This window comes from Lactococcus hircilactis (assembly GCF_009601015.1).
GTDB classification, from domain to species: domain Bacteria; phylum Bacillota; class Bacilli; order Lactobacillales; family Streptococcaceae; genus Lactococcus; species Lactococcus hircilactis.
The window spans coordinates 1-46,638 of sequence record NZ_WITJ01000014.1; the positions used below are offsets into that span (position 1 = coordinate 1).

Consider the following 46,638-nt stretch of genomic DNA (forward strand, 5'->3'; position numbering starts at 1 on the left):
TGGATAGCTCAGGCAACTCGACCGTGTTGACTGGTACAGATGGGTCTTACACCTTTAGTAACCTCCCAGAAGGGACCTATGTCGCTGAGTTTGAAGTGGCTGGCATGATTCAAAAGAAACAGTTTGTCATCACAAATCCAAATGTCGGCACCGCGCTTCCAATCAACTCGAAATCCGCACAAAACAGTCCGTATAATACAGCCACAAGCACTTATGGGACAGACTCAGATTTGGATACGCTCCAATCTCTGAGCGGATTATCAGATAGCACGCAGCTCAACTACCTCACAAACGATACTTATCACATGCAATACGCCAACCTTGATGTGGCGCAAGGAGAGATTTATCTTTTGAAGTTTAAGTTAGGCACGACAGCAGATACTAATAATGACGGAAGTCCAGATATAGATAGTAACTATCATCTGACCCAAGGAACTCCACTTCCGGGTGCTAGCTTTAACCTGCTTGATAGTAGTGGTGCTCTTGTCCAAAGCCTCACGACAGATGCTTATGGACAGATCCACTTTACCAATGTCGCACCAGGCAACTATAGCCTAGTTGAAACCAAGGCACCAGCTGGATATGAGCTTTTGAAAGCTCCGATCTCAGTGACGGTGGACATGAGTAAAAACAATGGCACGATGGTCGTCTATGCGGCAGATGCGCCGATGACGGTCTTACCATTTACAGGCGCAAATGGACCGATGGGAATTCTCTTAATCATCGCCTCAACCCTTCTTGTCGCAGCAATGGGACTCGTCATCTCTTATTATTATCGTCCAAAAAGACAAGGGTAAGTTAAAAAAGTTCTGTCAGCACTGACAGAACTTTTAGTTATCTTTTTAACGCCATGATTCGGGTAGGAGAAGTGCTTTTTAAAATATTCTTTAAAATAAAACTTGTAAATGAGTACAAGAGATGATATAGAAGTTATGGAGTAGATAGAAGTGAAAAATAAGGATGAAATGAGTGAATTTAAATTATTTTTTAGAATTATTTCAAATAGAAATAAACTCTTGCATATCTGTTGAGTTTAAGTTTAGCTTATGATATATTGTAATCAAATGATAAGTATTACTGAAAAGAACATTAAAAAAAGGAGTTGAAATAAATCAAATGAGATGAAGGAGAAGGCAATTGAAAAAATTAAAATTCATAGTGCTGAGTGGTTTTATCACGCTATTGTTCATCGCTGGGTCCAATTTTGTTCATGCGGATAGTGCGAATTTTACTGTTCATCCTAATATTGGTGAAAATCAGGTTGGTGAAAGTTTTGGATATTTTAATGTGTTATTAAAACCTAAACAATCACAGCTACTTACCTTTACACTCTACAACAATAAAACTGAACCCATCAAAGTATCAACGACTTTTGGGACAGCTTTTACAAGTCAGTCTGGAAATCCGGGATATACGCCTGATTTAGTCAAACCAGATCCTTCTTTAAAGATTAATCTCAAAGATTATGTCACGCTTCCTCGTGACGTGACAATTCCTGCCAAGTCAAGCGTGATTGTTTCTTCACGATTAACGATGCCAGATCAATTATTTAGCGGTGTGATTGCTGGGGGATTTAATTTTGAAGCGGTATCGAGTGCTTCAGATCACGCACAAAAAAATGGCGTATCCATCACGAATAAATATCGTTATGTTTATGGTTTAGTTGCTCAAAATTCACTGAATAAAGTTGATCCAGTACTCACTTTAGGTCATGTTGGTGCCAATCAGGTCAATCAAAGAAATGTCATCACGGCACATTTGACGAATACTGAAGCGGCATATTTGATGCAAATGAATACGGATGCTACAGTGACGAAATATGGGGATAAAAAACTGAATTATTCTTATCATAATGCCATGATGGAAATGGCTCCTCAATCAAGCTTTGATCTCGCCATTCCAGTGTCGATCCAAGGGGTACTTAATGGAAAAACATCTGAACCTCTTAAACCTGGAAAATATCATCTCAAAATGGTTGTTTTTGGGGGTAAGGATGACAAAGGAAATTATCAAACGTTGCTAAATGGAAAGGTCACGAACTATGATTATCAATGGACCTTTGAAAAGGACTTTAGAATTACAGGTGCGCTAGCAAGTACGCTCAATAAAAAAGACGCAACGGTTCAAAAGTTCACGATAGATTGGTTACTCCTCATTGGCTTTGCCATTATATTCATTCTGCTGTTTATCATTATCATTCTTCTTTTCAAACGTCGTAAAAATGAGGACGACACAGTAAAAAAAGAATAAAAAGGCAAATGATAAGTTAGGATTTAGGAACGTGTTGTTTCGTTTCTGTCTTACGATCACCTGTTGGTGGTAAGGCAGAAGCGGAACAATAGGTTTCTAGGAAAGGAGAAATTTGAGTGAAAAAGATCATTGTTGCTGTCTTACTCCTATTTTTTGTAGGACATCCGCCACGTGCTGATGCCCAAACTACGGATACGGTGACGAGTACAACAACGGTGACGTTTATCGCAAATCCTAACTTGCCTAAACCTCCCGCTCCAGGACTTTTGTCTGACAGTAATCCGGTAAAAGTCACCGATTCAAAAGGAATTCTCCCTCAAACTGGAGAAAATCAAGTCTCTTTTGTTCCTCTTGGATCATCTCTTATTCTTTTAGCAGTTTTGCTCTATTTCTATAAAGAAAAGGGCGTAACGCACACACTTTTACATCAAGAAAGGAAGAACACCTAATGAAAAAAGGTTTCACACTCTCTGCGGCAGCTTTGACTGCACTTACTGTTTTTGCTACTGCAAGCGCTGCTTTTGCTGATACTGGTGCTGTAACAACACCAGGTGAAACTTCAGCAACGACACAGTGGACATCAAATACTGGTGTAACATTTAATGGACCAGATGACACTACAACGCTTCCAGATGTGACAGTCCCTACTGTACCACCAACTACAATTACACCTCAATCAGGTGCTCTTGCAATTGATTATGCAACAGATTTTGATTTTGGTGTCAATCAAATTGATGGAAGCACAACCGACTTTAAAGCATTAACACAAGCAGATACTACAAAGTCGAATTCACAAGCGTCTCCATTGGTTGCTTTTCATGACTTGGACGGAACAAATACGAGCTTTACCATCTCTGCAACAGCTTCTGGACTTTCAGGATTGACTAGCTCAGTCATCACTCTTGGGGCAACAAGTTTTTCAAACATTAGTGGAAATGATGCTACAGATACGACAAGTCTTACAGATAGTGCCTCAAATCATGTCCTTTCAAACCAACCTCAAGTGCTTGTTACAAGTACAGGAGCAGTTTCTGGATATTATGCTGATCAGTTTGCAGATGCAACGTTATCAGTACCTGTCGCCAATCAAACGGCAGGAAATCACACAGGAACTATTACTTGGAATTTGACAGTCGCTCCTTAATAAACAGCAGAAACAATGAGTTAGGGGGTTCTTAAAAAGAATCTCCTAATTTTTTTAGAGAGGAAACAGCAATGGTGAAATTAAACAACTTACTTAAAAAGTCAACACATATCGGCGCAAGCGCCTTACTTTTAGTAAGTACTTTGTTGCCAACTCTTGGAATCGTTCCAATATCACAGGCACTTGCAGCGACAAACGCTCCAACAACAGGAGCGCAAACTCTACAACCAAGTACCTATGACACCTACGATACTGGAAATCATAGTTATAGTAATGGTGAATTTGATAATAATGCCAATTACGATACAGGATCAACAGACGGGCATACTGTCCCAGATGGAAATTGGTTTGACTTGGTAAAAAATACGGGAAACACTGTTGGTTATGCTGTCTTTAAAGGTTCTTTGGGGACATCCTATGCGGCGTCAAGTGCAGGATTCACGATTACAGCAAATCACAAAATCGAAGTAAATCTCCTCAATCTTATCACAAGTACTAACATATATGCTTCAGGAGATGCGTTAGGATTTATCTTAACGCCAGCTTCCACAGCGCAACTTGCAGCAAATGCGAGGAGTGCAACAGGTCCAAATCTTGGGATTTCAGGTCTGCCCAATAGCTACTTTTTAGGACGGGATTTGTATTCAAATTTGTTGGATAGTAATGGAAATTCACCTGGACCTGATGGAAGTAATTTATCCAATTTATGGACAGATGGTGCAGGAGATGTGATCGCAATTCGAAATACCTCGTCTGCTGGTGTTCTTACTCCTGTACAATATCCAAATCTTTCAACTAGCGAATCAGGTTATCAAAGTACGACAAACGGTTCTGCATTTTCTGAATGTAGTGCCAATACCTCTGGTTTAACATCGAGTTATACTCAGGAAAATATCAGTATCAAATGGGTGCCAGATGCAACAAACACCGCTACAACTGCTGGATTTAACTCAGGAACGCTGAGTTATACGATTACGACACCCGATACTGCTTTAATTGGAAATAATAGTACAACAATTACTTTAAGTACAAAAACAAGTCTTCCAGACTCCATGTCAGTTGGTTTTATTGGTGGTACGGGTGGACATTATGGAAACTTATCTGTCAGCCTAAATGGCGCAACAGGAAGCGCACCGCGAGGAACATCGAGCGTTCAGGTCAATTATATCAACTCCCTCACTCAGCAACCCATCGCTTTAATGCCCCAATCGACGATTAAAGCCAATGCTTTTGATGCAGTTGGTGTCCTTGCCCCAGGATCAACGCCAACAACCACGACAAATGGGATTAATAAAACCTATAATTTTGTAGCACCAGCAGCACCTGCAGGATATTCAGGAACGACGTCAAACACTGTCACTGTACAAAATTTTTCATCAGGCACTACAAATCCAAACGTCATCAATGTCCAATACACACCAAATACAGAACATGGACAAGTAAGTTATTACTATACACCAGGAACACCTGGCACAGCGGCTCAATCCGATGGTTACGGTCACACCTTTGCCACGCCGTCAACAAACGTGACAGCATCAGGATATACTCCGGGGAAGGCAGACACCTTACCAATGAGCCAAAGTTTGTCTGGCGGGACAGATACACCCATTTCGTTTAGTTCACAGACAATCCCAGCTGGTTACCACATTGACCATATCATCGGTCCAGATAACCAGAGTTACGCGAGCTTTTCAGCCGCACTTGCTGCCAATCCAAACTATACGCCTGATACAAGCAATGGTGGCACAAATCTAATGGCAAATAGTTTTGTAGCGGTTCTCGCACCAGATAGCCACTCGGCAACGTATCGTTACACATACGCTTCAAATACTCCGGGAACAAATGGCAATGCTGGAAATACAGCACCTAGCCTTCCTGATGGTTCGACTTTAGATCAAGCAGGAGTAACGGGGACCACAAATACGGATCCAACATCAGCAATGTCTGCACTTCCTGCGGGCTATGCGATTACAAGTATCATTGACCCATCAACCGCAAGCAACTCAACTGGAAGTATCACCAGTATTTTAGGAAATTTTCCTTATATTTCAACAAATTATAATAATTTTACTGGAACTGGGGCGATGTTTACTGGTGTAGATAGTAGTTTTGAGTTTGTTGTGTCTGCTCAGGTGCAATCAGGGACTGTAAGTTATACTTATCTTGATGGGACGCCAGGATTTAATGGAACGGCTGGAACTGCAGCAAGTTTGCCGCGTTCCAGTGATTTATCTGGATTGACGAATGCTGTAGAAACACTTCCAAATCTTGAAATTCCATCAGGATATGCGGTAGATCATGTGGTCGCTCCAGATGGGAATACTTATGATTCGATTGCAGCAGCACAGACAAGTTCGATCACAAATGCGTATTTTAATGCAAATGATAATGACTGGACCATTGTTTTGAAAGCACTTGTCCAAAGTCCTCAGTTGATTACGAATTTTGAGGGAAGTGGAAATTTGCCTGATCAAATCACAATCCCTTTTCAGGATGCTTCTGCTCAAACATGGACAGCAGCGACTGGATCGGAGATTCCAGAGGCGATTATTACGGCGACGCAAAATGCGATGAATGCAGCTTTGGCGGGATATAATAACTGGTATGCGGCTTATTATACGGGACCAGACGGGAATACGCAGAGTAGTTCATTTTCGAGTGCAGTAGAGCAAGCAGGAGGTTATGTGCTTGGGATTGCAGGAGATACGTATGTTGAGGTGCTTAATTATGAAGGTACAATTTCATTTACTGCTCCAGCATTGATTGACTTTGGAACACATCTGATCAGTGGGGCAACTCAAAATTTGGCGGGGCAAATGAAAGCGAGTGATGGAAGTTCACAAGCTGTTGTGGTCACAGATGATCGAGCCGAGCCGAGTACAGGAGCGCTTTCTTGGACGCTTAGTGTTGAGCAGACAAAAGTTATTTCTAATGCGCTTGGAACGCTGACGTTCTTGGATCAAATGATGTGTTTTAATGGTTCACCATTGCTTTTAAATGTTCCTTTGGTGGTAGGAAGCGATGCGGCTTCTAGTACTGGAAAAATCACAAATGTGCTTGCGGCAAATAGCCAAGCGTTTACGCTTCAAGTGCCTGATGCGCTCCAAGTACCCGACGCGAATTATCAAGGGGAGGTCACATGGATTTTAACGACTGCTCCGTAAATGATTTTTATCGCGTGTATTGGCAAAATCGTGTGGGAAATTCTCACACGATTTTTTGATTAAAAAATGGAATTTTGAGGAGGATATCAAAATCTGAGCATCATTTCTGATCGTATTTAGTTTTGTGATGCGTTTTATCTGAATTTTTTATGATTCAGAGATTTTTTATTTTATCTCGTAGATGAGTGGAGGAGATTTTTCCGCGCGGAAAATAAAAGATTTCTAGCTCTGGGAATGCGTCTTTCAAAGCGTCAAATTTGCCGAGCCAGTTGTCGCCCATGACGAAAGTCGAGACGTTAAACGCTTTGATATACTTGGCTTTGTCCTCCCAGCTTGCCTCGGGGACGACTTTATCCACGCAGCGCAGTGCCTCTAGTATCAGCTTGCGCTCAGCATAAGGTTGCAGCGCTTCTTTGTGTTTTTTGGCGTTAAAATCGTCGGTCGAGCACATGACAATCAGGCGGTCGCCAAGGATTTTTGCGCGCTCTAGGAGCTGGATGTGACTGGCATGGAGGATGTCGAAAGTGCCTGCGGTGAGGATAGTTTTCATGGTAAGATCTCCTTGATGAGCGTGTTTGGCGTTTTTAGGTTGTCATTGCTCAAGAGCTCGGATGTGATTTTGTCAAAGTTGACAGGGCAGATGGGGCTGAGGATTTCGGCAGCGAGGGCGGATGTGGTATATGTGCGGCTTGTGAGACCAACGTCTGCCGCATCGAAATAAAAGCCGATTTTCTGTGCGTAATCCGCTTGGTCCTCGGTGAGGCAGATGATTTTTCTGTGCAGATGCGCAAAGTCAAACATGGCGGAGCTGTAATCGCTGATGAGAATGTCAGATAAAAGCATGAGCTCTTGAATGTCTGTGCTTTCGTTGAAAAAGCAATGGATGCGCGGGTCAAGTTTTGCATAGTATTTGCGGAGCGCGGTTTCTAGCGGATGGAGCTTGACGATGAGCGCGTAGTCATCGGGCAGAAGCGCCATGAGCGCTTTCAGGTCAAGCTGGGTAAGTGTGCGACGGTTGTCACGGCGCCAGGTCGGGCAAAAGAGGATGAATTTCGTCGCAGGATTGTAGGGGCGATTGAGCATTTTTTCGTAAATCCGCTTTCGCTCAGCATCGTCGTTTTTATGGGCGAGGAGGTAAGCGTTTCTGGGGGCGCCTGTTTCGAGGATTTTCAGGTGGGTGTTTTCGGACAGATGAAATGCGGAACGCAGGAGCTGTGTATTGTAGTGGCTACTCGTGATGAGACGGTCCCATTTTTTCATGCGAGGCGAAAAAGCGTGTGCTTCTTGCGTGCGCTGACGGGGATTTTCGAGGTCGTTGACCATTTTCTTTAGTGGAAAGCCATGCCAGGTCTGGACAATGGTTTGACCGTGGATTTTTTCGGCTTTGTCGAGCGTGTTGCCATTGACGATGATGGTTTTGCACTGATGAAAAACGTGCAGATAGCGCGTTGAGCCAATCCGGAGCGTTTCAAAGCCCGCATTCCAGATTTCGACATCGACGAGGGCGTTGACAGAGCTGACGAAAATCCGTGCGTTCGGGCGTGCCGCCTTGATTGCCAGTGCCAGATATTTCGGGTCGCCTGAAAAATTACTGCCGTGAAAACTCTCGATGAAGATCCAGTTGTCGTGAAGCTTGCCTTCGGGGACGACTTGCGTGAAGAAATCGGCGAGCTGGACGCCCAACTGACGGACGCGCGGCTTCACGATGACTTTGCCGACGAGTGGAAAACGGCGAAGCTGGGTGTAAATGTTGCGGAAGGTCAGAAAAACGTTGCTGGTCTCGCTGTTTGTCAGCGCTGACCGGAGTTGCTCACGTCTGACAGCGCTCAAACGATGCGTCAGCTGTCTGTCAAATTTGACAGGTGTCTGAATTTCGCGCGCTAAGCCCTGATAGAACTGGCCGACATTTTCTAGGAGCTTGTGGCGATTGCGCGCGGTCGCGGCAGGATGTGGCAGGGTTTTCGTTGCGCGTATCAAAATCTGCGCGTCCGCGGTCAACTTCCCACTCAGCCAGAAAAGATGGTCCATTTCGCCAAAGTTCTCCTTGATGACGCCGTCATCGCCTGCGGTTGTCACGACGAGCTGCCCTTTGGCGAGAGCTTCTGCGAGCGAATAGCCGAACGTCTCAAAGCGACTGGTCGAGAGGTAAATGCTGTGTGCGGGCGGATTTTCGGCATTGATGAACACGTGCTGCTCAAGTCCGTAATAGCGCACAAGCGTGTGGTAGAGCGTGTCTGCGGCACCAGAGCCTCTGATATAGAGCTTGAACTCCCGCTTTTCGATGTGGACGAGGTAATCCCAGAGCCTGAGCGCGTAGGAAATGTTTTTTTGCTGCTCATCAAAACGGACGGACATGGTGAAATTTTTTGTCAGCGCTGCTGGAATTTCTGTCAGCGCTGACAGGTGCTGGGTCGAGACGTGCAAATCAAAGACACGGTCAAAATGGAATTTCCTGATAAAATCCGCTTTGATTGTGGGCGTTGCGACACGCAAGCGGTCAAAATACGGGAAAAACGCAGCGCTATCCTCATCAACATTGGCAAGCCAGGTGTGAATCTCACCCAAAATAAACGCGTGCGGGTAAGTGCGGCGCAAGAGCTCCGCCAACGCAAACAAACTCTCGCGGCTGATGAGGAAAATGTCTCGGCAGCGTTCGTTACGCGAAGCCTCTATCAGCGCTGATAGGGGTTGAAAAGTCACCTCAGAAAGCGCTGGATTGTCCCGTTTGAGACTGCTGAGCTGTGTGCGGCTAAACGCGAGCTGATTGCTGTAAACGAGGGTAATGTCAGGCCTTGCGGATAATTCCGTCAGCAGATTGATGTTGGCGCGGCTCGTGCCGCCTAGGCCAAAAATATTGTAACCAATGAGATGAATGTGGGTCATAGGTAGTCCCCCATTCGCTCGCGCAGCCCGTAGTGGACGTGGGTCGCAAGCACAAGCAGCAAAAGCGTGACCAGCCAAAATGACAGGCCAGCGCTAGCTTTTTCCCAAAACCACGTCGTCCCAAACACGCAATCTCGAAAACCCGCGATGAGGTAATAGAAAGGATTGTAAAGCTGCAGCTGGCGCAGCCAAGCGGGGATGATGTGGAATTGGTCGAGTGAGAAAATCGCCCCCGAGCCGTACATGAGAAAGCGAAAGCCGTAGTTCAAAAAGAAGCGCATATCGGGGAAAACCACGAGAATGCTGGAGTTTATCAGGCTGACGGCCAGCGTAAAAAGGACGAGTGCGGGGAAATAATAGAAAAATTGCAGCAGATGAGCAGTCGGATTGTAAGCACTTGCGAGTGCCAGCCCAAGGCTAACGACGAGCGCGATGACAAGGTTTGTCAGAAAACCAATCAGCGCGGACAGCGGCAAAATTGACAAGGGAAATTTCATTTTTGAGACCATGTGAAATTGCTGACGAATGCTGAGCGCGCCCGTCACCATCGTGTTTTGCATGAAGCTATAGACACCAAGCCCGATGAACATCCAGGGCAGCGCCGGAAAATCTGGCACCACGCGCTTGAAGAGAAGACCGAAAATCACATAGTAAATCGCCAGCTGAAAAAGCGGGTCGAGCAGCTCCCAGAGTCTGCCCAACTTATGTTGGAAATTTGCAGATTTTGTGCGGTAAGTTGAAAGATTGAGGGCGATGCGGAAATACTTGAATTGGTCAAAGAAAAAGTGTGCAAGCGGAAAAATCCAACCTGACGGTGTCCCATGAAATTTTTGGAGCTGACGACGGATTTCACGGGTCATCAGGTCGTTGTCAGTACTGACAGAACGATTTTTAGTTAAGTTGATTTTTCTGTCAGCGCTGACAGAAATTTTTGATTCTTTGACAAAACTTTCATAGCGTTCACATACTTTATTTGCGGGTCCAAAGCTTTTTATTCTCCCCTCATCAAGCCAAATTACCTTATCGCACCACTTTTTGATCGTTGCCATTGAGTGACTGACGAGTACGATCGTTTTTCCAGTTACACGAAATTCTTGAATTTTACGGAGTGATTTTTCCATAAAACTAGCATCTCCCACAGATAAGGCTTCATCAATGATGAGAATATCAGGGGTTTGATGGACCATAATCGAAAAGCCAAGTCTTGCTTTCATCCCAGTGCTGTAGGTTTTGACAGGAGCATCAATAACGTCCAAGAGTTCCGAAAAATCAATGATTTCAGGCATTTTCTCTATAATTTCACGCCGCGTCATTCCAAGCATGAGTCCTTTGAGTTGAATATTCTCACGCCCCGTCAAATTTTGCTGAAGTCCTGCATTAATCGCAAGGATTGAAACGTCACCAGAAATTCGAAGTTTACCAGCAGAAGCAGTCAGTTGATCGGATAATATTTTCGTTAATGTTGATTTTCCAGCACCATTTTTCCCAATGATCCCTAAGCACTCTCCATCCGAAAGCATAAAAGAAATATCAGACAACGCAAAAAAGTCTTGCGCGTCCTGTCGTAGCGACAATTTACGTTTTCCCACTGAGAATTTTTTATAAAGGTGTTCTGCTTGAATTTTTAGCATCGCTAACTTTTTCCTTTCCAAATGATTTTTGTCGTTGAAAATGAAAGACTTCTCATTTTTATTGAATACTCTCTTTATTTTATCACATAATTTCAAGAAATAGTAATTTTTAATGTACGATTAACGACACATTTTTAGAATTTTTTCGCTGATTATTTCCTTTCTTTGCATCAGAATGTTTTTTTTAAGAAAAGGGACTTTAGATTTAGAAAAAAATATGATAAAATAGACCTGTAATTGAGAATAAAGACAAAAAGGATGATTATGGATTATAAAAAGTTATTTTTCAGATTAAATGAAAAACTAGCCCAAAATAATTTAACGCTTCATTTGTCCTGTGTTGGTGGCTTTGTGCTTGAATATTATGGACTGAAAGCCACAGATGATATTGATGCTTTTTATGATTCTTCAGATAAAATAGAAGAATTAATCAAAGAAGTCGGGATTGAATTTGGTGTGGGGACTGAAAAAGAAGTTTGGTTGAACCACGCGATTGGAAATATATTGTCATTAGGCGCGAGTCCTCAGCGCGAAACGATTTATCAAGCAAGTCATTTGACTGTCACAATCTCATCTTTAGAGGAGATTTTAGTCGATAAAATCGAAGCAGGACGAGCAAAGGATATTCCTGATATTGCAAAAATTATGAAATACATTGGAATGAAAACACCAGATTCGCTTTTAAAGCAAATGAAAGATTATGCGTCAGGTGAAACGAATCCTGCGATTATTCTTGAAGCATATAGTATGGCTTATGGAGAAGAAGCATTGAAAAATTATTTAAGAAAGAATCCAGAATTATTGAGGTTGTTGAGATGAGTTGGACAGATTATTTTATTCATGCAGCAAAGAAGTCACAATGGGATATTGAGTTGTGGATGCGATACCTCAACAAAGCGATTCAACGGGATCAAAACAGTTTAAGTTCGAGGGATCTTGAAATTCTTTTAAAAAGCGATGTGTTGACTTCGTTTCAAAAAGTTTTCCTTGAGCTTGCTTGCGAAAAAGGAACGACACCGTGGCAGATGACAGTAGAAATGTCTGAGCCATCTCATTTTAATCATTTGAATGCCATCATTAATGAATTAGCATAAAAAAAATAGCCCTATGGGCTTTTTTTATGCAATGATTTCTTCAAGTGCTAAAAGACGATTTTTGACATCCTCAGCAGTGAGATGATGTTTTAGGATGTAGCGATTATTGGGATGCATGCGACAGTCGTGTGAGCAAGAACCGAGATATTTATACTCATTTTCTTTAGAGCAAAGCATTTGACGATTGCACTCAGGATTACCACAGTTGATGTAGCGTTCACACGGTGTCCCGTCAAACCAGTCTTTTCCTACAACAATCTGTTCTTTATGATTGATTGGTACTGAAATTCGGCTATCAAAAACATACATCTGACCTTCCCAAAGATCTCCTTGAACTTCAGGATCTTTTCCGTATGTCGCAATGCCACCATGAAGCTGGCCGACATCATGAAACCCTTCACGAACAAGCCAACCTGAGAATTTTTCGCAGCGAATTCCACCTGTACAATACGTTAAAACACGTTTATCAGCAAATTCTTCTTTGTGATCAAGAATCCATTGTGGAAGCTCACGGAAGTTACGAATGTCTGGTCGAACGGCATTTTTAAAGTGCCCCAAATCGTATTCGTAGTCATTTCTGGCATCAATGACGACAGCATTCTCATCTAGCATGGCTTTTCTGAATTCAACTGGAGAAAGATAAGTTCCAGTGGTTTCAAGTGGATTAATGTCTTCTTTTAAGCTGAGATGAACGAGTTCATTTTTATAACGCACGTGCATTTTTTTAAACGCATTTTCATCTGTAGAATCAATCTTAAATACCATTTTTTCAAAACGAGGATCGGCGTGCATCAAATCAATATACGCATTCGTTTGTTCAATCGTTCCAGAAACAGTTCCATTGAGCCCTTCATCGGCAACAAGAATTCTTCCTTTCAAACCGATAGCTTTACAATCGGCCAAATGTTTTATGGCAAATTGTTCGGCGTTTTCAAGTGGGACATATTGATAATATAAGAGTACTCTATAATCTTGAGTCATTTAGTTTATTGCTCCTTGGTCTAATAAAAATGAATTAAACAAAATTAACCTCATTCTAATTTAGCTGTTTTTTATAAGAAATGCAAAAGTATAGCTTGTTATTTAAGTCACAAAAAAGATTTAAACTAATTAATAAATGTATTATAAAGCGCTAAAAACTTATTTGAAAACGTTTGTCACGAGAAATTAACGGAATTGTTTGTTAAATTCTTGCATTTTACAAAGATTTGGAATAGAATGTATTGTATAACTAAAAAGAGGGTAACACTATTGAAATTTACACATAACAATAAATCAGAAGAAGTTGAACTCAATAAGTATTCTAAAGTTCTGACTCAAGATCCAACTCAGCCTGCAACACAAGCGATGTTTTATGGCATTGGATTTAAAGATGAAGATTTTGATAAAGCTCAAGTTGGGATTGTCAGTATGGACTGGGAAGGAAATCCTTGTAACATGCACTTGGGTCATTTGGGGACCAAGATTAAGAACTCAGTAAATCAGACTGAGGGACTTATCGGGTTGCAATTTCATACGATTGGCGTTTCTGATGGGATTGCTAATGGAACTGAAGGAATGCGCTATAGTTTAGTGAGCCGGGAGGTCATCGCTGACAGTATTGAAACAAATGCTGGTGCAGAATATTATGATGGCATTGTTGCTGTTCCTGGATGCGATAAAAATATGCCTGGATCCATTATTGGGATGGCGCGCTTGAATCGTCCGTCTATCATGGTTTATGGTGGGACGATTGCTCATGGTGAGTACAAGGGTGAGAAGTTGAATATTGTCTCTGCTTTTGAAGCACTAGGGCAAAAAATCACGGGTCATATTTCTGATGAGGATTATCATGGGGTGATTTGTCACTCTATTCCTGGTGAGGGTGCTTGTGGTGGAATGTACACAGCAAATACTTTGGCGACAGCCATTGAAACTTTAGGGATGAGTTTGCCCTATTCTTCTACAAATCCTGCAGCGGGTCCAGAAAAACAAGCAGAGTGTTTATCGGTTGGTGCTGCGATTAAAAACTTATTAGAAAAAGACATCAAACCAAGTGATATCATGACCAAGGAAGCTTTTGAAAACGCAATTGTCATTATTATGACCCTTGGTGGATCTACAAATGCTGTATTGCACCTATTAGCTATGGCAAAAACAGTGGGAGTTGATTTGACGCAAGATGATTTCCAAAGAATTGCAGACATCAGTCCTGTGTTAGGTGATTTCAAACCTTCAGGAAAATACATGCAAGAAGATTTCCATCAGATTGGTGGCTTGCCTGCTTTGTTGAAATACTTGCTTAAAGAAGGAAAATTGCACGGAGACTGTTTGACCGTAACAGGAAAAACGTTAGCTGAAAATGTTGCAGATGCAAAAGATTTGGATTTTGAAGCTCAAGATGTCATTCATCCGCTTGAAAAGCCAATCAAAGCAACGGGTCATTTGCAAATTTTGTATGGTAATCTGGCAGAAGGTGGATCTGTAGCGAAGATTTCTGGAAAAGAAGGGGAACGCTTTACTGGCACTGCTCGTGTATTTGATGGAGAGCAAAAATTTATCGAAGGAATTGAAACGGGACGATTGCACGCTGGAGATGTCGCTGTCATTCGAAATATCGGACCTGTAGGTGCTCCTGGAATGCCAGAAATGTTAAAACCTACCAGTGCTTTAATTGGTGCAGGGTTAGGTAAATCTGTTGCACTGATTACGGATGGTCGATTCTCAGGAGGGACGCATGGCTTTGTTGTTGGACATATCGTTCCAGAAGCAGTCAAGGGTGGTTTGATTGGATTGGTTGAAGATGATGATATTATCGAGATTGATGCCGTCACAAACAAAATAAACTTAAAAGTCTCTGACGAAGAAATTCAAAAACGTCGCGCCGCCTATGTTGCTCCCGAACCTAAAGCAAAACACGGGGTGTTGTATAAATATGCGCAAACAGTGAAACAAGCAAATGAAGGATGCGTCACAGATTTTTAAGTTTTAACATAATTAAAATAATGTAGAAAGGACAATGCTTGAATAAAATAAAATTAGAACAACCAAAATCAGGCTCACAATTGGTGCTTGAAACGTTACGCGAACTAGGTGTGAAGTATATTTTTGGTTATCCTGGTGGTGCCATGTTGCCACTTTATGATGCGATATATGATTTTGATGGGATTCAACATATTTTAGCGCGTCATGAACAAGGTGCAACCCACGAAGCAGAAGGATATGCAAAAGCTTCTGGAGAAGTTGGCGTTGTCGTTGTTACAAGTGGTCCTGGGGCTACAAATACCATCACAGGAATTGCGGATGCTTATTTGGACTCGGTGCCTTTACTTGTTTTTACTGGTCAGGTCGGGAGAGCTGCGATTGGAAAAGATGCGTTTCAAGAGGCGGATACTGTTGGAATTACAGCACCAATTACTAAATACAACTACCAAATACGAGATACAGCTGATATTCCACGTGTGGTCACAGAGGCATATTATTTAGCGAGAACAGGGCGTCCTGGACCTGTTGAAATTGACTTGCCTAAGGATATTTCAACTTTAGAGGTCCAAGAAATAAATGATCCGCAATTAAATCTACCCTATTATCATGAGACTGAAAATGCGGATTGGGATGATTTAAAACCAATTTTAGATCAATTGAAGATTTGTAAAAAGCCATTGATTTTAGCAGGTGGTGGCTTGAATTATGCAGATGCAGTTCCAGAATTTAGAGCGTTTGTCGAACGCTACAATATTCCTGTAGTGTCCACGCTATTAGGCTTAGGCACATTGCCTATTGAACATGAATTATCCCTTGGAATGGGAGGTATGCACGGCTCATATGCTGCAAATATGGCTTTGGTTCAGTGTGATTTTTTGATCAATTTGGGGTCACGTTTTGATGATCGCATGGTTGGGAAACCTGATAAATTTGCAGAGCATGCTGTGATTGCACACATTGATATTGATCCTGCAGAGCTTGGAAAAATTGTCAAGACGGACATACAAATTGTGTCAGACTTAAAAGTTGCTCTAAAAAAACTTGTCAGTGCTGACAAAGTCACTTCGGATTATCAAAATTGGTTGTCACTACTGACAGAAGATAAAAAACGTGCTCCATTTTCTTATGATCCTGCAGATCAGTATATTCGCCCTCAAGAAGTGATTGAAATCATTGGACGTTATACAAAGGGAGATGCGATTATCGTGACAGATGTTGGCCAACACCAAATGTGGACGGCTCAGTACTATCCTTACAAAAACAAGCGGCAACTGATTACTTCAGGTGGAATGGGGACGATGGGCTTTGGAATTCCAGCAGCTATCGGAGCCAAATTAGCTTGTCCTGAAAAAGAAGTGATTCTTTTTGTTGGGGATGGTGGATTTCAAATGACAAATCAAGAGCTCGCTTTGCTGAATGGCTATGGTTTAGCGATTAAAGTGGTCTTGATTAATAATCATTCACTGGGAATGGTACGGCAATGGCAAGAAGCATTTTATGATGAGCGCAGAAGTGAATCTGTTTTTGATGCTGAGCCTAATTTCCAACTTTTAGCTGAGGCTTATGGCATCAAGCATGTTCATTTTACTGATCCTAAAACGATTGAAGCGGATCTGTCAGTACTGACAGAAAATGTTCCAATGCTAATTGAGATCGGAATTTCTAAAACCGAGAAGGTCTTGCCTATGGTTCCTGCTGGTTTTAATAATGACGAAATTATTGGTGTTCGTTTTTTGGATGACATCGGAGGTGAACAAGCATGAGAAGGATGATTGTCGCTAAATTAAACAATGTGACTGGTGTGCTCAATCGTTTCACAGCTGTGCTTAACCGCAGGCAAATCAATATCGTTTCTGTTTCTGCTGGAATTACTGAAAATTATAGCGTGTCTAACATCACAGTTGTTGTTGATGTGGACGATTTATTTGGAATGGAACAGATTATAAAGCAACTCAACCGTTTGATTGATGTGATTGAAGTCGAAGATTTGACGGATTTAGCACACGTAGAGCGTGAAGTGATTTTGCTAAAAGTTGAGGCTCCAGCAAGTAAACGTGCTGAAATTTTCACAATGATTGATCCATTTAGAGCTAGTGTCATCGATGTTTCAAACGAAAACATCACCATTCAAGCAACAGGTCAAATTGATAAAATCGAAGCCCTGATTGCAATTGTTAAACCTTACGGTATTTTGAATCTCTCAAGAACAGGTGCTACTGGGCTTGAAAGAGGTTGATTTTATAAAAACGTCATAATATAAATTATGTTAAATTAAAGGAGAATTAAATATGTCAGTTACAATGTATTACGAAGAAGATGTTGCTACACCAGCACTTGCTGGTAAAAAATGCTGTGTCGTTGGATACGGTTCTCAAGGTCATGCGCATGCCCAAAATTTGCGTGATAGCGGACTCGATGTGATTATTGGGGTACGTCATGGTAAATCTTTTGATAAAGCAAAAGAAGATGGTTTTGAAGTTTATGAAGTTGCTGAAGCTGTTGCTAAAGCTGATGTTATCATGGTGCTTGCGCCAGATGAAATTCAAGCAGATCTTTATGCTTCTGAGATTGCACCAAACTTGAAATCTGGCTCTGCAATCGGTTTTGCACATGGATTTAATGTTCACTTTGGCTATATTAAAGTGCCTGAAGATGTTGATGTATTCATGGTTGCGCCAAAAGGCCCTGGTCATTTGGTTCGTCGGACTTACACCGAAGGTTTTGGTGTTCCAGCATTATTTGTTTCTCACCAAAATGCGACAGGTCATGCACGTGAAATTGCGATGTCATGGGCAAAAGGTGTCGGATGCGCTCGCGTTGGAATTATCGAAACGACGTTTAAAGAAGAAACAGAAGAAGATCTTTTTGGTGAACAAAATGTCCTTATGGGAGGGGTCACTCACTTGATTCAAGCTGGTTTTGAAGTTTTAACTGAGGAAGGTTATGCACCTGAATTGGCTTATTTTGAAGTTTGTCATGAAATGAAACTGATTGTGGACTTGATTTACGAGGGTGGTTTCACTAAAATGCGTCAATCTTGTTCAAATACAGCAGAATTTGGGGATTTTGTCACAGGTCCACGTATCATCACTGATGAAGTGAAAGAAAACATGCGTGCGGCACTTAAAGATATTCAATCTGGTAAGTTTGCTCAAGACTTCGTTGATGACTACAAAGCAGGCTTCCCACGTTTGAAAGCTTATCGAAAAGAAGCTGCGCAATTACCAATTGAAATTATTGGTGCTGAACTTCGAAAAGCAATGCCATTCACTCAAGCTGGCGATGATGACGCATTTAAAATTTATCAATAATCAGATAAATCAATGTGAAACGTATTTACCATTCTGTCAGTACTGACAGAATGGTTTTCATGTAAAAAAGGAGAAAAAATGCTGTCAGTCAATGATGTCAAGAAAGCTTACGAAGTTTTAAAACCTGTTGTATTTAAAACTGCACTGACTTACGATAAATATTTATCAGAGAAATACCATGCAAACATTTATTTGAAACATGAAAATGAACAACGTGTGCGTTCATTTAAATTGCGTGGGGCTTATTATGCCATTAGTCAATTAACAAAAGAAGAACGAAAAAACGGTGTCGTTTGTGCGAGTGCGGGCAATCACGCGCAGGGCGTTGCTTATGCTGCTAATGAATTACAAATTCAAGCGACCATTTTTATGCCCGTGACAACACCCAATCAAAAAATTTCTCAAGTTAGATTTTTCGGAGGTTCTCACGTCCAAATTGAATTAATTGGAGATACGTTTGACGAGGCAGCAAAGGCAGCAAAAAACTTCTCAATTACGCATCAAAAAACATTTGTTGATCCATTTGATGATGAAAATGTCATGGCTGGACAAGGGACAGTGGCGCTTGAAATCTTTGATCAAGCTGAAAAAGAAGGCATCAAATTTGATAAAATGCTCGTGCAGATTGGTGGCGGTGGATTAATTTCTGGAATGGCAACCTATAGCCTAGCTACACACCCCGAAGTAGAAGTGATTGGGATTGAAGCAGCTGGAGCGATGTCAATGCGGGCAGCCTATAATTCTGGACGTCCAGTAACCTTAAATCACATTGATAAATTTGCTGATGGTATTGCTGTGGCGACTGCTGGTCAAAAAACATTTGCAACAATCAAAGATAAGGTTGAGCGATTATTATCTGTAGATGAAGGGTTAATTTCAGAAACCATTTTAGAGCTGTATTCTAAAGTCGGACTTGTTGCAGAGCCTGCTGGAGCAGCTGCTGTCGCAGCACTTGAGGTCATTAAAGATGAGATCGTTGGTCAAACGATTGTTTGTTTGATTAGTGGTGGAAACAACGACATTAGTCGAATGCAAGAAATCGAAGAACGCACACAGATATATCAAGGTGTTAAACATTATTTTGTGGTGAATTTTCCACAACGGCCTGGTGCACTTCGGCAGTTTGTCAATGAGATATTGGGACCAAATGATGATATCACTCGATTTGAGTACATTAAACGTGCTAGCAAAGGAAAAGGACCATGTCTGATTGGAATTTTACTTTCTGACAAACAAGATTATGATGCATTGTTGGAGCGAATCACTCAATTTGATCCCAATTATGTGAATCTCCATGGTAATGAAAGTCTATACAACTTACTTGTCTAAATTTTGATTCTGTCAGTACTGACGACATCCTTTTCAAACTAAATTTTGGTATAATGGAAAAGAAGATTAAAGGAGATTAATTTATCATGACAGAAATCACAAAACTTTATCAATATAATACGTTAAGCGCGTTAATGTCTGGATTATATGAAGGAACAATGACAATTGGAGAACTCCTAAAACACGGAGATCTTGGCGTGGGAACACTTGATTCCATTGATGGAGAATTGATTGTTTTAGATGGAAAAGCTTATCAAGCTAAAGGAGATAAAACCATCACAGAACTCTCAAATGATGTTAAAGTCCCTTATGCAGCAGTCGTTTTCCATCGTGCAGAAGTCGTTTTTAAACAGCGTTATAAAACGACCTATGAAGAAATTAAACAGCGCATTGAAAGTTACTTTGATGGTGAAAATCTTTTCCGTTCCATTAAAATCAAAGGTCGGTTCTCTAAAATGCACGTCAGAATGATTCCACGGGCAGAAGAAGGAGTGAAATTTGTCGAAGTTTCACATCATCAACCAGAATATTCTGAGGATGATGTGACTGGAACAATTGTTGGCATTTGGACACCAGAGATGTTTCATGGTGTTGGCGTTGCGGGATATCATTTACATTTCATTTCTGATGATTTCAGTTTTGGAGGACACATTTTAGACTTTGAAATGGATGAGGGAGAAGTTGAAATAGGAGCGATTGATCAACTTGAACAAGCTTTTCCTGTTCAAGATCGGAAATATCTTTTTGCTAAATTAAACCTTGAAGAACTAAAAAAAGACATTGATGTAGCAGAAGCAACACAAGACAAGTAAATTAAAAAATCTATCCAGTTTTGATAGATTTTTTTTGTGATTTTTTCGCTCCAATTTCGTATAGAAAAGTAAGGAGAATTTAAATGATTATATCAAATTTCACAATATATCGATGGAAAAATGCAGGAATGACAAATCTTAATGTTTATCGCCTACTTAAATACCTCAAAAAAAACCCAGAACAAATAAGTTTAAGAACGATGGCAAAAATAGGACAAGTAAAATCAATTCCTGATTTTATCGAACGTTTTAAATCACAAGATGTTCAAACACTAAGAGAGCAGTTCAAACAATTTCCATCATTTTCTATTCTTGATGCTTGTTATCCAGTCCGACTCAAGAATATTTATAATCCCCCTGTTCTTTTATTTTATCAGGGAAATTTAGAGCTGTTAAGTAAGCAGAAAATCGCATTTGTCGGCAGTCGCAACCCATCCATTGATGGCATCAAGTCTGTCCAAAAAATCATAAAAGAAATGAATAATCACTTTGTTGTTGTAAGTGGCTTAGCCAAGGGAATTGATGCTGCAAGTCACATTGCAAACCTAAAAAATGGTGGATTAACGATTGCTGTCATTGGAACAGGATTGGACACTTTTTACCCCTCTGAAAATAGACTACTTCAAGAATACCTCTCAAAAAAGCAACTCCTCCTCACAGAGTACGGCCCAGGGGAAAAGGCCCTCAAATTTCATTTCCCAGAACGCAACCGTATCATTGCAGGATTAGCTAAAGGCGTTGTTGTTGCACAAGCCAAGATAAGAAGTGGGAGTCTCATCACTTGCGAGCGTGCGATGGAAGAAGGACGAGACGTTTTTGCCATTCCAGGTTCAATCCAAGAGAGTTATTCAGCAGGATGTCATCATCTCATCCAGCAAGGGGCAAAATTAATCACACAAGGAAATGATATTTTAGAAGAATACGAATTCTAACCGATAGATTTAAATGTAGATTTAATAAAATAAAGTCCATTACTTCATCGCGCTATATTATGATACAATAAATAAAAACAAATAACTTTTAATTTATAAACGATGGAGGAATGATGTACTTTAAGCGCTTTGCACAACTTTTTTTAATTTTCTTTTTAGCCATACTAATTTTTTTAGCTGTTTTTGAAACGAATTTTACTGGAAATGTTGGTATAACCTTTATTTTTGCAACGATTATCGCCTATATTTTCTTAACACTCCCATTGGTTTTTCTTACATTGGCTAAAAGTAAGAAAAAAGAAAGCATCGTGGGAACACAAAATGAACACGGTGATTTTTCGCGTTATTTACAAGAAGTTCCAGGATATGTTGCATTATCAACACAAAATTCCAAAGGGATAACCTCAACTACACTCATGAGTTTTACCCAATCTAAAAGACACGAAAATATCCTTTACATGGTCACAGATCGAAATGCTCGCAAGGTTCAAGAAATGAAAACACATCCACAAGTTAGTTTTACCAGCTGGTTAAATAACCTCGAGAATGGAGCACGTCTCTCCTCGAATCAAGTGCATGTCGAACTATTTGAAGAAATCAATGAAAATAAAAAATTAATTGAAGCAGAACCGCATATCCTTGCACTCCACGAAAATGCTGCGCATATGACCATTATCCAATTAACCTGTGATTCTATTCTTTATGAAAACTTCAAAGAAGGATCTAAAATTTTAGATTTTAGAACGTCACAGTAACGTCCTTAATCATTTTTAGCATCAAAATTGACGGAGTGTATGGTATATTTTTTAATACGTTCGAGATTTACTGAAACACCCAATCCAATACCATTTGGAAGTTTCATTTTCCCGTTCACAAATTTAATTTCTGGAGAAATGAGATCTTCTTTAAAATAATGAGAAGCATCTGATAAATCTCCTGGCATTACGTTATCAGCTAATCCAGAAAGTTGAACATGTAAAATTTTAGAGATGCCTGTTTCTACCATACTTCCCACCCAAAATCTAATGTGGTGTGCCCTGCAGATGTTGATTGCCTCACGAATCTGATAAAGTCCTCCGAGACGTCCGATTTTGAGATTTACCCATTTTTTTCCAGGTACATTACATAATTTATTTAATGTAAAAAGTGAAGTTATATTTTCATCAAAGCAAACAGGTGTATTTAAATCTTTCAAAATGTTTTGATAATCTGAAATATTTTGTGTATCAAATGGTTCTTCAATACATAATAACGCTAATTTATCTAATTTTTTATATTCATTCAATTGACTCCATTTATATGAACGGTTGGCATCAACCGCAAAATCAAGAGTAGGAAAAAGCGTCATCACCTGTTTCATTTTTTTATATGCATTTTCTGGATGAACTTTAATTTTAATTCTTCGAACACCATCTTTTTTCAATTTTTCAATCTCGTTTATCGTTTGTTCAATCCCAAGATCGCTGATGACCGCACCGCGCTCTATTGAGTCATTAAAATGCTCTCCTTTAAAAATCTCACGCATCAGTATTTGATTTTTCTCTTTATAATAAAGATCCAACAAGGCATTTTCTAATCCTGCAATGGCCATCGGAAAAATTTCCTCATTTTTTAATAACTCGTGAATTTCAAAAGGATGATTTAAAGGATGGTGAAGCAGTTTTGGAATATAATGATGATAAAGTGCATCGAAAGACATTTCTTGCGTTTCAGCACTATAAAATGGCGTCAAAAAACTGACTACTTCACCAAACCCCATTATTCCGTTCTCATTTTCGATCATAATAATGAGACTATCACGAACATTTAATTCTGTTTTTGCAGTTTTAAAACTGAATTTCAATGGGATTTTAATTTGATGAATCGAGATGTGCTTGATTTTCATATTTTTCCTTCTCTAAATGTGCCTTGATCAATCGATTATATTCAACAGGAGCTTCAAGATGAATATTATGGCCAACACCTGAAACAATCACTGAAACATCCTTAAAGTGAGTCCGAGCAAGTTTTGTATATTTTAAATCCAATGCTCCAGCCAAATATAGCATCTTTTCTTGCATTTTTAAACGTTCATTTTTTATCGCTGGGATTTGACCCTGTCCAGTTGAACGTAAAGTGAGTGCAAGGGCATGAGGGGAATTTTCAATCCGTTGTTTATGAAGCGCATTTTTAAGCGATTGATCTAAGTTTTTTTGCGATGCAAAGATAGGAAGCCCTCCCCAAAATTCAGAAAACCACGTTGTGCCTTTATTTTCAATTTCAGATGCGAGCTTTTCATCTGATGTCCGTCTTTTTAACCGTCTTTTCTCATCCGAAATACCAAGAGAAGAAGATTCAATAATCAAATCATCAACGGAATTAGAACCATAAGTTTCTACATAATTTAAGGCTATTCGTCCCCCCATAGAATATCCAAGAAGAATAAAAGAACGGTCTTTAAACAATTGGTGAATAATTTGATGAATTTGATCCAATATTGCATTCAATTGATAAGGTTCTTGATCAATTGGTTTGTCAGATTTTCCGTGTCCAATTAAATCCAGTGCAAAAACCTCATAACCGTCAATAGATAGTCTATCCCAGCTCTCAGCATTCTGTGCAAAACCATGGAGTGCCAAAATCGGTTTTCCTTTTCCATGTCTTCTGATGCGAAATTGAAGATGATTTATTTCAATCATTTGATCTTTAAAATTCATTTTTTGTGTATTTTTCATGTAATAAAAGACTTAAATTTTTATTTGTTCTTACCTCTAACAGGTGTACTCCAGTTTTTTTGCTCATTTTCATGAGTTGATCTCGAAACATTGCATCACTTGTGATTAACGTATAGTCTAGATGAAACAATTGCTTAAGTCCTGAAAAATCTACCCCATGTGGTGTTGAAAATAGATAATCAAAATAAGGCAGATTTTTTTGTGCCAAATGATGGAAAATGCCACCACCATCGTTATTAAATAGGACAATAGTAAGATTGAGTTCATGAGTTTTACCAATCAAAAGTCCATTCATATCATGAATCATGGATAAATCTCCAGTAATCAAAAGGGTCGGTTTTCCTGTTGTAGAAAGTCCAAGTGCAGTAGATTCTTGTCCATCAATCCCATTTGTACCACGATTTCCAAAAAATGTTATCGATGAATTTTTAGCTTCCCAAAAATAATCTACATCTCTAATTTCCATTGAATTGGACACTAAAATCTGAGTTTCATCATTTAAAACTTCTTGGATCAGTTGAATATACTTCCCTTCAAAGGATTCATTTTCATTTTTAACACGATTCAATTTTTTTCTCATCTTTTCTTGAGCTTCTTGCCAAAGCAAAAGAAAAGCATCATTTCTATTGAATGATTGAATCGCTTCACAAAAACTTTTAATATCGGATTGAATCATTAAAGTCGTCGTAAGAAGTGGATTTCGATATTCGAGCGTTTCATCTACTTGAATGTACTGCGCCTGTTTATTATTATTGATCATTTGTTGCACTCGTTTTGAAACAGGAATTTGCCCAAATTGAATAAATAGGTCAGGTTGCAATTTTTCTTGAAGTGTATGATCTACCAAAAAAGCATCATAAGCATCAATAATCACTGGACTTTCAAAGCTTCGAAGATTAGAGAGTGGATCACAAAGTAAAGGGGCTTTTATCCGCTCAGCAAGTTCAATCATCTCTTTTTGTGCAGTTAAATTACTATCTGGTCCGGCTAAAATGACTATTTTCCCAGAAAGATCTGGAAGATATGAAGGGTGTAACATGGCCTTTTGTATTTGAAAAGGAAAAAATTCTTTTTTAAAATAATTAGGATTTAAATCTGGAATCAAAGGTTCATCAACGGGAACATTAAGATGTACCGGCCCTTTAGGGAGATTTTGGGCAGATAAAATCAGTCGTTGAGCTACTTTTCTAGGATAGGACCAAAAATTTTCTTTGTTTGGAGTAGAAAGTTGCTCATCATGTTTTACAAAACTTCCAAAGTAAGCAGTTTGATTGACCGTTTGTGGGGCTCCAACAAATTGAAGGTGATTGGGGCGATCAGCAGTCAAGACAATCAATGGGATTCGACTGTGTTTTGCTTCTGTTAAAGCAGGGAGATAATGGGCACCAGCAGAACCTGATGTACAAACGAGGACGACAGGACGCTTGTGTGATTTTGCAATACCTAAAGCAAAAAAAGCAGCAGATCGTTCATCAATATTAACAAATGTTTTATATTTTTTGTAATGTGTAAAATAAAGTGCAAGTGTGGTTGATCGAGAACCTGGACTAAACACAACCTCTCTTACCCCTAAATGAAAGAATTCATCAACTAGTGGTGCTAGGAATTCGTTTTTTAAATCCATCAAATTAGAGTGCCTCCAATATTGTTTGTAATTTTAATTTTATCTCCTCATATTCAGAATGACAATCTGATTCAGAAACTATGCCACATCCAGCAAAAGCATACAAATACTCCGATGTAAATAAGGCAGAACGAATCCCAACAATGATTGTTCCATCCCCATTTTGCTTAACTAATCCGCACGGAGCAGCATAGAGACCACGCTCATGTTTTTCATGGATTTTTATAAAATGAAGTGCATCTTTTTGAGGGAATCCGCCTAGAGCAGGAGTAGGATGCAACATTTTTGCCCATGCTATCAATGAAGCTTTTTTGTCTATTAAACTCAGTTGCGTTCTCAAGTGGTAGACATTTTTTAGAGCGACTGTTTCTATTTTTGATACATTAACCTCATCGCTTACCTTGAGCATTTTTTCTTTAATACTTTTGACGACAATTTGATGTTCCAATCTATTTTTAGAATCATTTAATAAAAGCTGTGATGCATTTTTTATTCCCTTTGACATCGTCCCAGCAAGCGCATAACTCATAATTTTTTGTCCCTGTTTTTTTACTAAAATCTCTGGAGAAGCACCGCAAAAAACGAAATCCCCTTTTTGATATGCAAAAACAAACGCTTGCGGATTATTTTTCATGAGGCGTTTTAAAATGCCTTCAAATTGAAAATGTCCTGATAAATTTTTTAGAGTGATCCTTTGTGAAGCGACGATTTTTTCTATCTTTTGAGTTGAAAGTGCATCTTGAATGTCTTGAAAAAGATGCTCCCACTCAGACTTATCTTTTTCTAATAATTTAAGATGCGGATGAAATTCAGGAATTTCTTGATCTACAATTGTAGGCAAAGTTTCTAAAGCAATCGAGTATAATTTATTTTTTTCTTTATTGTTTAAATCAACAGTATAATAATGTTTAAAAGTAACAAGTTCTTTGGTTATTGATCCCCATGTTTTTCCCTTGATTTGATCAAAAAAAGGCTGTGTATAAAAAGCGAATGGAGCGTTAGAAATGTCCTTTTCATCAATCGTTTCCATTTTTTCACACCCCATTACAATGTTTTGTTCTATGGGATCAAACCAAAAAAAACGCTGATCTGCTACAGGAAAAGCAGACCAAAAAGATAACGGTTCTTTTAAAGTAACATTCCTATAAGTATAGTTTTTCATGTAAGTATTATAACATAAATGAATTTCACGAGTGTCAGTTTGGATTAAGCACTTCTCTTTTGCAACAATAAAATATAAAACAACAGTGCTTTTCACGTGAGATTTTTTAAGGATGTAGCTATAATTTTACTATCTGCTTAAAGTTGCTTTTTCCTATAAGAAAACATAAATACTTGACTTATTAAAAAAAACCTTTTATGATGAGAGAGGATCAAATCGTTCTTACTTGACAAGGGAAAAAAGAACAAGTAAAATTGGTCTGATTTAACGTTTGAAAACTGTGACATGCATTAAAATCATTAAATAAAAATATTTTAAGTAGAAAGAACCCATGCCAATAACTGAAAAAACAAAAACAAAACCTAAGGCAAAGAAAAAAGCGGTAACAAAAAAAATAAAAGCAGGAAAAAATCTTGTTATTGTAGAATCACCTGCTAAAGCTAAGACCATCGAAAAATATTTGGGTCGTAACTTTAAAGTTGTTGCTTCTGTCGGACATATTCGAGATTTGAAAAAATCAAGTATGTCGGTTGATATTGAAAATGAATATACTCCACAATATATTAATATCCGTGGAAAAGCACCTTTGATTAATTCGCTTAAAAAAGAGGCAAAAGCTGCAAAAGCCGTCTATCTTGCAAGTGACCCGGACCGAGAAGGAGAAGCAATTGCTTGGCATTTAGCTCATATCTTAAATTTGCCACTAGAAGAAAAAAATCGGGTTGTCTTTAATGAAATAACGAAAGACGCTGTTAAAAATGCATTTAAAGAGCCACGAGTCATTGATGTTGATCTCGTTGATGCGCAGCAAGCACGACGTATCTTAGATCGACTGGTTGGTTATTCTATTAGTCCAATCCTATGGAAAAAAGTAAAAAAAGGCTTATCTGCTGGGCGAGTTCAATCTATTGCTCTGAAATTGATTGTTGATCGCGAAAATGAAATTAATGCCTTTGTTCCCAAAGAATACTGGAGCATCAATGGTGAATTTAAAAAAGGAACTAAAAAATTTACAGCAGCTTTTTGGGGAGTCGATGGAAAAAAACGCGCACTTGATCACAATGATGATGTGATTGAGGTAATGGAGCGACTTGATGGCCCTGATTTTAAGGTTGAAAAGGTAGAGAAGAAAAAAAGAACACGCAACGCTCCTTTACCTTACACCACAAGCTCTCTTCAACAAGATGCTGCCAATAAAATTAATTTCCGAACCAGAAAAACAATGATGGTTGCGCAACAATTGTACGAGGGAATTACTTTAGGAACGCAAGGACATCAGGGGTTGATCACGTATATGCGTACGGATTCCACACGGATTTCTCCAGTAGCACAAGTTGCTGCAGCGCAGTATATTGTTGATCAATTTGGAGAAGCTTATAGTAAGCACGGATCGAAAATCAAAAATGCTGCTGGGGCACAGGATGCTCACGAAGCGATTCGCCCTTCTAATGTATTTAACACACCTGATTTGATTGCGAAATATCTTGATAAAGATCAATTAAGACTTTATACGCTCATTTGGAATCGTTTTGTTGCGAGTCAAATGACTGCTGCACTTTATGATACTGTAAAGGTGAATCTCACACAAAATGGAGTAATTTTTACAGCGAACGGCTCTCAAGTTAAATTTGACGGGTATTTGAAGATTTATAATGATGCTGATAAAAACAATATGTTGCCAGAAATGCAAGAAGGAGAACTGGTTAAAAAAACTGCTCTAAAACCAGAGCAACACTTTACTCAACCTCCTGCACGCTATTCTGAAGCGACATTGGTTAAGACGCTTGAAGAAATCGGAGTAGGTCGTCCATCGACTTATGCACCAACTTTAGAAACGATTCAGAAACGCTATTATGTGCGTTTGGTGACCAAGCGTTTTGAACCGACAGAACTTGGTGAAATTGTCAATACGTTGATCGTTGAATTCTTCCCAAATATAGTCAATACTGAATTTACTGCTGAAATGGAAAGAGATTTGGATGAAGTAGAAGAGGGAAAACAAAGATGGGTTTCTGTCGTTGACCAATTTTATAAACCGTTTGCAAAAGAACTTAATAAAGCAGAAGTAGAGATGGAAAAAATCCAAATTAAAGATGAGCCAGCTGGATTTGATTGTGATTTGTGCGGTCATCCAATGGTCATTAAACTTGGTCGTTTTGGTAAATTTTATGCTTGCAGTAATTTCCCTGATTGTCATAATACCAAAGCCATTGTCAAGGAAATTGGTGTCACGTGTCCTTTATGTCACAAGGGGCAAGTGATTGAACGGAAAACTAAGAAAAATCGCCTTTTTTATGGTTGTGATCGCTATCCTGAATGTGAATTTACAAGTTGGGATAAACCCGTGGGACGCGATTGTCCAAAATCAGGGCATTATTTAGTGGAGAAGAAAGTCCGTGGCGGTGGGAAACAAGTGGTTTGTTCGTCTGATACCTGTGATTATGAAGAAGAAAAGCAAAAATAACTCCTTTATGAGTTTAAGTTAGAAAGATAGTGATGAAAAAAACACATATTAACGTAATTGGTGCAGGGTTAGCTGGATCAGAAGCGGCATATCAAATTGCAAAGCGTGGGATTCCAGTTAAATTATATGAAATGCGTGGCGTTAAACCTACTCCTCAGCATAAAACAACAAAATTTGCGGAATTGGTTTGTTCCAACTCTTTTCGAGGTGCTGCTTTAACAAATGCTGTTGGACTTTTGAAAGAAGAGATGCGGCGCTTAGACTCTGTGGTTATTCGTTCAGCAAATGCAACACAGGTCCCAGCAGGTGGTGCCTTAGCTGTCGATCGTGAAGGTTTTTCAGATTTCATCACAAATGAACTGACTCACCATCCATTGATTGAAATTATTCGTGGTGAAATCACAGAGATTCCAGAAGATGAGATAACGATTATTGCTACAGGCCCTTTAACTTCAGATTCATTAGCACAAAAAATCCATGAATTCAATGGAGGAAGTGGGTTTTATTTTTATGATGCCGCAGCTCCTATCGTAGATATTTCATCTGTTGATTTGAGTAAGGTGTATAAAAAGTCTCGATATGATAAAGGCGAAGCAGCTTATTATAATTGTCCAATGACAAAAGAACAATTTAATGCTTTTCAAGCGGCACTAATTGGTGCTGAGACTGCTGACCTTCATACATTTGAAAAAATGAAAGTTTTTGAAGGATGTATGCCGATTGAAGAGATGGCAAGTCGTGGTTATAAAACAATGCTCTATGGGCCAATGAAGCCTGTTGGGTTAGAGTATCCAGAGAGTTACGAAGGACCACGAGATGGAGATTTTAAAACACCTTATGCTGTGGTTCAATTGCGGCAAGATGATGCGGCTGCTTCACTTTACAATATCGTAGGCTTTCAAACCCATTTGAAATGGGGGGAACAAAAACGCGTCTTTCAAATGATACCTGGTCTTGAACAAGCGGAGTTTGTTAGATATGGTGTGATGCATCGCAATTCATACATGGATTCTCCAAATCTATTGACTCAAACATTCCAGTCTAAAAAACAAGAAAATCTATTTTTTGCTGGTCAAATGACAGGAGTTGAAGGGTATGTAGAATCTGCTGCAGCCGGACTTGTGGCTGGAATTAATGCGGCTAAATTGTATAATGGAGAAAGTAAAGTTATTTTCCCTAGAACAACGGCTATTGGAAGCCTGCCTTACTATATCACACACACTGACAGTAAGCATTTTCAGCCAATGAATGTTACTTTCGGAATTATGGAAGAACTGGGTGGCGAACGTATTCGGGATAAGAAAGAACGTTATACAAAAGTTGCTGAGCGTGCGTTGTCAGTACTGACAGAAATTATTGAAGTAAATCAATTGGAAGATTAAAAATATTAACGCTCACAGTAAATGAAATTAAATGAAAAGCCATCAATTCTGATGGCTTTTAACTTTTATTATAGAAAATGACTGGGCTAACTAATGGATTTCCGAGTGATCAAAGGAGGATTTTAGGTTAGCAGTGAAAATCTGAAGGTCTTTTATAAATTGGTCTGAACATTCATTGAGAGTCATTTCTATCGCCTTTTCTTCGGCAACATGAATAGGTTCTAGGATTTGATTTGCGAAATCAAGTCCCGCAGGAGTGAGTGAAATTTGTAGTTCTCTTTTTGCTCCAGTGATTGGTTTTAGAGAGATGTAGCCGTTGGCTTGACATTCCTTAATGATTGTATTTAGCGTCGTTCGTGGGAAAAGCCAATCTTTTTGAAGACTTTTTTGAGTATGAATTTTTTCATCTGCGATTGCGTACAGTAGATAAAGTGTGTTTGCTTTTACTCCCCTCCACTTCGCGCCTAAATCATATAATCCTTCGATTGTGTTTACCAAAGTAATGATTTCTCTTATGTTTTCTCTGTGAGTTTTCATGATATTATCCTAAATTTTTTTATTTATTATAATCCGAATTTGGAATAATGTCAATTAAAAAAGGTTAAATCAAAAGCTTGATTATAATCCGAATTAGGATTATAATAGAACTAACAAAGGAATAAATCTGCAAAAGTGGCTCTCATGTCACATTTACCGATTGTTCCTTTTTGAATGGAGGAAATGATGCAGAACAAAAAAAGGATGATTTACATTGCTATATTTAATTTATTTTTGGTTTTTGTGGGTGTAGGATTAGTTGTTCCTATCATGCCAGATTTAAGAAATCAGATGGGATATTCAGGAACAACAATGGGGATGATGATTTCTATTTTTGCAATTGCTCAATTAATTGCCTCTCCGATAACGGGTTTTTTATCTGATAAAATGGGAAGAAAAAAGATTATCGCAGTCGGAATGCTCATTTTTGCGGTCTCTGAGCTCATTTTTGGTCTGGCACAAAGTTTACCATTGTTTTATTTCTCACGTGCGCTTGGAGGAGTATCAGCAGCAATGATTATGCCATCTGTCACTGCTTATGTTGCAGATTTAACAAATCTTTTGGAAAGACCAAAAGCAATGGGGTATGTTTCAGCAGCGATCAGTGGGGGATTTATCATTGGTCCTGGTTTAGGTGGACTTGTTGCTTCTGGAAATATCCGAAATCCTTTTTTTGCCGCAGCGATACTAGGTCTTTTTGCCTTTTTCATCACTTTATTTGGCCTTAAAGAATCCCACCCATTAAAATCAGTCCAAGAAGAAGTAGAACAAAAAACTTCTGTTTATAACGTCTTAAAAGAGCCCTTCTTTATTTCACTTTTTGTGATTATTTTGATTTCATCTTTCGGACTGCAGTCTTTTGAGTCTATCTATAGTGTTATGGCAAATGCGAATTTTGGATTTAATACTCAAGCCATTGCACTGATTATCACAGTGAGTGGGATTTTTGCATTAATCGTTCAAATTTTTTATTTTGATCGAATTGTTCAAAAAATTGGTGAGATTCGATTAATACAATATTCATTTTTCTTAAGTGCGATATTCATCGCATTAATCGCAATAACGCGAAGCAATATTGTCGTTCTGATTTCAACATTTATTGTATTTTTAGCTTTTGATCTCTTTAGACCTGCAGTTACCACCTATTTATCAAAAAATGCAGGAGATCAGCAAGGAACAATTAATGGATTGAATTCTACTTTTACGAGTTTTGGAAATATCCTAGGACCACTCGCAGCTGGAGCATTATTTGATGTGAATCATTTTTTCCCATATTTCGTATCTGCGCTTATCTTATTAGTGACAGGATTTCTCTCTTTACGAATGAAAAAATTAAAAAGTAATCATTAAGTATCAACAATTTCAGTTTTTATCAAAAAATGAAGAAATTCAATGAATTGATATTGAATAGTTTAGGATGTTTTGTTATATTTAAAGGTATGACAACAATTAAAGAGGTTTCAAAATTAGCTGGTTTAAGTCCTACAACCGTTTCTAACGTTATTCATGGACGCACAACCAAAGTTTCTAAGGAAAATATTAAAAAAGTCACAAAAATTCTTAAAGATACGAAATATGTTCCAAATATGGGAGGGAGACTACTTGCACGTCATGGCTCACGTTTGATTGGCGTCGTCATGTTTTACGAGCATCGTAAAGAACTCAATGTTACCAAGGATCCATTCCACGGTGAGTTAATTGGAGCATTAGAAACACAGATCCGACAGATGGGCTATTTTATGATTTTATATACGACTAAAAATTATGAAGAGTGTATTAAAGTATCAGAATCATGGAATATCGAAGGGTTAATTATTTTAGGAAGTTCTCCTTCAGATACAAGAAACATTTTAAAGAATACTAGAGTACCAACTGTTTTTATTGATACTTATCTCGAAGAAGAGTGTGAAAAGTTTTATAATGTAGGGTTAGATGATTTTGACGGTGGAAGGCAAGTAGGGGACTATCTCTTTTCAACTGGACATAAAAAGATTGCTTTTCTTGCTGATTCCAAAAATCCTGTAGGAGTGGATTTGGAACGTTTAAAAGGATTAAAAAAATCTTATGAAGATAACGGTTTTGTTTTTAAAAGTGAATATTATTTTTTTCTAAGTTATTTGGAAAAAGAAAGGCATCAACAGCTTTCTGAAATAATTGATAATAAAATATTAAAAAACTTTGATGCTTTGTTTTTTGCTTCAGATTTTTATGCAGTTGATAGTATGAATTTTTTACAAGATAGAGAATTTAAAATTCCCCTTGACCTTTCGGTTGTTGGTTTTGACAATAATCTTTTATCAAAAGAATCAAGGCCAAGACTAACGACAGTACAACAAGATGTTTCAAAAAAAGGAGAACTATCTGTTAAATTGCTTAAGTGTTTAATCTCTAATCGTCTTGTTAAAGAAAAGATTATTACTTTACCCGCGAAATTGATAGAAAGAAAGTCAGTAATAAAAAGGAAATGAGCAATTGCTCATTTTTTGTTACTTTAATGTAACGCTAATGTAACATGTTTTAATTGACAACGCTTGCAGAATGTTGTAAAATGGTTTTGTCAGATAGGTGTTACGTAACACCAAATAAAAAGGAGACATTATTATGAGAACAATTTCAAAAGTAATTCTAGGCAGTGCATCAGTGGTTGCTGCAATAAGCTTAGCAGCATGTTCATCAAATCAATCAGCTTCTGGGAAACAAACAATTGAAGTTTTTTCGACAAAAACAGAAAATGCCAGTACTTTAAAAAAATTAGCTTCAGATTTTCATAAAGAAAATCCCAATATCACAGTTAATATTACTGCACCAGCCGATGGAGGAACTGTTTTAAAAACACGCTTGACGAAAAATAATATTCCTGATGTAATTTCTGGTGGTGGAGATGCGACGTTTTTAGAACTTGCAAAAGCTGGTGTTCTTGAAGACCTCTCTGATCAAGGTTTTGTAAAGAATCTTCAAGAACCATATCTCAAAGCGGTAACTTCTATGTATGGTGGATCAAAAATTTATGGTGTTCCTTATGCCACCAATGCCTCAGGAATTGTTTATAATAAAGATATTTTTGCAAAATATAATATTGAGGCACCAAAAACTTGGGATGAATTTACTAAAGCTATTGGTACTTTGAAGTCAAATGGAGTCACACCACTTGAACTTGGATTCCAAGGAACAGATGATTGGACAACGATGTGTATTTGGAACTCTGTTGCGCCGAGCATACAACCTTCTAACTTTTCAACAGAAGTAAAACAAAATAAAACCACTTTTACAAAGGATATGAAACCAGTTGCGCAAAAATTTCTTGATGTGATTGATTTTGGCCAAAATAATTTTATGGGAAAAAATTATAATAATACTTTATCAGATTTTGCATCAGGAAAATCTGCAATGATCATCAATGGAAGTTGGACTGTTCCAGTTATTCGACAGACGAATGCAAAAATAAATTTTGGACTCATACCTTTCCCAACAACTAATGATGTAAGTAAAAATAAACTTTCTTCAGGTGTTGACGTGCTTTTTGCAGTAGGTAAAAATTCAAGTCATAAATCAGCGGATAAAAAATTTGTAAGTTTCATGATGAAAAAAGAAAATGCTACGAAATATATCAATGAACAAGTGGCTTTCTCCGCAGTAAAAGGAGTTGAACAAACTGATCCTGCGATGATTTCAGTTAAAGATTATATCGCTAAAGGAGATGTAACAGATTATCCAGATCACCTTTACCCGGCAGGTTTCCAGATGGCAGGACTTTTGTCACAACTTTCATTGAACAAAACAAAAGGAATGAGCGATTCGTCAAATATTAGCCAATTTCTAAAAACAGCAGATCAACAATATAAAACAGCAAACACTTCTAAGTAAGGATAGCTCATGAAAAAAAATAAAACAAAAAAGATTCCACTGACAGCATATCTCATGGTGTTGCCGATGGCTGCTCTATTTTTCCTATTTCATACCACTCCATTTTTGCAAGGAATCTTTTATAGTTTCACAAATTGGCAAGGGTTTGGGGAATGGAGTTTTGTTGGTTTAAATAATTATGCCCACTTGTTTACTGATCCAAGTATTATTGATGCTTATGTTTTTACTTTCAAATTTGCTATTGCTGCGACAATTTTAGTAAATATTTTAAGTCTTCTTTTAGCACTTGGGTTAAATGCGAAAATTAAATTTAAAAGTTTTTTAAAAGCGACATATTTTTTACCTTATATGCTTTCTACATTAATTATTGGGTTATATTTAACTTTATTTTTAGTAATATTATCCCATCAATAGGAAGTCATATTGGAATTAAGGCACTATCTATTAGTATTTTAGGTACAGAGCATGCTTGGATTGGAATTTTAATTGTTACAGTTTGGCAATCACTTGCATTTAATACTTTAATTTATCTTTCTGGACTTCAAACAATTGATAATGGAATCTATGAAGCTGCCGATATTGATGGAGCTTCTGGGTGGATGCGTTTTTGGAAACTAACTTTTCCTTTGTTAGCCCCATTTTTCACAATTAATATGGTACTGTCTGTTAAAAACTTTTTGATGGTATTTGATCAAATTATGGCAATGACAGGTGGTGGTCCTGGAAATGCTACAACATCAATTTCCGTTTTGATTTATTCAAAAGGTTTTAATGGAGGACAATTTGCAATCCAATCTGCTAACTCAGTGGTTTTGTTCTTAATTGTTGTTATCATTAGTCTTTTCCAACTCAGAGTGTTAGAAAGAAGGGAGAGTAATTTATGAAAAAAATAAAAACTAATTGGGGAACAACTCTCACACTATTGGTGATTGCAGTAGTTTGTATTTTAGGTCCACTCTATATTGCTTTTGTTATTTCTGTTAAATCTCCTGATCAAATGGTAAATGTTCTTGCTTTCCCAAAAACTTTTCATTTTGATAACTTTACTAAAGCAATTCAAATGACAAATTATTGGAAAAATTTTGCGAATACTCTCTTTATTACTATCGTTAACCTGATTTTTACAGTATTGACGAATTCAATGGCAGCCTATGCGATTTCACGGAATCGGCATCGGAGTAAATTATTTAATGGTTTATACTATTACTTTATTAGTGCGCTATTTATTCCTTTTAATGTATTGATGCTTCCGCTGGTAAAACAAGCTAGTACGTTTCATTTAGACAACATTTTGGGAATTACCTTTTTATACATAATTTTTGGATTACCAATGAATACTTTTCTTTATACTGGATTTGTTAAAAAAATTCCAGTGGCTTTAGATGAGGCAGCTACAATTGACGGGGCAACACCATGGCAAGTTTTCCGATATGTTATTTTCCCAATGATGAAACCAATGCATGCGACAGTAGCAATACTAAGCTTTATGTGGACATGGAATGATTTCTTGATGCCTTTAATCTTGCTTTCAGATCCTAATCAGCAAACGCTTCAGCTTTCTCAATATGTCTTTCAAGGCCAATTCTCAACGCAATATAACTTGGCATTTGCCTCGTACATGATGGTCATCCTTCCAGTTCTAATCCTCTATGTGATTTTCCAACGATTTATCATTTCGGGTGTGACTGAAGGTGCAATCAAATAAAATGACTTACTGTCAATCATGTAAATTGACAGTAATTTTTAGAAATGGAATAATAAAATGGAAAAAAGTTGGTGGAAAAAAACTGTTGTTTATCAAATCTACCCTAGATCTTTTATGGATGCTAACGATGATGGTGTCGGAGACTTACAAGGCATCATTTCTAAACTTGATTATTTAAAAACATTAGGAATTGGAGCAATATGGCTTAGTCCTGTGTACCAATCTCCAATGGATGATAATGGGTATGATATTAGTGATTATCGTGCTATTTCAAGCGAATTTGGCACGATGGAAGATATGGATGAGCTAATCAATCAGGCCAAAAAAAGAGAGATCAAAATCGTAATGGATTTGGTTGTTAATCATACTTCTGACGAACATCAGTGGTTTATTGAGGCCAAAAAATCAAAAGATAATAAGTATAGAGATTACTATGTATGGCGGGACGAGCCAAATCATCTTCAATCAACTTTTTCAGGGTCGGCTTGGGAGTTGGATGAAAAAAGTAAACAATACTATTTGCATTTATTTAGTAAACGACAACCAGATTTGAATTGGGATAATCCAAAAGTACATGAAGAGATTTATGATATGATGAACTTTTGGATTGATAAAGGTATTGGTGGTTTTAGAATGGATGTCATAGATTTGATTGGTAAAGAAGTTGATAAAGAAATCACAGGAAATGGGCCTAAATTACATGATTATCTAAAGGAGATGAATCGCGCTACATTTGGAGGAAGAAATCTGTTAACCGTCGGTGAAACTTGGGGAGCAACACCAGAAATTGCAGAACTTTATTCAGATCCTAGTCATGATGAATTGTCAATGGTTTTTCAATTTGAACATATTACATCTAATTGGCCTAATGAGAAATGGGATGCTGAATCTATATCCATTCCAAAAATTAAACAGATCCTAGCTAAATGGCAGGGACTAAAACACGGATGGAATTCACTTTTTTTAAACAATCACGATCTTCCACGTTTAGTTTCAAATTTTGGGAATGATTCTAAATACCGAATTGAATCTGCCAAGGCCTTTGCAATTGTTCTTCATTTAATGAAAGGGACGCCATACATCTATCAGGGAGAAGAAATAGGGATGACAAATTTTCCTTTTAAAGATATAAATCAAGTTAAAGATATCGAATCATTAAATATGAGAAAAGAACGTCTTAAAAACGGAATTTCAGAGGAGGAAATTTTAAATAGTATTAAGAAAGTTGGAAGAGATAATGCACGGACTCCCATGCAGTGGACAAATCAAAATAACGCTGGTTTCACTTCAGCTGAACCGTGGATTGCTGTTAATCCCAATTATACTGAAATCAATGTCGCTTCTGAAATAAATCATGAGAATTCAATTTTTAAAACTTATCAAAAACTTATATCATTAAGAAAGAATAATGATTGGATTGTATATGGGGACTTTGAACTGCTTAGTAGTGCTTCAAATGTGTTTTCCTACATAAGAACTTATGAAAACGAGAGGTATTTGGTCGTTGCGAATTTATCAAACGAAAAAGAGCAATTTTCTCTACCCTATGAGATAAAATCCAGTGTTATTGGTCAAATTCCATCAACTTTAAAAAACATTGTACTTGCGCCATGGCAGGCCTTTTCAGTGCAAATATAATAACTTATTAAGGAATAAACCAAAAAAATGACGAGTGGGTTAAGAATCCGATTTTGAATTCTTAACCCACTCGTCATTTTTGAATCATAAATTTTTTAAAGCATTTTTTTGTTCTTCACTGACAATATGTGTATAGAGATCTGTCACTTGTGTTGAAGCATGTCCGAGCTGATGGCTGACAAGAACTTGAGAATTTGTTTCAGCGTAAAGTCGAGTCGCTAGAGTGTGACGAAGTTTGTGAGGGGTCACTCTAATTTTAAATCCTTGAGAATATTTAGCTACCAATTTTTCAATAGAAGAAGCGTCAATGCGAGAAGAAGTTCCTTTGTACAGGGTTAAGAATAAAGCCAACTCTTTTTTTTCTGGGGCATAACGCGTCTTACGAATTTCAAGGTACTCACTCAAATAACATTTTGCAAAGTCAGCGATATTAACAGCATCTCTTTTTCCTCCTTTGCGTGTCACCTCGACAATCATCGTATTCAAATGTAAGTCACGTACATCAATATTAACCGCTTCAGATAAACGAATTCCAGAAGCTAAAATCAACGCAATGATGGCTAAATCACGTGTCTTATTTTTTTTAAAACTTGATAATGCTCGATTGGATAAGGATTTTTCATATTTTTCATCAATGTAATCAAGAAATCCTTGGGTTTCATCCCCCAAAAAAAGCTTTCCTTTAATATTTTCAGCACGAGCAGCGAGTGTTTCGTGCTTTTTTTTAGTTTGAACTTTTTTCATGACATTACGATAAAAATAAGGTTCGCCCTCAGCGTCCTCAACCTCCTCGGTCAGATATTTGTAAAGACTTGAAAGAGCAGCTATCGTTCGATTGATCGTCGTTTGACTCACACCATATTGTGTGGAGTAAGTATTTAAACGAGGACGTTCACGTAAAAAGAGAATGAAGGATTCTAAATCTTTTTTACTGAGATTTTCAAGACAAGAAAGTGAAATCTCGGAAATGTGTTGTGCGTCAGATACATTAGAATCGATGAGCCAACTAAAAAAGCGTTCAAATTCTTTTAAGTATTCGTAGAGTGTGGTTAAGCTATATGGAACTGCCAACTTAGATTGATAGTATTCTAAGACGAAATTTGGCATCATAGTTTTTAGTTTTTCAATATTTTGGATTAATTGTGCACGTTTCATGCTTATGATTATATCAGAAGTGCTCAACATTTGTCAAGAAAATTACAGTTTTTCGGAAAGATGTTGGTCTTTTTTCTAAAGCATAATGCATGCAATCCCTGAATACATACTATTTAAACAAAGAATAATCATTAAAATATGTTTCCAAATACGTCAGCAAAAAAAGATTCGAACATCGAACCTTTCTCACTTGACTTTTCCTGCATAATTATTTATAATTATACCAATGAGTCGAATGAGAAAGGTCAGATTTTCTTATTCGCGGGTGCGCAAAATTACGTTTTTGCGCACTTTTTTATTTGTCCCAATTATACCAAAAATGTTTCCGAAAATCAAGTATCGATTTCGCTTTTTTACTTTTTTAAGGATTTAAAGGTGCTTTGTCACAAAACTTGACAACTTCCTGCGTAACTTGAAATTTTCCACGAGCGTTTTCTTTTTTCCAATAAATAAAACCTTCTTTTGAGTTGGTTACTCCAACGATTCGTACTTTGGCTTGTCCCTGAGAGGTATTTACGATCGCTTCGTCGCCCCTTTTAAGCCGAATAGCTTTGAGATGTTCTGGGACAATCCAGTAACGTCTTTTTTTGTCTATGCCATCGACATGGACCGCTTTGATGATTTTCAATGGCCATTCTCCTTTTGTTGATTTTTACTAAACAAATCTATTATAACAAAATAAAAAACCTTTTTACTTATTGAAAATGAAAAATCAAGGAAATTATAGCTTGTTCAATGCATCTTTTAACTCTGTATTTGTGATATGCGTGTATAAATCGGTGGCTTGTGTTGAGGAGTGTCCAAGTTGATGACTAACCACAAGCTGTGAACTGGTTACTTGATAGAGCCTAGTAGCTAATGTGTGTCTCAGCATGTGTGGCGTAACTCGAATTTTGAAAGCTGCAGAATATTTGTTGACAATTTTGCTGATTGTCGCATTTGAAATGCGTGCGGATTTTTTAGCATACCAAGCAAGAAATAAAGGCTCCACATCTTCAGGTGTCGGGTAGCGCGATTTTCTAATAGATAAATAATTTTCTAAATAAGGTTTTGCAAATGGAGCAATCGAAACACTATCAAATAATCCCTCTTTTCGCCAAACTCGCATCGTTAAATTTTCGATATTAAAATTATCCATATCAACGCTGTCCAGTTCTGAAATTCTTAATCCACTAGCCAAGAACAAAGATAAAATTGCTAAATCTCGTTCCTTATTTTTATTGAAACTTACTTCTTGTCTTTTGGAAAGGGACTTGTGATAATCTTCTTTAACAAATTTGAGAAAATCATTGGTTTCCGTTCCTAGAAAAAGTCTATCCTCTAAATGTGCAGCTCGGTAAGCGAGTGTTTTCTCTTTTTTCTTCAAGTTAACTCGACTCATCACATTGCGTTCAATATAAGAATTACCATTCTCATCTTCGGATTCATCTGCCAGATAACGATAGAGTCCTTTTAGTGAAGCCAGCGCTCTTTGAAGCGTACTCTGGTGGTCATTGTTAGGATTTTTAGTGAATAGCTCCTCCCTAAACCGCATGAGAAAGGCTTCAATATCCTTTTTAGGAAGCTTTTCCAAATCAGATAATGTGATTTCTTCAATCTTTCGTGCTTTGATGAGACGGTTGTCTATTAGCCATTGGAAAAAGCGACGATATTCAAGTAAATAACGATAGAGTGTTGATAGACTATAAGCACTTGCTCGCTTTGAACGGTAATAGTCTTTCACATAAAAGGGCATTTCTTTTATAAGTTCATTAAGTTTTGAGTTGTAATTTTCCATGTTAAGCCTTTCTTAAAATTCTAATCTTATTTTAAGAAATAATCTGTATTTTGTCAAAAAGGATATTCATGTATAAATTATTTTACTGATAGCAACATATATAGCAATATAAATACAACTATATGTACTACTACATCTACTACTATAAAATAATAATAGACCTACTGCTAGATATAGTAGTAATTTGAGATATAAGAAAATATCAAAAAAAAGCCTGTGATTTCCGATAAATATTAGAATTGCAAGTTTTTTATGATAGAATAAAAGAGTAGTAAGTGAAAAGACGGTAGCCTAGAATCTAGTGAGGTAATGCTTATGGGAATGGTTCTGTGAGTATGCCCTCACGTGAAAGAAAGGCGAAAAATTTGTCAGTTTATCAAGCACTTTCACTCATGATTGCTTTTGCAATGTTGGTGTTAGTACTGAATGATAAAAACAATAAAAAATGGCCGTCAACTTTTAGCGAAACCGACGACTATTCTTTAAGTATAAAGTTTGGCTACCGTTCTTGTTTATCTTCATCTCGTTCAAGCAATTCTTTGAATTTTTCTCCCTTTTCAAAATAAAAGGCAAATTGCAAGTTGAAGTTAGCCACCCCTAACCATCTGAGTCGGAGACTTGTAATTAAATAATTTTCGTGGATAGTTGTTCATCCACTTTTCAATACGAGCGACCGCTCTAACGGTCGTTTTTATTGTGCCCTTAGGTAAAAATCTGCGAATCACAACATTAGTTTTTTTCAATTTATTTAGCTCATTCAAACTAACATCTTCTACTTTTTTAGCAGATGAGAGATATCCTTTAAAGACCATCCACTCAAAAAAATTTTGAAAATCGCAAAGATAAGCGTCTATAGTACAAATACTGTACGGATAAGATAATCTTGAAATGCAATATTCTCTGACGTAATAAGGCATTTTCTTCATTTTTCTGTTGATTCTGTTTCTAATTGTAATTCTATTCATACCCTTAATTATAACAAGTGCATGATAAATATGATAGAAATAGTCGCCAAAATTTTTAAATTATGAGTTATGACTTCTTCTGCTTTTCTACAAATTTTCTATCAACTTCTTGATTAACAGTTGTCAATACCTCTTGTGTGACTTGTAGTTGACCACCAGCCCATCTTACAATTCCATCTTTAGAATTTATAACTTTGGTAATTCGAATGCGAGAGAATTGTTCATTTGCCATTACGACAGCTTCATCGCCAGTTTTTATTTTTGGAATTTACCGATTATCCAAGTCAATGTTCGGTAAAAATTTTCCGATTCGAAATTTCAGAGCGAAAGGAGCGAGTGAAATCGCAGATATAGGATACAATGCAACTAAGAAAGTCTGGTTTTACGGTCTAAAATTTCATGCGATCGTAAGTCATTTATTGTGCGTAGCCGTGTTCAAAGTGGTCGGCTTTTAATGTTTCAATTGATTTTTTAAGACTTACTTTCTTATCTTTTGATAGATCACCATGCTTAACTCCCCTGTTAAATCAGAAATATCTTTTGGATTAATTTTCTCATAATCAAAGAGAATGTTTTCACGAATCATGGCCGTTCCTTTGTCGTCTGTTGAATAATCGATTTTTGTGGATATGCCACGAATCCCGTGTATTTTTTGGTTCTGTTGCAAAGTTTTTCGATAAATCTATTTTAGTGTAAAATTAAGTAAAAAGATAGCGAGGCAGTTATAAAGGTTCCTAAGCTAGATGCCTTCTAGCTCCTGATGAATGACCTCCAGAGAGTCCTTGGCTTCTTTAAGACGTGCGCTCACATAATGGTCAATTTCAGGCGTGAGTTTACTAGGACGGACACTGTTTACCCTCAAAGCTTCGTAATTTTCTTGAGCCCTTTGGGCAGAGTATTTTACCTTCAGCTTGAGCTGGATTATCCCTCGCTTGATTTCGTTATCAATCGTTCCATGAACCTTATTTAATAAACGGTCAATTGCTTGGTGACTTGTTGTGCCAACGCTCAATATTCAGCCTGTCTTGATAAGTCAGCTGTTCGCCTTTGGTAGGGGTTGTGTTAGAATAGTCTTGCATCTGAATTTCCTTTTTATACTATTTGATCGAACTTCTAGTATAAGAGATTCAGGTGTTTTTTGCTGGGATCAGGGTGGCTAACTTCATTTTAAAATTTGCAATATAAAAAATGTCAATTTAATATTGAAAAATGAAAGCGCTTATGATATGATTAGCTTAAGCCAAACTTAAGTATAAGGAGAAAAAATGAACAAAACGAAGAAGTTAATCACCGGTGGGTTAGTGCTTTTAGTGCTTTTAGCGTTAGGGGGAGGGTTAAGGCAATCGTCCTATTCGGGAGGCAAAATCAGTACACCGGATTCGACAGTGACGGACTTAGATTCGTCCTCAGAATCTAGGGGAAAGAAGATAACTCAAAAGAGTTTAGACACAGGGAAGCCAAAAGTTGTGACAGAAGTGAAACCAGCTGCACAAAAAGAAATTTCTGCTAGTGTTTCCAAGTCCTTAGGGAAATTTAATGAGAAAGCGATAAAAAATGACTTTTATATCCAAGGGAAGAAAGGGTATGAAAAAGTAAGTATTGAAAAGCTAGAAACCATCGAAACAAAACAAGCAATATCAGGAATAAGTTTAGTTCGAGATGTCTCGGATGGTAAAATGAAATATTTAATTACATTTAAGGAATAAGATAGGGGAACAAATGATTCATAAAAAATTGATAGTCAAGGTTGGCATGACCATGGGAATACTTTTATTATTATTTTCCACCATTGCACCGAGCGTAGCTGCCTATACAACGAGTAAAGATATTGTTACTAAAGATGATGTTTCTGTTGAAATTAAACAAATTAAAGAACTGAATAATGCTTTTTTAAATGTTTATGTTGATGATTCTACTGATGTATTACCTCAAACACTTACAACTCTCCTTTCCAAGGACTCTGTTGGAGGTTACGGAAACTATACAGTAATGGATAGTCCAAGGGATGTGAAACGATATGTCTATCCTGGTGCAACCGATGCACAACTTCGTGGTGCTACGATAACACCAGAACAAGCTGTAGCTTGGCTACACCACGTTGGATATACTGCCACACTCATTAATCGCCCACTAACTACCAATGAAATTAAAGAAAAATTAGATGCCTCTATACCGATTATCCCTATCCTTTCAAGTTCGAACACCACTGACTGGTTAGGTGGGGCATACGCAGGATTGCTCTATGCGCACGATGATGTAGCAGTTGCGAAAAATCCAAAGCTGAATAAATCTTTCATCGAAGCTATCAATCTTGGTGATGGGATGATCCAAGATGGACAGGAAAACCAACCTTTTAGCTTTAATAACTCGAAAAGCGATGAACAAAACACCCAAAATTCAGGCAAATATCAATGGAAACAAACCATTACGGATATTAAGAAAGATCCATCGATGATAAATGCCCAAACCATTGATAGTAATAGGGTGGGTGGAATTTTTCAATCAAAGAAGACAATATCAGGGCAATATTCTTCAGTTGAATTTACAGATTCCTCCATTATTAAGGCTACACAATCTCATGATGTGCCAACTATTTCTTATGGCACATACATGCAAAATAAAGCTTGGATGCCCGCTGTAACTTCTGGTTGGACAGGTGTCCCTGGTGGAACCCTGCGGATGGAAGCTTTCAAAGCAAATGTTACACACCTGCCTGAAGGAATCACAGGTGGGATTAGTTATAGTGCTCATGTTCAAAATATTGGATGGCAGGCAGCTGTATCTGATGGAGCAATGGCTGGTACAACAGGTCAAAGTTTACGAATAGAGGCAATTAAAATTAATTTAACTGGCAAACTTGCTCAACAATATGACATTTACTATTCTGGTTATATTGAAGGAACGGGCTACACGGATTACGTTAAAAATGGTGAAATACTAGGAAAAACTGGTACTTCTAAAATGTTAAACGGAGTAAACATTTTACTTAGAAAAAAAACACCTAGTCCTTCTCAAGAAGTCAAGGAATCCGCTGTTAAACTTATTAATCTTTATGAGGATGGGAATCACCAAAAAACAATTTCTGATTTAGAATCGTTCGCTAAGATTAGTTCAAGCGATGCTGTTAGTGCGCAACAAATTATGGATTGGTACCATTTTCTTGGTTTTGAATTTGATACCAATCAAGGCCGATTTTCTAAGGATAAAGCTATGGCTCTGAATGATACGGGGCGGATTTATTTGACACTTTTAAAAGCAAGTAAAGAGAGTACGGGATTAAAAAATTATGGGCTCATTGGTACGGGTTACATGAATAATTCAGCTGGTTATCAGCCAAACATGGTTACTTTTTCAGACCAAGATGTTGTACCTTATGCTAGATGGGTTCCGACTGCTAAAGAAAAAATAAATGTAGACCTCTTGTTCGAACGACAGAAGAATTATAGTTATGATACATTTTCAACAATTGATCTTTATGGGAATGCGGTTGATGATTTTCAAGAGGAAGTTACTCTCTACAACATCAGAGCAAAAAAAATAGATGATAAGGTTGTTTTTCCTTCTACAGGGACGGGGACAAATCCTTCTGTTACGGATGTGAAATCAAATGCAAATTTTAAAACAATCTCTAGTTTTTCAGTCAGAGAAGTACAAGGTCAAGAACCCTGGTGTGCTGAATACGATGCTGCTGCAATCATCAATAGTTTAAATAAGATCTCTAATGAATCAACCAATAATGTGGTCACCGCAAAAGATTTGATGGCTTCTTATTTACCAGGTAAAACCGAAGAACAATTAAAAAAGATGGGCGGTCAGGATATTAAGAGTAGTCTTACCGTTCTTAAGAACAAATATCAGGTTGCCGCTGATGTGATTGACAGAAAGCTAACATTTGGAGAAGTAAAACAACAAATTGATAATGGTCAACCTATTGAAATGGATGTGTTTGATAAGGATAATGATGCACCACGTGGGACGGAGAACAATTCGGGGCATGCAATATTAATTGTTGGCTATGTGATTCCTAAAGATGGCGATATTAGTACGCATGCACCTTACTATGAGATTTGGAATCCGTGGTGGGGGAAAACATTTTATGTTTCTTCTAGTGCTTCAATCATTAACTTATGCGGAACG

The 46,638-nt window shown here is 37.8% G+C and carries 40 protein-coding genes and 4 pseudogenes; 27 read left to right on the forward strand and 17 right to left on the reverse strand.

Going from position 1 to position 46,638, the window contains the following annotated elements; translation table 11 throughout:
* From GHI93_RS09890 to GHI93_RS09910, 5 genes are all read left to right on the forward strand, one after another.
* On the forward strand, positions 1 to 797 hold a 797-nt coding region (locus GHI93_RS09890; protein WP_246177076.1), incomplete at its 5' end, for a prealbumin-like fold domain-containing protein.
* 340 nt (positions 798 to 1,137) lie between these two features.
* Positions 1,138 to 2,250, forward strand: a complete 1,113-nt coding sequence (locus tag GHI93_RS09895) for a WxLIP family cell surface protein (protein ID WP_153496900.1) — start codon at positions 1,138 to 1,140, stop codon at positions 2,248 to 2,250.
* A gap of 116 nt (positions 2,251 to 2,366) precedes the next feature.
* Entirely contained in the window at positions 2,367 to 2,699 is a 333-nt protein-coding gene (locus GHI93_RS13245; RefSeq protein WP_153496901.1) for an EF2685/EF0750 family sortase-dependent surface protein, read from the forward strand.
* Complete coding sequence (locus GHI93_RS09905; RefSeq protein ID WP_153496902.1) at positions 2,699 to 3,394, forward strand: WxL domain-containing protein; 696 nt, start codon at positions 2,699 to 2,701, stop codon at positions 3,392 to 3,394. The genes GHI93_RS13245 and GHI93_RS09905 overlap by 1 nt, the downstream gene beginning before the upstream one ends.
* Before the next feature lie 71 nt (positions 3,395 to 3,465).
* Complete coding sequence (locus GHI93_RS09910) at positions 3,466 to 6,558, forward strand: beta strand repeat-containing protein (protein ID WP_153496903.1); 3,093 nt, start codon at positions 3,466 to 3,468, stop codon at positions 6,556 to 6,558.
* Positions 6,559 to 6,712: 154 nt separating this feature from the next.
* On the opposite strand, the gene tagD is transcribed toward GHI93_RS09910, so the two are convergent.
* From tagD to GHI93_RS13255, 4 genes and pseudogenes are all read right to left on the reverse strand, one after another.
* Positions 6,713 to 7,108 carry a glycerol-3-phosphate cytidylyltransferase gene (gene tagD, locus GHI93_RS09915; RefSeq protein ID WP_153496904.1) on the reverse strand — a complete coding sequence of 132 codons (396 nt, stop codon included), beginning with the start codon at positions 7,106 to 7,108 and terminating at the stop codon, positions 6,713 to 6,715.
* Entirely contained in the window at positions 7,105 to 9,441 is a 2,337-nt protein-coding gene (locus tag GHI93_RS09920) for a CDP-glycerol glycerophosphotransferase family protein (RefSeq protein WP_153496905.1), read from the reverse strand. The genes tagD and GHI93_RS09920 overlap by 4 nt, the downstream gene beginning before the upstream one ends.
* Positions 9,438 to 10,244, reverse strand: coding sequence for an ABC transporter permease (locus GHI93_RS13250; RefSeq protein ID WP_343030359.1), 807 nt, complete (start codon positions 10,242 to 10,244; stop codon positions 9,438 to 9,440). Before GHI93_RS13250 ends, GHI93_RS09920 begins: the two co-directional genes overlap by 4 nt.
* Before the next feature lie 351 nt (positions 10,245 to 10,595).
* Positions 10,596 to 11,072: pseudogene (locus GHI93_RS13255) on the reverse strand (ABC transporter ATP-binding protein); the annotation flags it as partial.
* A gap of 264 nt (positions 11,073 to 11,336) precedes the next feature.
* Between GHI93_RS13255 and GHI93_RS09935 the strand changes: the two are divergent.
* Both GHI93_RS09935 and GHI93_RS09940 read left to right on the forward strand, forming a co-directional pair.
* Positions 11,337 to 11,891 (forward strand): DUF6036 family nucleotidyltransferase, encoded by a 555-nt coding sequence (locus GHI93_RS09935; protein ID WP_153496906.1) that lies wholly within the window; start codon positions 11,337 to 11,339, stop codon positions 11,889 to 11,891.
* Positions 11,888 to 12,166, forward strand: coding sequence for a hypothetical protein (locus tag GHI93_RS09940; RefSeq protein WP_153496907.1), 279 nt, complete (start codon positions 11,888 to 11,890; stop codon positions 12,164 to 12,166). Before GHI93_RS09935 ends, GHI93_RS09940 begins: the two co-directional genes overlap by 4 nt.
* Before the next feature lie 24 nt (positions 12,167 to 12,190).
* Here the strand turns inward: GHI93_RS09940 and trhO are convergent, their stop codons facing one another.
* Positions 12,191 to 13,147, reverse strand: coding sequence for an oxygen-dependent tRNA uridine(34) hydroxylase TrhO (gene trhO / locus GHI93_RS09945; protein ID WP_153496908.1), 957 nt, complete (start codon positions 13,145 to 13,147; stop codon positions 12,191 to 12,193).
* Between the two features lie 237 nt (positions 13,148 to 13,384).
* Here trhO and ilvD point away from each other — a divergent pair, with 237 nt between their 5' ends.
* The 8 genes from ilvD (at position 13,385) to GHI93_RS09985 (ending at position 22,269) form a co-directional block, all read left to right on the forward strand.
* Complete coding sequence (gene ilvD, locus GHI93_RS09950) at positions 13,385 to 15,130, forward strand: dihydroxy-acid dehydratase (RefSeq protein WP_170272432.1); 1,746 nt, start codon at positions 13,385 to 13,387, stop codon at positions 15,128 to 15,130.
* Positions 15,131 to 15,168: 38 nt separating this feature from the next.
* The gene (locus GHI93_RS09955) at positions 15,169 to 16,893 is read left to right on the forward strand and encodes an acetolactate synthase large subunit (protein WP_153496910.1); all 1,725 of its coding nucleotides are present in this window, start codon (positions 15,169 to 15,171) and stop codon (positions 16,891 to 16,893) included.
* Complete coding sequence (ilvN, locus tag GHI93_RS09960; protein ID WP_153496911.1) at positions 16,890 to 17,366, forward strand: acetolactate synthase small subunit; 477 nt, start codon at positions 16,890 to 16,892, stop codon at positions 17,364 to 17,366. The genes GHI93_RS09955 and ilvN overlap by 4 nt, the downstream gene beginning before the upstream one ends.
* 52 nt (positions 17,367 to 17,418) lie before the next feature.
* On the forward strand, positions 17,419 to 18,441 hold the full coding sequence (gene ilvC / locus GHI93_RS09965) for a ketol-acid reductoisomerase (RefSeq protein ID WP_153496912.1): 1,023 nt from the start codon (positions 17,419 to 17,421) through the stop codon (positions 18,439 to 18,441).
* Positions 18,442 to 18,519: 78 nt separating this feature from the next.
* Complete coding sequence (gene ilvA, locus GHI93_RS09970; RefSeq protein WP_153496913.1) at positions 18,520 to 19,770, forward strand: threonine ammonia-lyase IlvA; 1,251 nt, start codon at positions 18,520 to 18,522, stop codon at positions 19,768 to 19,770.
* Positions 19,771 to 19,856: 86 nt separating this feature from the next.
* Positions 19,857 to 20,582: an acetolactate decarboxylase gene (gene budA / locus GHI93_RS09975; protein ID WP_153496914.1), complete on the forward strand. Its 726-nt coding sequence runs from the start codon at positions 19,857 to 19,859 to the stop codon at positions 20,580 to 20,582.
* Positions 20,583 to 20,671: 89 nt separating this feature from the next.
* Positions 20,672 to 21,514 (forward strand): DNA-processing protein DprA, encoded by an 843-nt coding sequence (gene dprA, locus GHI93_RS09980; RefSeq protein WP_343030360.1) that lies wholly within the window; start codon positions 20,672 to 20,674, stop codon positions 21,512 to 21,514.
* Positions 21,515 to 21,624: 110 nt separating this feature from the next.
* On the forward strand, positions 21,625 to 22,269 hold the full coding sequence (locus GHI93_RS09985) for a pyridoxamine 5'-phosphate oxidase family protein (RefSeq protein WP_246177078.1): 645 nt from the start codon (positions 21,625 to 21,627) through the stop codon (positions 22,267 to 22,269).
* A gap of 5 nt (positions 22,270 to 22,274) precedes the next feature.
* Here the strand turns inward: GHI93_RS09985 and menC are convergent, their stop codons facing one another.
* From menC to GHI93_RS10005, 4 genes are read right to left on the reverse strand one after another with little or no spacing between them, the layout of a single operon-like run.
* Positions 22,275 to 23,399, reverse strand: a complete 1,125-nt coding sequence (gene menC / locus GHI93_RS09990; protein ID WP_153496917.1) for an o-succinylbenzoate synthase — start codon at positions 23,397 to 23,399, stop codon at positions 22,275 to 22,277.
* On the reverse strand, positions 23,365 to 24,210 hold the full coding sequence (gene menH, locus GHI93_RS09995) for a 2-succinyl-6-hydroxy-2,4-cyclohexadiene-1-carboxylate synthase (protein ID WP_170272433.1): 846 nt from the start codon (positions 24,208 to 24,210) through the stop codon (positions 23,365 to 23,367). Before menH ends, menC begins: the two co-directional genes overlap by 35 nt.
* Positions 24,200 to 25,852, reverse strand: coding sequence for a 2-succinyl-5-enolpyruvyl-6-hydroxy-3-cyclohexene-1-carboxylic-acid synthase (gene menD / locus GHI93_RS10000; protein ID WP_153496919.1), 1,653 nt, complete (start codon positions 25,850 to 25,852; stop codon positions 24,200 to 24,202). Before menD ends, menH begins: the two co-directional genes overlap by 11 nt.
* 4 nt (positions 25,853 to 25,856) lie before the next feature.
* A complete protein-coding gene (locus GHI93_RS10005; RefSeq protein WP_246177079.1) occupies positions 25,857 to 26,882 on the reverse strand; it encodes an isochorismate synthase in 1,026 nt (341 codons plus the stop codon).
* Positions 26,883 to 27,345: 463 nt separating this feature from the next.
* Here GHI93_RS10005 and topA point away from each other — a divergent pair, with 463 nt between their 5' ends.
* Positions 27,346 to 29,478, forward strand: a complete 2,133-nt coding sequence (gene topA, locus GHI93_RS10010; RefSeq protein ID WP_153496921.1) for a type I DNA topoisomerase — start codon at positions 27,346 to 27,348, stop codon at positions 29,476 to 29,478.
* A 32-nt stretch (positions 29,479 to 29,510) separates the two neighbouring features.
* Positions 29,511 to 30,860 carry a methylenetetrahydrofolate--tRNA-(uracil(54)-C(5))-methyltransferase (FADH(2)-oxidizing) TrmFO gene (gene trmFO, locus GHI93_RS10015; protein WP_153496922.1) on the forward strand — a complete coding sequence of 450 codons (1,350 nt, stop codon included), beginning with the start codon at positions 29,511 to 29,513 and terminating at the stop codon, positions 30,858 to 30,860.
* A gap of 90 nt (positions 30,861 to 30,950) precedes the next feature.
* On the opposite strand, the gene GHI93_RS10020 is transcribed toward trmFO, so the two are convergent.
* Entirely contained in the window at positions 30,951 to 31,397 is a 447-nt protein-coding gene (locus GHI93_RS10020; protein WP_153496923.1) for a helix-turn-helix domain-containing protein, read from the reverse strand.
* Between the two features lie 186 nt (positions 31,398 to 31,583).
* Between GHI93_RS10020 and GHI93_RS10025 the strand changes: the two genes are divergently transcribed.
* From GHI93_RS10025 to GHI93_RS10050, 6 genes and pseudogenes are all read left to right on the forward strand, one after another.
* Positions 31,584 to 32,747, forward strand: coding sequence for an MFS transporter (locus tag GHI93_RS10025; protein WP_153496924.1), 1,164 nt, complete (start codon positions 31,584 to 31,586; stop codon positions 32,745 to 32,747).
* A gap of 89 nt (positions 32,748 to 32,836) precedes the next feature.
* Positions 32,837 to 33,865: a LacI family DNA-binding transcriptional regulator gene (locus GHI93_RS10030; protein ID WP_211368889.1), complete on the forward strand. Its 1,029-nt coding sequence runs from the start codon at positions 32,837 to 32,839 to the stop codon at positions 33,863 to 33,865.
* 133 nt (positions 33,866 to 33,998) lie between these two features.
* Positions 33,999 to 35,261, forward strand: a complete 1,263-nt coding sequence (locus GHI93_RS10035; RefSeq protein ID WP_153496926.1) for an ABC transporter substrate-binding protein — start codon at positions 33,999 to 34,001, stop codon at positions 35,259 to 35,261.
* Between the two features lie 9 nt (positions 35,262 to 35,270).
* Positions 35,271 to 36,145, forward strand: a pseudogene (locus tag GHI93_RS10040) (carbohydrate ABC transporter permease).
* Positions 36,142 to 36,966: a carbohydrate ABC transporter permease gene (locus tag GHI93_RS10045; protein ID WP_153496927.1), complete on the forward strand. Its 825-nt coding sequence runs from the start codon at positions 36,142 to 36,144 to the stop codon at positions 36,964 to 36,966. The pseudogene GHI93_RS10040 and the gene GHI93_RS10045 overlap by 4 nt, the downstream one beginning before the upstream one ends.
* Before the next feature lie 57 nt (positions 36,967 to 37,023).
* Positions 37,024 to 38,604 carry a glycoside hydrolase family 13 protein gene (locus GHI93_RS10050; RefSeq protein WP_153496928.1) on the forward strand — a complete coding sequence of 527 codons (1,581 nt, stop codon included), beginning with the start codon at positions 37,024 to 37,026 and terminating at the stop codon, positions 38,602 to 38,604.
* Positions 38,605 to 38,688: 84 nt separating this feature from the next.
* Here GHI93_RS10050 and xerS (GHI93_RS10055) read toward each other — a convergent pair whose 3' ends face one another.
* From xerS (GHI93_RS10055) to xerS (GHI93_RS10065), 3 genes are all read right to left on the reverse strand, one after another.
* Complete coding sequence (gene xerS / locus GHI93_RS10055; RefSeq protein WP_153496929.1) at positions 38,689 to 39,759, reverse strand: tyrosine recombinase XerS; 1,071 nt, start codon at positions 39,757 to 39,759, stop codon at positions 38,689 to 38,691.
* Positions 39,760 to 40,120: 361 nt separating this feature from the next.
* On the reverse strand, positions 40,121 to 40,387 hold the full coding sequence (locus GHI93_RS10060; RefSeq protein ID WP_153496930.1) for a hypothetical protein: 267 nt from the start codon (positions 40,385 to 40,387) through the stop codon (positions 40,121 to 40,123).
* A gap of 93 nt (positions 40,388 to 40,480) precedes the next feature.
* Complete coding sequence (xerS, locus tag GHI93_RS10065) at positions 40,481 to 41,536, reverse strand: tyrosine recombinase XerS (protein WP_153496931.1); 1,056 nt, start codon at positions 41,534 to 41,536, stop codon at positions 40,481 to 40,483.
* Between the two features lie 335 nt (positions 41,537 to 41,871).
* Between xerS (GHI93_RS10065) and GHI93_RS13100 the strand changes: the two genes are divergently transcribed.
* On the forward strand, positions 41,872 to 42,102 hold the full coding sequence (locus tag GHI93_RS13100; protein ID WP_281347492.1) for a putative holin-like toxin: 231 nt from the start codon (positions 41,872 to 41,874) through the stop codon (positions 42,100 to 42,102).
* Between the two features lie 21 nt (positions 42,103 to 42,123).
* Here the strand turns inward: GHI93_RS13100 and GHI93_RS13295 are convergent.
* Both GHI93_RS13295 and GHI93_RS10075 read right to left on the reverse strand, forming a co-directional pair.
* Positions 42,124 to 42,267 (reverse strand): annotated as a pseudogene (locus tag GHI93_RS13295) (IS30 family transposase); the annotation flags it as partial.
* A 301-nt stretch (positions 42,268 to 42,568) separates the two neighbouring features.
* A complete protein-coding gene (locus GHI93_RS10075) occupies positions 42,569 to 42,733 on the reverse strand; it encodes a hypothetical protein (RefSeq protein WP_153496933.1) in 165 nt (54 codons plus the stop codon).
* 73 nt (positions 42,734 to 42,806) lie between these two features.
* Here GHI93_RS10075 and GHI93_RS13110 point away from each other — a divergent pair.
* Positions 42,807 to 42,914 (forward strand): annotated as a pseudogene (locus GHI93_RS13110) (IS982-like element ISLgar3 family transposase); the annotation flags it as partial.
* Between the two features lie 65 nt (positions 42,915 to 42,979).
* Here GHI93_RS13110 and GHI93_RS10085 read toward each other — a convergent pair.
* Together GHI93_RS10085 and GHI93_RS10090 are read right to left on the reverse strand one after the other, a co-directional pair.
* Entirely contained in the window at positions 42,980 to 43,168 is a 189-nt protein-coding gene (locus GHI93_RS10085) for a DUF1307 domain-containing protein (protein WP_153496935.1), read from the reverse strand.
* A gap of 72 nt (positions 43,169 to 43,240) precedes the next feature.
* The gene (locus GHI93_RS10090; RefSeq protein WP_246177080.1) at positions 43,241 to 43,513 is read right to left on the reverse strand and encodes a hypothetical protein; all 273 of its coding nucleotides are present in this window, start codon (positions 43,511 to 43,513) and stop codon (positions 43,241 to 43,243) included.
* 253 nt (positions 43,514 to 43,766) lie between these two features.
* On the opposite strand from GHI93_RS10090, the gene GHI93_RS10095 reads away from it, so the two are divergent.
* Positions 43,767 to 44,207, forward strand: coding sequence for a hypothetical protein (locus GHI93_RS10095; RefSeq protein WP_153496936.1), 441 nt, complete (start codon positions 43,767 to 43,769; stop codon positions 44,205 to 44,207).
* A gap of 46 nt (positions 44,208 to 44,253) precedes the next feature.
* Positions 44,254 to 46,638: C47 family peptidase (locus GHI93_RS10100; protein WP_170272435.1), on the forward strand; the 2,385-nt coding region annotated here is incomplete at its 3' end.

Bases quoted from the DNA above. Each gene is read 5' to 3' on its own strand.
- tagD (WP_153496904.1), bottom strand. From the start codon at position 7,108: ATGAAAACTATCCTCACCGCAGGCACTTTCGACATCCTCCATGCCAGT.
- menH (WP_170272433.1), bottom strand. From the start codon at position 24,210: ATGAATTTTAAAGATCAAATGATTGAAATAAATCATCTTCAATTTCGC.
- menC (WP_153496917.1), bottom strand. From the start codon at position 23,399: ATGAAAATCAAGCACATCTCGATTCATCAAATTAAAATCCCATTGAAA.
- GHI93_RS10075 (WP_153496933.1), bottom strand. From the start codon at position 42,733: ATGGCAAATGAACAATTCTCTCGCATTCGAATTACCAAAGTTATAAAT.
- GHI93_RS10050 (WP_153496928.1), top strand. From the start codon at position 37,024: ATGGAAAAAAGTTGGTGGAAAAAAACTGTTGTTTATCAAATCTACCCT.
- GHI93_RS10095 (WP_153496936.1), top strand. From the start codon at position 43,767: ATGAACAAAACGAAGAAGTTAATCACCGGTGGGTTAGTGCTTTTAGTG.
- GHI93_RS10045 (WP_153496927.1), top strand. From the start codon at position 36,142: ATGAAAAAAATAAAAACTAATTGGGGAACAACTCTCACACTATTGGTG.
- topA (WP_153496921.1), top strand. From the start codon at position 27,346: ATGCCAATAACTGAAAAAACAAAAACAAAACCTAAGGCAAAGAAAAAA.
- GHI93_RS13100 (WP_281347492.1), top strand. From the start codon at position 41,872: ATGCCCTCACGTGAAAGAAAGGCGAAAAATTTGTCAGTTTATCAAGCA.
- GHI93_RS09985 (WP_246177078.1), top strand. From the start codon at position 21,625: ATGATGTACTTTAAGCGCTTTGCACAACTTTTTTTAATTTTCTTTTTA.
- GHI93_RS09905 (WP_153496902.1), top strand. From the start codon at position 2,699: ATGAAAAAAGGTTTCACACTCTCTGCGGCAGCTTTGACTGCACTTACT.
- budA (WP_153496914.1), top strand. From the start codon at position 19,857: ATGACAGAAATCACAAAACTTTATCAATATAATACGTTAAGCGCGTTA.
- ilvC (WP_153496912.1), top strand. From the start codon at position 17,419: ATGTCAGTTACAATGTATTACGAAGAAGATGTTGCTACACCAGCACTT.
- xerS (WP_153496929.1), bottom strand. From the start codon at position 39,759: ATGAAACGTGCACAATTAATCCAAAATATTGAAAAACTAAAAACTATG.
- GHI93_RS10020 (WP_153496923.1), bottom strand. From the start codon at position 31,397: ATGAAAACTCACAGAGAAAACATAAGAGAAATCATTACTTTGGTAAAC.
- GHI93_RS10005 (WP_246177079.1), bottom strand. From the start codon at position 26,882: ATGGAAACGATTGATGAAAAGGACATTTCTAACGCTCCATTCGCTTTT.
- GHI93_RS09920 (WP_153496905.1), bottom strand. From the start codon at position 9,441: ATGACCCACATTCATCTCATTGGTTACAATATTTTTGGCCTAGGCGGC.
- ilvD (WP_170272432.1), top strand. From the start codon at position 13,385: ATGTATTGTATAACTAAAAAGAGGGTAACACTATTGAAATTTACACAT.
- GHI93_RS09940 (WP_153496907.1), top strand. From the start codon at position 11,888: ATGAGTTGGACAGATTATTTTATTCATGCAGCAAAGAAGTCACAATGG.
- ilvN (WP_153496911.1), top strand. From the start codon at position 16,890: ATGAGAAGGATGATTGTCGCTAAATTAAACAATGTGACTGGTGTGCTC.
- GHI93_RS10030 (WP_211368889.1), top strand. From the start codon at position 32,837: ATGACAACAATTAAAGAGGTTTCAAAATTAGCTGGTTTAAGTCCTACA.
- GHI93_RS09935 (WP_153496906.1), top strand. From the start codon at position 11,337: ATGGATTATAAAAAGTTATTTTTCAGATTAAATGAAAAACTAGCCCAA.
- ilvA (WP_153496913.1), top strand. From the start codon at position 18,520: ATGCTGTCAGTCAATGATGTCAAGAAAGCTTACGAAGTTTTAAAACCT.
- menD (WP_153496919.1), bottom strand. From the start codon at position 25,852: ATGGATTTAAAAAACGAATTCCTAGCACCACTAGTTGATGAATTCTTT.
- GHI93_RS09910 (WP_153496903.1), top strand. From the start codon at position 3,466: ATGGTGAAATTAAACAACTTACTTAAAAAGTCAACACATATCGGCGCA.
- GHI93_RS10035 (WP_153496926.1), top strand. From the start codon at position 33,999: ATGAGAACAATTTCAAAAGTAATTCTAGGCAGTGCATCAGTGGTTGCT.
- trmFO (WP_153496922.1), top strand. From the start codon at position 29,511: ATGAAAAAAACACATATTAACGTAATTGGTGCAGGGTTAGCTGGATCA.
- GHI93_RS10025 (WP_153496924.1), top strand. From the start codon at position 31,584: ATGCAGAACAAAAAAAGGATGATTTACATTGCTATATTTAATTTATTT.
- xerS (WP_153496931.1), bottom strand. From the start codon at position 41,536: ATGGAAAATTACAACTCAAAACTTAATGAACTTATAAAAGAAATGCCC.
- trhO (WP_153496908.1), bottom strand. From the start codon at position 13,147: ATGACTCAAGATTATAGAGTACTCTTATATTATCAATATGTCCCACTT.